Origin of the sequence: Ureibacillus galli (assembly GCF_014836845.1) — a bacterium.
Taxonomy (GTDB): domain Bacteria; phylum Bacillota; class Bacilli; order Bacillales_A; family Planococcaceae; genus Ureibacillus; species Ureibacillus galli.
Window position 1 is genome coordinate 1 of sequence record NZ_JACSQA010000002.1, and the last position, 57,671, is coordinate 57,671.

Here is a 57,671-nt window from a genome sequence, read left to right on the forward strand (position 1 = left end):
GTACGAGGAAAATCGAAGGTAGAAAACGAAATGGGCCTCGCGTTAATGGCCGTGAATTTAAGAAAATTCACGGCCATCAACTAAAGAAAAAGAAGAATTTACGCACAAAAAAAGAAAAAGGTGAATTTGAGTTTCCTCAAATTCACCTTTCTCACTATTTGAAGCTAGTTATGTCCCAGCCTCTTTTCTTCATTGTTATGCTAAGAAATTTTCACCCATTGGTAATTTGAAGCCCATAAATAATACTGCAAATAAGAAAATAGCGAATAAAACCCAAAATACAGTAGTTGGTTTATTTTTAGCTTGACGGACTAATACCATTTCCATCATCCCAATTACTAAAATACCTAAAAGGAACTTAATGCCATATTGCATCCCCATATGATAATCCATTCCTTCGATAAAGAGAGCTCCACCGGTAATAATGATTAAAATATAGAATAGACGTAATGCCATGTGAATTCCTTTAGACTTAGATGCTAAAGCCGCCACAAAAAATAGTACTAGTGCTATTACCCAAGTTGCAATGTGTAAATGTGTTGAGCTTGTTAAAAAGTCCATTTTATTCCCACCTTAATTTTCATTGTCAGCATTATCCTACCATAGTTAAGTTTGGAGATTCAAATATAATAGTTCTGTAGTGCATTACAATACAAAAATAGTATAGGTTTCATAGAGAGTGCTTTTCAAACAAGTCATTATTTACATTCCAATTATTAAGCGAAACGGTTGGATAGTGTACCTATTCCTTCAATCGAAATTTTCACTTCATCTCCTGCTTTTAAAAATGTTGGTGGGGTCATTCCCTTGCCTACACCTGCAGGAGTACCTGTTAAAATAATATCTCCAGGCTCTAAAGTAACATATTGAGATAAAGTAGATACTAGCTCTTCTACGGTAAACATCATATCTTTTGTTGATCCATTTTGACGTACTTCACCATTTACCTTTGTAACAATCGTCAACTTTTGAGGATCTACAATTTCATCCTTTGATACAATATATGGTCCTAAAGGACAAGTGGCTTCCAAGCTTTTACCTAAGAAATATTGTTTATGTTTATCTTGTAAATCACGGGCTGTTATATCATTTGCAATCGTATAGCCAAAAATATAATCAAAGGCAAGATTTTTCGGAATATCGTTTCCTTTTTTGCCAATTACGACCGCTAACTCACCTTCATAATCTAAAGCATTTGTTTTTCCTTCATGAATCGGTAATAATTGTTCATCTGCTGCAATCGAAGTTGGCGATTTTGTAAATACGACTAAATCCTTCGGTGCTTCTTGTAATCCCATTTCTTTTGCATGCTCATTATAGTTCTTACCAATACAAATAATATTTTTTGGCGTTCTAGGAATTGGAGATAACCATTCTATTTCAGTAAATGGACGTTTAAATTGTTCCACATGTTCTGACTGACTTGCTGCTTCGACTAATTTACGAATTTGTTCAACAAAGTCAAAACCTAATGCAATCCCATCAATTATTTCTGTTGGAAAAGAAGGCAGAATATTCAGCTCTTCATGAATGGCTATGACATCCCATACCGCTTCCTCTTTTTTTACTTTTGGACCGAATTTTACTTCTCCATTTAATTTAAACGATAAAATCTTCATAAATAAAAGCGCTCCTTCTTTTATCCTTTGTTGGTATACATTCAAGTTTACTATTTCTCAAAATCTATTGAATGTATATTTTATTCCATCATACATCAAATTTTTCGAAATTGCTCATTTTTCCGACAGCGTTGTTTTATATATTATTTTCTTCACGAGCCATTCTAAAGGCCCTTGTTTAAACTTAATCAACCAAAGCTCAGCAAAAATAACTTGAACAATAAAAATACCAATGGCAATAAAAGTACCCATTTGAACATCAATTTCACCATACAAACTAAAACCAAAATGATAGAACAATAATGTACAAATAATCGATTGCATTAAATAAAGAGTAAGAGACATTCTTCCTGCCCTCGCCAATGGTGAGAGTATTTTAACAACAAATGGTATCATACATAAACAAATTATCACCCCGATGTATCCAATGGCAAGAATAGGTCCACCTACGTACACTTTTAAATAATCAAGTAGATAGGTACGAGTAAACGTATATGGAGCACTTTTTATTAATATACCAAGTGCGAGAAATACAATCGCGAAAGTAATCCAAAGACCTTTTAATTCTTTTGCCCTTTCAATTAAACGCCATTTTGCTGCTGCAGCTCCTATAAGCATATAAGGTAAGATCGTTGTTAAAGCGGAAATCCACATACTAACGCCCATTTGAAGGGATAAGTCTTTTAAACGTTGGAGAAAGGCATCTGTCCAATTTCCAACACCATAAGCGGTAATGGCATCGTTAATCATTACAATATCGACTGCCGGCGCTTCTACTTCCATATTGCTCATACCTGTAAGAGCAAAAATGGCAATGAAAAATAAATGCATTATACCATTAATAATTAATCCAAACGTTAATATCCAGCCGCTGCTAAAACGTAAAAATAACAATAGGAAAAATCCACAAAAGGCGTACATCGTTAAGATGTCGCCCCACCAAATGAGAAAGGCATGCAGCAATCCAATAATTAGCAATATAATGAGTCTTTTAGGTCCAAATTTATAAAAGTTACTCCCCATACTTTCCGCTTTCATATATTGCATCGCTATTCCATATCCAAACAGCATAGAAAAAAGGGGATAAAAACTACTTTGCACATAAATATCCAAAGTTTGATGCCAAATGATATCGGGCGCTTCAGTAAACCAACTGGCTAAATCTATATGGGGCATAGGTAAATAAAATGCGAACATGTTCACCAGTAAAATGCCGAGTAAACTAAATCCGCGTAAAATATCAATCGAATGAACTCTCTCATTTAAAGTAGTTGGTTGAAAATTCACAATCGGTTCTCCTTTTCTTGTAACGTCTAAATATAAAGTTTAACTAATATTTTACGATATTTAAAAATCTCCTTGGAAAAAACAGCCTACTAATTTGAACCCAAATTAATAGGCTGTTGTTCATCCAAGACTAATTTAAATTAATTTCCTTTTGAGCATTATATAAATATAAAACTTTCTCATCTACTGTTACTTGTAAAATAGATTCAATCGCTTCACTATAAATTCGAAGCTGAACACCATAACGTTTATTCATTTCATTTGTTAAAAATGGTTCATCTTTGAAAGACGGCAAGATTTTATCCGTTTTATAATCCAGTAACACCCAATGACCTTGTTCATCTTGAAATAGACAATCTAATATCCCTTGTACAATTTGCGAATCTCCCTCTTCATCTTCAATGCTTAATGTAAATGGAATTTCTCTATGCAATTGAGCAGCTCGACTAAATCGTTGCCCGATATTGGAATTGAAAAATTGAAGAACTTTTTCATGTTCAACTACTTGCAGTTCTTCCGAAGTTAAGAGTTTTCTATTTACTAATGATTGTAAATAAGCTTGTACTTCATCCACATCGTTAAATCCTTGCTGGGGTATATGCTGCATGACGGTATGAATAACAGTCCCAATCTCAGTAGCAGATAATCCTTTTTCTTGTAAAAACATCGGCCTTTTCATAGCAGAAAAGGCTTTCGATTGGATAGTGTATGTTTCCTCTTCTTCTTCCCTTTGTAAACTTTCAATCCGTTTAATCTCTGAAACACTCGTTTTTGACTTTTTCATAATCGAATTTTTATACGGGTAACTTGTCGTAAATCGTTTCTTTAATTCGTTATATACTTTCCCATCTACTTTTTCTTCTACCTTGTCAATTTCACCCTTTTGCTGTTCAGAAGTGATCGCATTCATGAAAAAAGTGTTGGAGATTGGCGTAATTCTCCATTTTGATGGATGCTCAATTGGACGATAGTCTTCGTCGCTAAAAGGCACAAAGCAAGCATGTCTTGCAACGACTGGTCCAATCCAATCTAAATAATTTTTAGCTCTAGCGCGTAAATATTCAGGCAACATGACATCCGTAGGAAGTTGTTGTACTTCACACCACTTCGAACGAACTTTTTCCCAATCCTTTACAGAACCTACTAAAATTAATCTTTCTTTTGCACGGGTCATGGCTACATATAATATTCGCATTTCTTCCGCTTTCATTTCGAGAATTTTCTTCTCTTTCATTGCTAGAAACGGCAGAGAGGTATACATGATACGATCATCTGGATCAATAGCTTTTACTGCTAATCCAAACTGTTGGTCAAACAAATAAGAATTACTAAAGTCCATTTGGTTAAAACTACGACCTAATCCAGCAACAAATACAACAGGATACTCTAGTCCTTTTGAAGAGTGAATCGTTACCAGTCTCACAACATCGTCCTTTTCCCCAATCGATTTGGCTACTCCTAAATCATCGCCCCTTGAACGCATACGATCAATAAATCGTAAAAAACGGAACAGACCTCTAAAGGATGTCTTTTCATACATTAATGCCCGATCATAGAGGGTTCTTAAATTCGCTTGTCGTTGTTTGCCATTGGCCATTGCACCGACCATTTCGTAATAATTTGTATCTAAATAAATGCGCCAAATTAAATTGGATAAGGAACCACGGCGGGCTAAATTTCTCCATGTGTTAAGTTGCTGTAAAAACCTTTGGAGCTTTTCACTCGTTTCAGATTGTATACCTATTTGTTCTTCTTCTACAAACTGTTTTACCGCGTCATAAAAAGGTACTTTTCGATTAACGAGACGAATTTTCGCTAATTCATTTTCTGTACAACCGATAAAAGGAGCCCTCAGTACGGAAGCTAATGGGATATCTTGGTATGGATTATCAACCACTTTCAATACGTTTAACATCACCATCACTTCCAACGCTTCAAAGTACCCTTTTGAAGATTCAGCAAATAATGGGATACCGGCTGCCTTAAATTCTTCGACTAAATCGTTCGACCAAGTCATCGAACGCATTAAAATCACGATATCGCTATATTGCATTGGCCGAATCCGTTTTGCGGGATCTTTCTGCTTCGTATCATAAACCGTTGCCCCACTGTCCATTAATTCACGAATTCGTTTAATTATAAAACGGGCCTCTTGTTGAGATTTTTTTATCTCTTCTTCGATGATGAAATCCATTTCTGCTTCTTCGTCTATCTCATCTACATCCTCGTCCTGTTCCTCATATATAATAGCTAGTTCAATAGGCATTTCAACAGAATCATAAGGGGCTCCTGGCTTAAGACCAGCTTTTTCATCATATACAATTTCTCCGACTGTCTCCCCCATAATTTGTTCAAAGATGAAATTTGTTCCATGTAATACTTCTTGCCGGCTTCGGAAGTTCGCATTTAAGTCGATTTTTAGACCATTGGAAACGGGATCTTCCTCAAAGTGTAAATACTTGTTTAAAAAGAGCATTGGCTCTGCTAAACGGAAACGATAAATAGATTGTTTAACATCTCCTACCATAAATAAATTCCCGTCCATTTCACTACCACTTTTAACGAGTTGTAATATCGTTTCCTGTAACATATTTGTATCTTGATATTCATCGACTAATACTTCTTTAAATTTTTGTTTAAAATCTAGTGCAACAGGCGATGGGTGTAGTTTACCATCCTCTTTTACCGTCAAAATATCCAACGCGTAATGCTCTAAATCTGAAAAATCGACCAATCCACGTTGCAGTTTAGCTTCTTTGAACTTTTTACTGTAGGCTTCAGTTAATTCCACCAATGTTTCAATAATCGGCGCCATCAATCGGATTTCTTGTAAAAGACGCTCCGGCTTGCGTAGGAAAAAGGAATCTTTCATTTGGGAAACGATTTTTTTTGCTTGGTCCCGCTTTTTCTTTGCTCTTTCCTGAAGGACTGGATCACAGCTATCCTTTTTCATCCTTGCTAATGTCGACCATTTCAAACTATTGAAAAATTGATAGGCTTCTTGCCAAGTACTATGTTCCATAATACGGATAGCTTCATCTATTAAAGCGAAGTCTAGTTCAGCTGTTTCTCCGTAGGCATAAGGACCATCTGGTTTTAAAGCAAGTTGACGAACTTCTTCAATATGTTCCCACGCTTCTTCTAAACTAAATTTAATTGAATTTTTAAGTGGCTCTATAAAATCAAGATCATCGATTGTTACATGCTCAGGTAAATCATATTGCTTTGGCAAAGACCGTAACCACTTTGTCGGTTCTGGATGTACCCGGGATGTTTCATATAATTTATCGATTAATGTCTCAATTGCTTGATCATCACGATCCGATGTAAAACTATCAACTAATCGATAGACTGCATTAACTTTTTCTTCATCTTCACTATCGTAAGCCTCTTCTAATACTTCAGCTAAAACATCATCACGAAGTAAAGCCGACTCCCCTTCATTTGCTATACGAAAACCTGGATCGATTTCAATTAAGTACGCATATTGGCGCACAATGGCTAGACAAAAGGAGTGAAGAGTAGAAATTTGCGCTTTATTTATTAAGCTTAATTGACGTCGTAAATGCTGATTACGAGAATCTTTCGCAATTTCCTTTTCAAGGGCTTCGGCCATTCGATGACGCATTTCTGCAGCGGAGGCATTTGTAAAAGTAACTACTAGTAGCTCATCCACATCAATTGGATTTTCTTTCGAAATTACTTTTTCAATCATCCGATTGATTAAGACTGCCGTTTTCCCTGAACCAGCAGCAGCTGAAACTAATGTATCTTGACCTGTAGCCCAAATGGCTTTCCATTGTTCATCTGTCCAAGTTACATCTGGTGATTTTTTAGGAATCGATAGTCCCATTATTGTTCAACTCCTCCCGTATCTTATTGACAACATTGTTCGGTTTATCTGCATGAAGGGAATGGTACAATTGCTCATGATCAGTTGGATCAAACTGGCAAACGGATTTAAAACTACAGAAATCACAGGCTGTTTTCCCCTTTAATCGGTATGGATGAATACCAGTTTCTCCACTCAATATCCCATCTCCAGCGGCTTTATGTTTCTTTCTGACATATTGTTTAATTTGAGTCATATCAGCAGGATTCACAACCCTTGATAACGAAGGCGACGCCGTTCCATCTTTCTTTAAATAAACCGGAACAATTTTCGAACTGCCACCAAGCTCTAAATCCTCATCCATGGCAACTAATGACTCCGCATTTTCCGTAAGAAGACCCTTCATTTTATATTTCTTCATTCTTTCCACTTCTAATGTAACGTCATCCAGTTCTTCTTCTACTTTTAAAATTGGATTATGAACGTGAACATATAACACGCCTGCTGCTTCTACATCATCATCTAACCAGACATTTGCATTTTCAACTGCAACGTCTAAATACGTTAACAACTGTAAAGAAATCCCATGATACACTTCATTCAAATCTAGGTCCCGACTAGAAGATTTATAGTCGATCACTCGTAAATAGGATTTACCTCCAACTTTAGCGCTGTCAATGCGATCGATTCGACCCCGAATATGCATTTTACGTCCGCCCTTCAACTCAATTTCTAAAGGAGGAAGCTGTTCATTTGGTCCAAAGGCTGCTTCAATTGCAACTGGTTTAAAGAAAGATACCTTTGCATGTTGGGAAAGGGCCATCATTGTTCTTTCAACAATTCGAATTAATTTCCGTTGTATATATCGATATCGTGCACTGCTCATTAATATTTGATGAGAAAAAACAGGAACGATTTGCTCTACCGCTTGGCGAGCTAATTGGCTACATTGAGCTCGGGTTAACCGATTCCACTGTAGATTTTGGCGATCGGTTTCTAATGTTATCCATTTTAATGCTTCGTGGAATAGGTCACCCATCGCGAAATTTTCTAATCGATAAACAGCCCGTTCTTCTAAACGTAATCCGTAAGTTGTGAAGTGGGAAAATGGACAACGGTAGTATTTTTCTATACGAGAAACACTTGATGTTAATTCCGTACCATACAATGCTTCAGTAATTTCAGGCGTTAATCTTTCCGCTACATTTTTCTTTTCTATAGGACGCATTACCCCATTTAATACATTTCTCCAATAGGGATCTTGCTCATAATAGGTTTTTAATGCATACCATTCGGGAGCAAGTTGCCCACTATGCTCTGCTAAACGCATTTGCATCATTAAAAAGGCTAGAGACGTTCTAGGGTGACGTAAATACTTTAAAACGTTATCCTTTTCTAGCTCTTCAATTGGATCGATATAGACACGATGATGAGGCAATGTCCTTACACCATTTACTTCAAATAATTTATGTAAACGATTCACATAGAGGGATGGAAGTAATGCTTTACTTTCTTCATCGCTACTTGAAAATGTTACATAAAGCCGATCTGTAGGAGAAGAAAAGGCACGGTAAATTAAAAATGCTTCTTGTAGTAATCTGTGTTTTGATGTAGGAGATAATTCGGTATCAATTTCAGCAAACCAACCCCGCTCCACATCCGTTATTAATCCTTCGTAATCCATCCGCATTGGATATACTCCATCATTTACACCAATAACGAATACAACTTTCTTATTGTCAAAACGGGAAAATTCAACGGTCGCAACCGTTACCTCATCAACAGAAGGAGGAATTTTAGAGAATTGTAGCGTATCGTATCCTTCATCTAAAATTTGTGCTGCCTCTTCAATAGTCAATTGTTGATCGCCAAACATAATGACAAACTGATCTAATACATTAACCCATCTATTCCAAGCTTGGTCATGTTCACTTGCATTATCAAGCTGATGTTCTTCTAATTCAGCATTTTTTAAAGCCTGCAGCTTATCATATATTTGCAGTTCGTCAATACAGTTATATAGGGCCATCGCTATTTCCCGGCCCGTCTTTGCGATTTTTAAGTCGTCTTGTAATTTTTTAAGTGGTGTACGAATAATTTCTTTCATCTCATCAATCAATGCTTGCATTGCCAACTCTTCGTCCGTTTGTCTTTTCGAATAAAACTCTAATCCACGATACTTTTTATAAAACCAACGGGAATCTTCAAACCAACGATGTCCAAATATCCCTTGAGCAATAACAAAGTTTTCAAATAGATCTCCTTTTTCCCGCATCTCTTTTAAATTGCTGTTTAACGGGAAAAATAAATCTGTTTTCACACTTCTAAATATCGGTTCATATTGCCAATTGGATATGATGACTTCAAGAATAGAACGGGAAAATTCAATTAACGGATGGTGTAGCATTGGTTTTTTTTCATTTGTAAAAACAGGAATATCATATTGGGCAAATATTGTTTCAATAAGTGGATCATATATATCTGCTTGTCTATACATAATCCCTATATCTTTGTAACGCATACCTTCTTCTTGGACAATTCGACATATTTCCCGGGCAATTCCATGTACTTCTGCCCGTCGATTTGCCCCTTCTAAAATTTGAACATATCCATCTGATTGGATTGGTTCAACTACAGGTTCATGAAACTGTTCTTCTACATGTTGTAAATCATGATTATGGAAACGATAACATTCATTTAAATGAATACGAGGTTCAACTTCTAATTGAATTTTGTAAGCTTCTTGAAGCAATTTATCATACATCACTGCTGGTCGGTAAAATACGGCTTGATCATCGTATTTATCCTTTTCATCTACGAAAGGTAATACGATTGTGACCCTTTTAGCTAAAGATAACAATTGTTTTACAATTTCAAATTCACGAACAGTGAAGGCGGTAAAACCATCAATATAAATATGAGCATCTTTGATCTTTTCTGAGTTTTGTAATTGTTCTAAGAGAACAGGATAATAACTATCACTGTCTACATAACTATCACCTAGTACTTCTTCTAATTTCGTTAAAATCAAATGTAAATCCTTTGATTTCGCGACTAATGTATTAGGAGCAGCCGATTCTTCTAATTTCTCAATCACATCTTTTAAGGCGACACTGTCGATATTATATTGGCTAAATTCCTTAATTAACATTTCTACTTCTTGAGTAAATCCACGCTTATCTGCAGCTTGGCGGAACAGTGAAAATTGATCTTTATTTTCAGTAAGCAATCGGCGGATTAACATTCGATAACCAATCTTATCGATTTGTTCCTTTGCAATACCACCCGTTTCTTGCAAAATATACCAAGCTAAACGTTTAAACGTCACTACTTGTGCCCGTATAATCCCTTTAATATCATATAAATTTGTCAACATATGCTCAGCTTGATAGGACATTTGGTCTGGTACAATTAAATAGATAGGTGAACCGAGTGGTTTCTCCTTCAATTCCTTTACTATTTCTTCATGTATGAAAGTAGTCTTTCCTGTACCGGCTCGTCCACTTATAACTCTTAACGACATGGCGCTCTCCCTCTTTCTATCGTTATTTTCTATTATAAAAGAATGTACGTTCGTTTTTTTATTTTTTCATATTTTAATACAAATTTCACTACAGAACATCGATTGATATTTCTCTATTATAATATTTTTTTAGCATGATAGAAAAAATATCGAATTAAAAAGAGCAGTTTATAATAACCGCTCTTTTTTTACAGACATTTTCACTTTTTTTTTCTTATCAGATTCTTCATTTAAATCTCGATCGACTTTCTTATTTAAATGTTTTTCAATTGCTTTACCGATAATCCATAGTAAGAAGATTGCTACTCCGGCAATGATTAATTTTATCGGATCTGTTAGCAATGCTTTTAAGTCATAACCAAGAACGCTCATACTAGCTATCATAATAAATTTACCCGCCATCACAACGAATAAATAATATTTTTTCTTCATATTTGATAGTCCGGCCACAATATTAACTAATACGGATGGTGTAAAGGGGAAGCATAATAAAATTAAAAGTGGACTTATCCCTCTCATATCAACCCATCTTATAAGCTTTTGTACTTTTTCTTTTCCTATGAAAACTTGCAATCGAGGATGTTTTCCAAACTTCCGAACAAGTAGAAATACAAAATATGATCCAAGTACAGTTCCAACCCAAGATAATAAGAATCCAATCCATAAACCGTAAGAACTTGCATTCGCCACAACGATTACAACTAATGGGAGGAAAGGTAAAAAAGCTTCAATAAATGGAAGTAATATTCCGATTAGCGGTCCAAGTGTCCGATAATGCCCTGCTAAATTTTCAATATTTTCTACTGTAAACCAATCGTTCACATGTACCCACCCCAATTTAAATCGAATATAAAAAGAGATTATCTCTCATTGTAATAAATCTTTAAGTTCAAATTTTTTCTATCAAGAAACTGTCTATGTAGATGTAATTTTTATTACCCACTTATTGTAATAAATATAGCATTTGCAACATCGACAATATTTAACCACTTATAAAAATATTTTTTATAAGGAATTTTCTAATTTTTTCTTGATATCATTATAGTAGAAATTATCATTTCTTACCCATTATTTGTATGACAAATCTATGAAATACTATTGCAGATTTATTTATCTTTTTTAATGCTTTTTCATTTATTCTTTTATGTAATTAACGAAAAATGAGGTTGTTTTGTTTCATATTATTTTCATCATTGATCATTGCTTTACCGGAATCTATCCATTAAAGTTATATATTACTAGAATTATAGGCAATACAATAAATATTCGTACTATAAAGAAAGGATTGTAAATAGATTGAATACACAAATGAATGTAAATGAAGCACTTCCCCTTGATACATTTTCTCAAGGTGTTAAAGACTGTATACCAACGTTACTTGGTTACATTAGTATTGGTATAGCGTTCGGGGTTATTGCCATTACATCTAATTTATCAATACTAGAAATCTTTCTATTATCTGTACTCGTGTACGCAGGGTCTGCCCAGTTTATTTTCTGTGGATTATATTTAGCTGGAGCTCCCTTCTCTGTTATTATCATTACTACTTTTATTGTAAACCTCCGACATTTTTTAATGGCGTTAACGGTAGCACCCTATCTTACCCATTATTCTGCATTACGAAATATAGGTTTCGGGACATTGTTAACAGATGAAACCTTTGGAGTAGCGGTTACAAAATTAGCGAAGGAAAAAAACCTTGGTGGCAATTGGATGGATGGGTTAAATTTAACCGCTTATTTCACGTGGGTAGCTTCCTGTACCCTTGGTGGAATAGTAGGAAAATGGCTTCCTAACGCTGAGAGCTGGGGATTAGATTTTGCCTTAGTCGCGATGTTTGCCGCTTTGCTAATTTTAAATTTAGTTGATGTGGGTAAAACGAAGTTAATACACTACTTAAAATTAATTGCCGTGATGGCTCTTATTATGTACGGTCTTTTATATTTTCTACCTGGACATTTAGCAGTACTTATATCAACCGTTATCGTTGCTACAATTGGGGTGGTGACGGAGAAATGACAACGTCCTTATCCATGTTATTATTAATGATTGGGTGTGCCATTGTCACTTGGCTCCCTAGGGTAATCCCCTTTATGTTAGTGCGCAATGTAAAGCTTCCTGATGTAATTTTAAAATGGTTATCCTATATCCCTATATGCATATTAAGTGCCCTTGTGTTGGAGTCTTTATTCCACTCAGAAGACAATATGGTCACTTTAGACTGGTTAAATGTTCTTGCATTCATACCTACACTCATTGTCGCTATTTATACAAAAAGCTTATTTAAAACAGTAATTGTAGGAGTTTTAACGATGGCATTAATTAGGTTTTTCATTTAAATTTAAAAAGTAAGCTAGCCATTATTTGGCTAGCTTACTTTTTGACCAACTGTTCCTCAACCTTTCAGTTTTATATTGATTTTATTTATAGAATCAATTTGAAATATCCCTTAGATTAGATATATGACTACCTTTAGGTTATTTCTTTGTTAAAATAAAACTTAAAATAACCTATAAATGATAGAATTAAACCGATTATTAAATACAGTTTTAAACCTGTACTATATGAAACTCCAGGGTTAAAAGTAAGTGTAGCTATTTCTCTAGTAATTATTTTATGAATATCTGTATATATAAAAGGATTAAATTCTGAAGACGAAATATTTAGCCCAATAAAAGTAATAGCACCTAATAAAATTAACGTTATATTTGGGTTTTTAATAAAAAGAGATAACAAGAAATAGATAGAATACATAAAGAAAGAGAATAGAAATACAAATAATAAAATCTTCCAAAAATATTCTTGGTAATCTATAAAATGGAATTGATCATCTATTGGATTCAAGGTATTTCCAAATATATTTGGCTTCGACCCTTCATATACGAGAATCGGATTTTTCAAACTACCTAATCCATTCGTAAAAAGGCTACACACTAATGGGATAGCTAACATTAATAGAGAGAATAATAATAAAAAAACGTAACCGCTAAGATATTTTGCAACAAATATCTTTAAATTTGAATAAGGCAATACTTTATAAAAATTTATTCCCCTTCTTTTTTTAGTTGATTCTGACGAAATCGTATTTCCAAAAATAAAACAACCAATTAAAACAACAGCAGGAATATAGAGCATCTGAATAAGTTGAACTAAGAAGGAAAAACCTTCTCGACCATATCGCTTCGTAATTAATTCCCATTGCTCTAAAGAGCTTCCAGTAAAATTATCATAAATAGTTGGTAGAAAGTTATCGTGTATTGTATTTTGAATAAAAGGTTTACTATTATTCTCTTTTAATATTTTTATTTCCTCATAAGTAGCTCTTATTGTAAAATTTGAGATTAGTTGTTCTTCAATCCCTATCGATGAACCATTCGGGTCATTGATGAAGATCTGTAAATTTTTCATATCCTCTTCATATAATGTTTTCCAACTTTCTTTCTCATAAGATTTTTTCAAATTTTCATAGTTAGTACTCGACTCTTGATACCGTTTAATCATCAAATCCATTTCCTCAGCTTTAGCAGTATTACCTGCTTCAATTGCATTTTCTTTCTCTTCCTTAGAATCGTTCACGAAATTGTTAAACCTTTCCAAATTTATTTCATAAAATGCGATATTGCCTTTATTAATCTTTTCAACTACTGAATAGTTAAAAAGATACAATCCAATTACAGAGAGTATAGAGAGGGAAATGGAGACGAATGTCGTTTTCTTTTTAAGTAATTTTTTACATTCAAATAAAAATGCTCTCATCGTATCCCCCTCCTTTTATTCATATATATAGACATAATCATTAAAACGATGGATGCTCCAAACAATAAACTTGTACCAAAAAATGATTGAGTATCATCATTAATAACGCCTAAATCGACCATTCCATAAGTAAACGGGTTTACTTGATACATAAAACCATTCGTTAATATAATAAAGTTTCCTATGTGTAAAAAGATAATCAACAAATAAGTTACGATTGTATTTCGAATTAAAAAACCGAAGAAAATGAGTATCGATATTGAAAATATCATGTAGAATAAGCTGTAAATCATCGCTTCTTTGAGGTAATGACTAGATGTTATAAAATTTCCTTCCATAGACATAAGGGGGTAAGAAAAGCTATTTTCTGTTGTTTCAGTAAACAGATAAGGGAGTAAATAGGAAATGAAAAATACAATAAACAGCCAGAATATGCCTATTACAACGAGGCTAATAAATTTATTCATTATGTAATAAGGCCTTGATACCGGCAAAACATAAACCATTTGAATATTTTTTTCCTCAAACTCCCTCGTAATAGAGGTACCTAAAATTAGCAAAAGAATAAGGAATCCAAAAGGATTTAATAAAAGTGAGACAATTTTTTTCATAAAGATAGGTGGCTGAATTGACAGATCCATATCTTCCTTAGGAAGTCCCTTCTTTAACAGCTCCTCGTTAAGTGATATCGTATCCAACATGTCTTTTTTACTTTTTTCAAAAGTACCTTTCATTTCTTGATAGACAATAGCAGATTGATATACTTTAATTTCTGTTAGTAGTTCGGTCTCCCATTTTTTATCTTGTATCGCTTGAATTAGCTCATTAATTTCTCCATGTAATTTTGATGCAACGGCTAATTTTTTCTCAGTTTCAGATTCAAGCAATCCCTCTTCCTTTTGTTTTCTGTATAGTTGGATATCTCCGAAAACATCACTTCTATGTTCAGAAAATTGTTGCACCTTGTTTGCTATAATGATATCTTGTTGAATATAATTTTTAATATAGAGTCCGCTAATAAATAGCACCGTTAAGAAAATGAATATAGTAAATGCCCTTGTATGGTGTATCTTTTTCATTTCAAATAAGAATAGTTTCATATAAATTCCTCATAGTTCAAATAATTCTTCATATAATTTTTCAGAACCTGTGATTTCTTTTTCAATATCATAAATGTTTATTTGGTGATTCTGTAGAATACTTATTACATTCGATAAAGAACGATCCTTCAGTTGAATTTTAAGCTTTCCACTCTCTTCATTAACTAAAAATCCATTTTCACTTAAAATCAATTTCCCTTTTTCAGAGTGTGATAAGGCTAAATAGTAATAAACCGTTTCATAATTTGCCGTATTAATTTGAATTATTTTTTTATCTTTTAAAAATAAGATTTGTTTAGTAACACGATCGATTTCGCTAAGATTATGTGAAGACAAAATAATAGTTGTACCATTCTCAGCTAACTCTATCAAAATTTTCCGCATTAAAATTGCACTTGACGGATCTAAACCATTCAATGGTTCATCAAGAAACAGTAGTTTGGGTTTGTTGATAATAGCCATCGCTAACAATAAATGCTGTTTCATCCCCAATGAGTAATTCCCTACTACCTTTTTTAAATAATTCGTCATCCCTACATAATCTGCTACTTCTTTTATACGAGCTTTATTTATTTTGTTAACATCACATACATATTTTAAATGATCATAGCCCGTCAAATATTCAAAAAGTACTGTATTATCTTGCAAGTACGACACTTCCCTGAATATTCTGAAATCTCTATTTGGTTTGCCCACCAATTCTACGCTTCCGGAATCAGCTGGAAGTATATTTGTAAGTACATTTAAAAAAGTAGTTTTCCCGACCCCATTCGGTCCAACTAAAGCCCAGATACCTGGGGAATCAATAGTTAAGCTAATATCATCAAGTATTTTTTGTTTCTTATAACTTTTTGAAAGATTTTTTATCGTTAGTATAGACATACTTTCACCATCTTTCCAATAGATAATCGCTAGTATACATACAATTTAGTTAAAATTGATTATACTTTAGATTAACATAAATTAGCAAAAAATGATAAATTAGCATTATATTTATTACACTAAATACCAATATAGTAATAAAAATATATAAACGCTACTCAAATTTCATAATGTCCCCTAGGTAATAGTAATAATCTTCTTAGCTACGGCTTTATTTACTGTATAGGATTCAAGCGTATTGAATTTCTGAACTCATCCGTCCCGCTTTAGCCTTCTTATATCGTTTTATTTGTTTAGTTCCTGAACCTACGTCTTGCTTTCTTCGTATACACCCACATCGGTTCACATAAAAAAAGTGCAAACGTCTTTTCTAGAGACGTTTACACTTTTTTATTTTTCCTAATCACTGAATACAAATTAATCGATTACAATGTTATTCGGCAATTAAAAGTCCAATGCGGTGATGATCATCACTATAGACGACGTGTTGCGTTAAACGCACTTCATTTTGATGATTTAACACTTCTAATCGGCAATGGGCAGCATTAATCTGCAATGCTTCATACAATTGACGCTCTGTATGAACTTCAACGCCATTTACCTTTCGAATCACTTCCCCTACATCTAAACCCATTTTTTCTGCCGGTGAATTTGGCAAGACCCCAGCTATCATTACACCTGTTGATTGTGGAGATACCGCGTAAATATCCCTTTTTTCGCTGATTGTGTGAATAATTGAAAGGATGATTCGAGCGATTGTACCTGCTATTAAACAAATGATTCCAACAATTGGCTCAAAATAAGCTACAAGCCCTCCTAACAATAATAGCATCCCAAGTATACTAATTTCCCGTCCCATTTTAGGATATAATTGTACCGGTAAAGAACGACGGGCCATTTGCTGGAAACCTAAAACAATCGGAAATAGTACGAATGAAAATTGGGTTGCACCTAATGAAAATTGCGGCCACCAAGGAATATACGTTTCAATTGCATCACCGGGAATGACGAAAAATATTGGCAATATCCAAATCTTTTTACTTAAAAAAGCTACTGATTTCAATCCACGTTTAGTATTTTCAACAATCGGGGATGCATAGTTTGCGCCATTTTTTCGTACTAAAAGCCCTTCAGCAACGAGTAACAATCCAACAAGTAGCGTTGTTGTTACGACAGTATCTTCAGCTACGTTCATGCCATTAAACGTACGTCCTAATAATGTGAAAGTCCAATCGAAATAATCCATGATCATTAAAGCTACTAAACTTACAGTAAAGATTAAGATAGGAGAAAGGAAATGGAAAACATAAAGGATAAGTGCTATCATACTAACGATTGATACAAAGTATAAAAGCTCCGTTGATACAGTCAATCCGAAAGCGATTGAGAGTATAGAAATACATAAAGAAACTAGTAGACCTTCACTAAATAAACCCTTTGTTTCAGACCATCCCCACAAAATACGGGTATGGAAAAACTTCCTTTCTCTTTTTACACGACGATAGCCTAAATAAACTGCCATTAAAATTGCTAAATAGAATAGTGGATTGATAAACATTCGGCCTATTGCTATCGCAAGTTCTAAAAATATTTCTGTAACCATTTTTCCACCGCCTAATTACTTCTAACTATTGTCATTGTATCAAACGAATTACCAATTGCGTAGATAAAAACTAACTATTTCGCGGTGAAATATGATTTTGGCAGTTTAATGATAAATCAATTCCCTTACTATAATTAACTAAATATCACCTTTTAATCGATTTAACATGACACTAATTCCCATATTTAACTGTACATCATTTTCCATATTTTGCTTATAAGATGTTACTTGCTCTCTAATACTAGCAAAAAATTCATCATCCATGTGACGGCCATTCTTTAATTTATTTTTCTTTCGATATTGTACGACTGACTCTGCCGTATCCTTATCAAAGAATCCATCGGTTCTCGTTATGCTGTAGCCAAGACCACTTAATACCTTTTGAGTATAGGCAACTTCTTCACTAAAGTCGCCTTCACCAAATTCCCCACTTAATGGAATAAGTTCTAATAAAAATAGAGGATGTTGTTCTACCTCCACATCAGCCTGAATGCCCTTTCCGTGAATCCATTCTCTCTCTGGTGTCAGCCATTTATTCGTAGAAAGTTTCAATTCTCCACCATTTTCTAGTCCCCAAGTTTCTTGTACTGTTCCTTTTCCGAAACTTTTCGATCCTACAATGATTGCTCGTTCCCAACTTTGAACAGCTCCTGCCATTACTTCGCTTGCTGAAGCACTTCCTTCATTTTGCAGGACGATAATAGGTAGTTTTTTCATTGTGTTTAAATAGACTTCCTCTGCCTCAATGTTCGACGTTTTTAACGCTTCCATCTCTCCAGCGCCATTTTGCATATAGGCAAATGTAGTACCTGACTTTCCAATACTACTTACGACAGCAGCTACGCTATGTAAATATCCTCCAGGATTATCACGTAAATCAACTATAAATCCTTCCACATCTTCACTAATTAGTTTTTGAGTCGCCTTAACCCATTCTTCTGCTGTTTTTTCACCAAACATTGAAATGGAGATGTATCCTATATTCGCTTCATCTAATTCTAGTACTTTTGAAGTAACGGTTTCATTATTCATCTCTGCTCGTTCCACAGTAACTTTAATATGACGCTCTGTGCTTGGACGGTATAACACGAGAGTAACTTTTTCACCAGCTTTTCCTTGGATCATTTGCATTAATTCGCCCATTGTTTTTCCTTCCAAACGTTGATCATCGACTTGTACAATTTCATCGAACGGTCGGATACCGGCTTTTTCTGCAGGAGAAGATTTCACGGGTGCTACGACGATAAACTTCCCATTTTTTTCTGTAATCTCTATTCCAATTCCAACCCTTTGCCCTGCCAACGATTGCTTGTGTATAGCCGCCTCCTTTTCTGTATAGTACGTACTATATGGGTCTTGAATAGCATTCGCCATCCCCCTTATCGCTCCCTCAATCAACTCTTCTTCCTCTGTACCATATACTGATTTTTGAGTAATCAGGGAGTAGGCTTGGTCAATAACAGATACGTTGCTGACCTTTGATTCAGTATTATCACCATCTAAATTAAACCAAGTGAAACCACCAGCGGTAGCGACACAAAGTAAAGTTAGTGATAAAAAAATTCGACTTTTTCGCATGAATAACCTCCTCTCGTTCAATCTATGAAAAAACAAAAGGAGATAACACATCGGAAAAGCCGAATTTTATATTTTATCTTTGTTTAAACTTCACTTTACTTTAAGTTTGATACGTATTCCTCTAATTTATTTTGATCGAGGGGGCCAACAATATGATTTTGAATACGCCCTTCTGAATCAATCATAAAAGTGGATGGAATGGTTAATATTTGATAAAGGTCATCCACTCCCTTTTCTTCCATTAAAAGAATTGGAAAAGTTAGTTCATAGCTATCTACAAATTGATTTACCTTTTCTTTGGAAACCTCCGTATGAGTTAAATTCACTCCAACAATGACAAAGTCCTCTTCCTTTGCATATTGTTCGTAATATTCTTGTAAATGAGGCATCTCAATTTTACAAGGTGGACACCATGTTGCCCAGAAATTTAAAACAACCTTTTTTCCCTTTAAATCAGATAAATGAAAGGTTTCACCAGATAAAGTTTTTAATGTGAAATCAGGTGCTAATTGTCCCTTTTCTAATCCTTCTTTTTCTAAGTCTATTTCATAACCAATGGCATTCTCATCAATTTCTTTACTTTTATCAACTTGTTTTTTTATATAAGTTGTAAGCATGATGACGACAAGTACCATAATGATGATTAGGCCAATCATTTTCTTCATATTCTACTCTCCAAAAAAATTATTAACGATATGTTTTAAAACGATGAGTTATGTCGTAATACTCTATCAATTTTCATTTACCTTCCATTAGAATAACACAGATTTGAGTCTGACCATACGATTGAAGTATTGAACAAAAAGAAAGCAGACTAGTTGTGAACACACAACTAGTCTGCAAAATATTTATAAAGAGATATAATTTAATGGGTTAACGCTACCAACACTTTGTCTTACCCACGTACCGATATGAATTTCAAAGTGTAAGTGTGTTCCCGTTGATCCACCAGTATTCCCCATACCAGCAATATGTTGACCTTTAGATACTTGAGTACCTACACTTACATTAATTGAATTTAAATGTGCATAAACAGAAGTGTAAATTTGACCATCAATGGAATGAGTAATCATAACAACATTACCGAAAGTGGATAAAGGTGCTGCATAACTTACAACGCCATCTGCTGCTGCAACTACTGGAGTGCCTGTACTATTTGCTAAATCGATTCCGTAGTGCATTTTACGCTCCCCTGTAATTGGGTGAATACGTACTCCATAGGGACTAGTGTATCGACCATTAGCAGGTTTTGTCCAATTTCCTGAAGAAACAGCTGGTGTTGAGCCACTATTACTGCTTCCACTATTATTACTTCCACTATTACTGCTTCCACTATTACTATTATTATTCTTTTTAGCATTTTCAGCTGCTTTTTTCTTTTGTAACTCTTGCTGGCGAGCAATTTCTAATAATCTTTTTTGCTCAGCTGCAATTTGAGCATTAAGCTCATCGCTAATTTCTACCGCTTCTTCATAATGCTCTTCTAACACTTTTTTCTCATTAGCAATTTGACTTTGTTCTTTTTCAAGTTCTTTTACTAATCTATCTTTCTCTGCTTTTTGAGAATCAAGGGAAGCTTTTAAACTTTGTAATTTTGATTTATTTGTTTCTAATTCATCTTTTGTTTTTTCAACTGTTACTTTTTGTTGGTCTAATTTTTCTTGATCCTCTTTTTGCTCTTTAATAATTTGACGGTCCGCATCCATTAAAGTATTAACGGCAGAAAAACGGTCAATGAAATCTACGAAACTATTTGCACCTAGTAAAACATCGATATAGCTAACAGATCCATTTGCTTGAAGTGCGCGTGCACGTTCTTCAAGTAATTTATCCCGTTGTTCGATTTTTTCTTCAAGTGCTTTGATTTCCTTTTTTAACGTTTCGATTTTTTCTTCTGCTTCAGTAATTTCAGATTCTACAGCAATAATTTCATTATCTGTCTTTGAAATTTCGCTGTTTAAATTGGAAATTTGAGCAATCAATTGATTTTGCTTGTCCTCTAAAACATTAATCTCAGAAGATTTTTCATTAATTTGGCTTTTTAACTCACTTTTTTGATTTTCAATTTCTGATTTTTCATTTTTTAATTCAGTTAAACTTTCAGCATATGTAGCTGGCATTTGGATAGCAAATACTAATGCTACGGCTGAAGCAAAAATTGGAAACGTTTTTTTTCTTATTTTCACAAAAGATGACTCCTTTCAACTTAAATGCACATTATTCAACTTTTTTCGCATATGTAAGACCGTTAGATCTTAGATCTTTAAGAACTTTCTAACGGACATGAAACTTCCCCAAACCCCTATGAAAATACCAAGTACTATAATTAATGCATTTACTTGATATAGTAACGGCGATAAATCTAAAAGTTGTACTAACTCACCGTGCAATCTAGGTTGTAAAACGTTGTAAACGTTGTAATAAACAATCGATACAACAGCAATCGGAATGATGGAACCTAATACTCCTAGCCACATTCCTTCTAAAACAAACGGAATTCTTACAAACGCATTTGTAGCACCTACTAGTTTCATAATTTCGATTTCGTCTCTGCGGGCAATAATGGTAATACGGATCGTATTAGAAATTAAGAAAATAGCAGTAAATAGCAAGCCTACAATTAAAATTAGACCGACATTTCTACTTGTGTTTAAGAAGCTAAATAGTTTCTCTACTTTCCCCTCACCATACACAACTTCATATGTATTGTCTAAAGCATCAATTTTCTTAGCTACTTTTGCTGTTTGCTGTGGATCCGAAGCTTTTACATAAAGAACATTTCGTAATGGATTACTTTGTTCGAATAAGCTTAAATCATCACCGAAATCCTCAATTAATAAATTCAATTCATTTTCTTTTGAGGAATACTTCACTTCTTTAACTTCTGGTAATTTTTCTATGTCACTAATTAATTTATCTTCTGCTTCTTTTGCTTGATTCGGATCTTCAATTATGTCAATTAATACTTTTATTTCCACATCATTTTCAATATCATCTGCCACTTTATTCAAGTTCATCATGATGATTGCAAATACACCAACTAATAGTAATGTTACGGTTACAGCACTTATGGAAGCAAATGTCATCCAACCATTACGACTAAGTGTTTTAAAACTTTCTCGGAAGTGCCGTTTAATCGTTCTACCCTTCATAACCGTAATCACCTCCGTCTACGTCACGGACGATTAAGCCGCCTTCAATTGCAATTACTCGTTTACGAATTGCATTTACAATTTCTCTGTTGTGTGTCGCCATCACGACTGTCGTTCCACGAGCGTTAATTTCTTCGAAAATATTCATAATTTCCCATGAAGTTTCAGGGTCTAAGTTTCCTGTAGGCTCGTCCGCAATGACAACTTTCGGCATATTTACTATCGATCTCGCTATTGAGACACGTTGTTGCTCACCGCCGGAAAGTTCATTTGGGAACATACGAACTTTATGTTTTAGACCTACTAAATCTAATACATCCATTACTTGCTTACGAATTGTCTTTGGATGCTCTTCAATTACTTCAAGGGCAAAGGCCACATTCTCATAAACATTTAATCTTGGTAACAATTTAAAGTCTTGGAATACAACACCAAGTTGTCTTCTTAAATATGGTACTTGTCGATTCTTTAAAGTTGATAGATTTGTTCCAGCGATAATTACTTCACCGGATGTTGGTTTTTCTTCACGATACATTAATTTAATGAAAGTAGATTTTCCCGCACCGCTTGGTCCAACCACATAGACAAATTCACCTTGTTTTATATCAACAGAAATTCCGTTAGCTGCAACAACACCATTCGGATATTTCTTCACGACGTTATTCATCTGTATCATTAATTAAACCACCTATATTCATATTAAATTCATTATCTATTCATTCACACATTATCTATTATAACATTCCTTTTCTTTATTTTTATTACATTTTCGTTTCATATTTAGAGTCCATCTACCTATTTTAGTCAATATATTACATTTTTCTAGTGATATCGTATTACAATTTTCTATCTTTTACAATTTCTTCATATTATTTTCTAACCTATCTTTATATAAATTGACAAAATTTTTATAGTTCTTTAGTAGAGGATAAAATGTTTATATCTTCAAATATGTTAAAAAATGGATAGTTAAAAACGGAACATTTATTTAGTTATTTTAATATTTTGTATACTGTAAGAATCACCTCGTCATAGAAAATAAAAAAACCAAAAATGTTAAACATAAATCTAACATTTTTGGTTTTTTAAATTTTGATTTATTTAAACTGTGCTACTTATTCTGCAATATATCTTACAATAATACTTCCAGTACGAGATTCACCCGATAATTTTAAAATATTTGCATTATCGATTAATTTCTCAAAAAACAATGTTTTCAATAAAAATTGATCTTCTTCGGATCTAATCACAACATCTGAAAGGCCAACATCTGCTTTTCCAAAATTTGTTGTTACTTGACCATCAAGGGATATGGATTTGGGAACATATAACTCAACAGAACCAGCCACGGTTTGGGCTTTTACTTTCCGTGCATCTTTCGCATTCGTCGTAATTACTAGTGTACCGTTAACCGACTCCGCTTCAACTTCTTGTAGTTCTCCATCGATATAAATACGTCCGTTTACTGATTCCGTTTCTAAATCATCCCCGATGACATCACGAAGTTCAATAGACCCATTTCCCGTCTCAATCGTCGCATGTTCAAAGGAAGACTGATTCACTTTAATTGCCCCATTATACGTTTTTAATTTAATTAATTTCGCATCAACACTTTGAACTGTAACAGCCCCGTTTAACAAACGTACTAAAACGACATCATATAACTTCTCTGGTACAACTAAGCGTAATGAAACTTGAGACAATTTTGTCGAAACAGAAATTGTTAATTTACCATCCACTAATTGAACAAGTCGTTCTTCGAATTGTTCTTTCGTTTTTTCTTCATCATGATCATTCAAAGGAGTTTTTACTTGGGCTTCTACTAAAAATTGATTCTCTTCTGATTTGACGATATCTACTTTCCCATTCGGTATTTCAATTTCAACGCCTTTTATTTCATCTGATTCATAGGCGTAAGTTTTGGTGAATTGTACTTTTTCTCCAAAAGGAAATTCGAAGTCAAAGTCTTTAATTTTAGAAAACGTAGAATTCATCAGCCCTGCTACCCGATTGCTAAATTGAGATAAATCTTGTTTCAGATCGTTCATGAATTCATCCATTTTTTTGTTAGCTTCTTTATTTTGAAACGCTTTGCCAAATATATCTTCAAAACCAGTTTTTTTCGATTCTTCTTCTGTTTGTTGAGATGCTTCAGTTTGCTCTGAATCATTTGTTTTTTCAGAATTTGTTGTTAGAGGAACATTCGTTAATTGTGTGGAATCCTTTTCTTTTGTTAACGCCTCTAGTAAAACAATCGCTTCTTCAGCTGAGATTGTTCCATTTTCAACTAATTTTAATATGCGTTTACGTTCATTTTCCATAAAAAAAAGCCTCCCTCTAATTTGTATACTTAATATACGAAGAGGGTGGCTAAAAAGTTTCATTTCTCTTTTCCTATAGACAGTTGTTCCATCTATTTATTAGAAGCCTCAGCTAAAAGTGATTCCATACGTTTTCGATCTCGTTCTAAAATTGGTTTTAAATATTGTCCAGTATAAGATTTTTCATGGGCGGCTATTTCTTCAGGAGTTCCCGTAGCAATAATCGTTCCACCATTTTCTCCGCCTTCTGGTCCAAGGTCGATAATATAATCTGCTGTTTTAATAACATCTAAATTATGTTCAATGACAAGAACGGTGTCACCATTTTCTACTAGTCTTTGTAACACTTTTAAAAGACGGGCGATATCATGGGCATGTAAACCAGTTGTTGGTTCATCTAAAATATAAAACGATTTCCCAGTGGAGCGTCGATGTAATTCAGATGCCAGTTTAACTCGTTGTGCTTCTCCGCCTGATAATGTAGTAGCAGGTTGTCCAAGTTTCATATATCCAAGACCTACATCCACAATCGTTTGTAGTTTTCTTTGAATTTTAGGGACATTTTCGAAAAATACTACCGCATCTTCAATCGTCATATCCAATAATTCTGCGATATTTTTTTCCTTATAGCGAACTTCTAAAGTCTCACGATTGTAACGTTTTCCATGACAAACTTCACAAGGAACATAGACATCAGGTAAAAAGTGCATTTCAATTTTTATAATACCATCACCACGACACGCTTCGCAGCGTCCACCTTTTACATTAAAACTAAAACGGCCCTTTTTATAACCACGAACTTTCGCTTCATTCGTTGAAGCAAATAAATCACGAATATCATCAAAAACGCCTGTATAGGTTGCAGGATTTGAACGCGGTGTACGACCAATTGGTGATTGGTCAATATCGATTACTTTATCTAATTGTTCGATTCCTGTTATGTCTTTATGGGCACCTGGTTTTGAGCGGGCACGATTTAATTTTTGTGCAAGGGCTTTATATAAAATCTCATTAATTAATGTAGATTTCCCAGAACCTGATACACCTGTTACGGCAATGAATTGTCCTAGAGGAATATCGACATTTACATTTTTTAAATTATTTTCAGTTGCCCCTTTGATTGATAGTTTACGTCCATCTAATTTTCTGCGTTCTATCGGAAGGGGAATGAATTTGTTTCCACTTAAATATTGTCCTGTAATAGACGAAGAGTTTTCCATCACTTCACTAGGTGTACCAGAGGCTACAATTTCTCCACCATGAACACCTGCTCCAGGACCAACATCGATTAAGTAATCCGCCGCCAACATCGTATCTTCATCATGTTCAACGACAATTAGTGTATTACCTAAATCCCGCATTTCTTTCATTGTTGCGATAAGACGATCATTATCTCGTTGATGGAGTCCGATGGAAGGCTCGTCCAAAATGTATAATACCCCTGTTAAACGGGAACCGATTTGCGTTGCCAATCGAATTCGTTGTGCCTCTCCACCGGATAATGTACCTGCTGCTCTTGATAATGTTAAATAATCTAAGCCAACATTTATAAGGAAACTTAACCGTTCAGTAATTTCACGAATGATTAATCGAGCGATTTGCATTTCCTTTTCTGATAGGGTTAATGTAGAGAAAAATTCAAACATATCGCCAATCGAATGTTCTGTTGCTTCAGCAATGTGTAATCCTTCTACTTTTACCGCCAATGTTTCAGGCTTTAATCGATACCCTTTACACGTTGGACAAGGTTGTTGGGTCATATATTTTTCCATTTGTTCTTTTACGTAATCGGAAGTAGAATCACGGTATCGTCGTTCAATATTACGAATGACTCCTTCAAATTCAATTTCCTTATCATGGACACTGCCGTATTCACTTTCATAATGGAAATGAATTTTTTCCTTTCCGGAACCATATAAAATTTTATCCATTTGACCTTTTGGTATTTGTGATACTGGAACATCCATCGGTATTCCGTAGTGCTCACAAACCGCTTTTAAAAGCTGAGGATAATACTGAGAACTTGTTGGCTCCCATGCTGCAATCGCATGTTCTTCTAACGTTTTCTCCCAATCAGGAATTAATAAATCAAGATCCACTTCTTGTTTAGTTCCTAAACCGTCACAGGATGGACAAGCACCAAATGGGCTGTTAAATGAAAACATACGAGGTTCTAATTCACCAATGGAAAAACCACATAGTGGACAAGCGTGGTGTTCACTAAACAGTAACTCTTCATGTTCCATCACATCCACAATCACTTTTCCATCAGCTAGTTTACATGCCGTTTCTAAAGAATCACTTAGACGGGAAGAAATCCCTTCTTTAATCACAATTCGATCGACTACTACTTCAATGTTATGTTTTTTATTTTTATCAAGTTCAATGGAATCATCTAAATCCCGCATTTCTCCATCTATTCGAACACGAACAAATCCTTGTTTTTTCAAATCTTCAATTAGTTTAACATGGGTTCCCTTTCGACCCGATACGATTGGTGCGAATAGCTGCATTTTCGTACGCTCAGGGTATTCTAATAATCGATCTACCATTTGCTCAATTGTTTGTGAGGCAATTTCAGTTCCGTGGTTTGGACAAATTGGTTTTCCAATTCGAGCAAAAAGCAATCGTAAATAATCATAAATTTCCGTTACTGTTCCAACTGTTGAACGTGGGTTTCGACTAGTTGTCTTTTGGTCAATAGAAATAGCTGGTGATAGGCCTTCTATTAGGTCAACGTCTGGCTTATCCATTTGACCTAAAAATTGACGAGCATAGGCAGAAAGGGATTCGACATAACGCCGCTGTCCTTCAGCATAAATCGTATCAAAAGCAAGGGACGACTTCCCTGAACCTGATAAGCCAGTTATAACTACTAGCTTATCTCGGGGTATCGTTACATTAACATTTTTCAAATTATTTGAACGTGCACCTTGCACAACAATTTCAGTATTTTTCACTATTGATCACCCTTCCACCTTCAACTCAAATATCGTATCTCTCAATTCTGCTGCACGTTCAAAATCAAGGGCTTTAGCAGCTTCCTTCATTTCTAATTCTAAAGATGCAATCAGTTTTTCAATTTCAGATTTCGTCATTTTCTTACCTTTCGTTACTTTAGTAACGTAAGTTTCTTCCTCTTCTGCTGCTTGTGTAGCGCGAATTAATTCTGGAATTTTCTTCTGGATTGTTTTTGGCGTTATACCATGCTCTTTGTTATATGCTTCTTGGATAGTTCGACGACGTTTTGTTTCATCAATCGCTTTTTTCATCGAATCAGTTATATGATCTGCATACATGATGACATGACCATTTGCATTTCGAGCTGCGCGGCCAATTGTTTGAATTAAAGAACGTTCAGACCGTAAAAATCCTTCCTTATCCGCATCTAAAATTGCTACAAGCGATACTTCTGGAATATCTAAACCTTCCCGTAATAAGTTAATTCCAACTAATACGTCATATGTGCCTCTTCGAAGCTCTCTTATAATTTCAATTCGGTCTAGCGTTTTTACTTCTGAATGAAGATATTCTACTTTAATTCCCATTTCTTTAAAGTAATCCGTCAAATCTTCCGCCATTTTCTTTGTTAATGTCGTAACGAGCACTCGTTCTTGTTTTCTTGTTCGTTCATTTATCTCATCGATTAAGTCATCGATTTGTCCTTCAATTGGACGGACATCGATTGTTGGATCTAATAATCCAGTTGGTCGGATAATTTGTTCTACCATTTCTGGTGTATGCTCTATCTCATATGGACCAGGTGTGGCAGAAACATAAATAGCTTGATGAACATGTTGTTCAAATTCTTCAAATTTTAACGGTCTATTATCCAAAGCGGAAGGTAAACGGAATCCGTGCTCAACTAATACATTTTTTCGAGCCTGGTCTCCATTATACATTCCCCGTATTTGCGGCAATGTAACATGACTCTCATCCACTACTAATAGGAAATCTTTTGGGAAGTAATCAAGCAACGTATATGGTGTTGCTCCTGCTTCTCTCAACGTTAAGTGACGGGAGTAATTTTCAACTCCCGAACAAAAACCCATTTCCCGCATCATTTCTAAATCGTAATTTGTTCGTTGTTCAAGACGTTGCGCTTCAAGCAATTTATCTTCTGCTCGGAATTTGGCTAACTGTTGTTCAAGTTCCTTTTCAATATTTTCAATCGCCTTCCGCATCTTTTCTTCCCGGGTAACGAAGTGGGAAGCTGGGAAAATCGCTACATGCTCCCGATCACCTATAATTTCTCCTGTTAAAGCATCCACTTCTCGGATTCGCTCAATTTCATCACCAAATAATTCGACTCGAATACATTTTTCATCCCGTGATGCTGGGAATATTTCGACCACGTCTCCACGAACACGGAACGTCCCACGAGTAAAGTTCACATCGTTTCTTTCATATTGAATATCTACTAATTTTCGTAGTAATTGATTACGTTCTATTTCCATTCCAGTTCGCAGTGAAACAACCATTTCACGATATTCCTCTGGATTCCCTAAACCGTATATACAAGAAACGGAAGCGATAATGATAACATCATCCCGCTCAAATAATGAAGATGTTGCCGAATGTCTTAATTTATCTATTTCATCATTAATACTTGAGTCTTTTTCGATGTATGTATCGGTTTGTGGTACATACGCTTCTGGTTGATAGTAATCGTAATAACTTACAAAATATTCCACCGCATTATTTGGAAAAAACTGTTTAAACTCACTATAAAGTTGGCCCGCCAAAGTTTTATTATGTGCGATAACGAGCGTCGGCTTCTTTACCTCTTTTATAACATTTGAAATCGTAAATGTTTTCCCCGTACCAGTGGCCCCGAGCAATGTTTGATGTTTTTTGCCCTCTTTTATGCCATTCACAAGTTCTACAATAGCATTAGGCTGATCTCCGCTCGGTTTATAGGCAGAATGCAATTCAAAAATTTCGGTCATTTATCGTTCGTCCTTTCCACCCAAATGTTCTATGAATAAATTTTAGCATATCCTATCGAAAAATACGATTAATAAGCGAACGTATATTCTTAAAAATATTGTTTTCCTTATGATTTAATACTAATTTTTACCATAAACGACTATTATTAAAACTTACAAACGAAAAACGACCATCAATGCAAACAATATTGCATTGATAGTCGTTTTAACATATTTTAGAAAAATCTAATCTCATCATTCCCCGTCTAAGGCTACTTTAGTTTGTAAATATTAATAATAGTGGCATTAGGCAGAGAATCTATAAGGGAGTATTCAATAAATCATTCTTTTTCTCCGCTTTCGTGGAGTTCTAGAAACAACTAAGCCGCCTTTAAGTAAAATATCTACCCAATTGTTACATTCGGACATAGATAGCTACCTCTAGGCGGCTTATGAAATTTGTTATTATGTTACATTAATGTCTCTTGCGATTCGTCCAACTCTTGAGATTCTTGTAACTCATTCAGTTCTTTTGTATAACTATAAAACGCTTCTTCATTTCTTTCATCTAATGCACTATCGATGAGATCTTTCAACTGCTCAATTCTTTGCAATCTTTGCATGCGGTTTAAAAACAAGTCTAAATAAATGTCATTCAATAATTTTTCAGATTCGTTTGCATGTTGATAGTGTCCAACTGCCTTAAGAAAATCTGTGTATGAATAATATTTATCCATCGATAATCACCCCGATTCCCTTTTTTCTATTATAAAAAATCGGTTATCAATTTGCAATATATTCTGAAAAATATGTGATTTTTTCTTATAATGGGGAATGGTAACTATTAATTTAATTTCATTGCATATTTTCCAACAGAGTTAATAGATTGAGGACCTTTTTAGTAAATTTTTTATCAAAACTTTCTAATTTAAAATTTATTTTTTATTAATTTTAAAACGGAAAAAATTTAAATTTAAGAATTTTTCAAAATTTCCCATTGAAATAGTTCTAATATCATATTATGATTTTCTTGAATCGGTTATATAGCATTAATTAGATATTGAAAAGGAGGAAATGTTTATGTTGGAAGATGTAAATGTTGTTAATTCTTATCATATCTCTTTTAATACTTATTTAATCGAACCTATGAACCATGGAGAAAAACTATACTCTCGCGTTTACGACAAAAACGGAGAGATTATTGTCGAAAGAAAACCTCTTTCCATAGTACGTAAATCCTGTTACGCAATGGGCAGTAATTATAATGCAGCACGTATGATTGCTAAACGCTTCTTTGGAAAAGAGAAACATAAATTACCTATTATTATTTCTCATGATTATGGGATACCTTGTGTCTTCTTCCCACTTTTATCTCCTGCGTCACCTAGTAATGTTTGGATTGGACTTCATGCGATTATTAATATTCGCCGTTTAAAAGACTTTACCGAAATTACTTTAAAAAATGGAAAAGAACTTGTTCTACAAATTAATTACTCATCCTTCTGCTCCCAATACGTATGTGCAACATTGTTGCAAAAATATGCTGCTAATCAGCGATTAATTATTCAAAATGAATTGCCTTTCTGATCAATTGTTGAAGCTTTATTTAAATAATACTTAAGCAAATCTTCAACTTGATTTCGAAGTCGTATATTTGAATATCTTCTTACTTCCATTATCTTACTGTAATGGAATTGGTACTCAGTAAACAATTCATCTCGATTACCTTGAACAACCCGAAGTTGATGATTTTTCAAATAGTCCTTAGTTTTTTTTAGATCATCTTCTGCGTATCTTCTCGCTTCGTCAATTAAATAAATATAGGGACGCTTTAATTTAAACTGCCCATTTTCTATTTGTGCATGGTCTTTTTCTAAAACGATTAATAGCATCGGTAAATAGATGGCCGCTTCCAGATATGGGACAGTTTCAATGGGAATATGTGCCATTAAAAACCCCTCCTAAATGATAGAACACTTGTTCTTATAAATTATATTACAACAAATTTTAAAAAATGCAATTGCAGAATACAGGAAAATAATAGTATGTCTAAAAGAGGGTACTCTTTCGAAAAGAAAGCTATACTACAGGAAAAGTTATGAACGATACTAAAACTTTCTCTATGTAAAGCTTGTTGCTAATAACCGATGAAATTACAATACAGCTAAGATTCATTCACAATCACTTAAACAAAAAAATATCCGTCTCTTATTATTAGCCAATTAAATAGAAAAATAATAAAAACCTTTTCGGTAAAGGATTTCCCCCTTACCGAAAAGGTTTGTTTTTTTAGTTTAATTACTGTCCTATACGCGAACGTAAATAGGCATTAATGAATTCATCTAAATCCCCATCCATTACCCCTTGAACATTACCTGTTTCAAAATTTGTACGGTGGTCTTTTACCATTGAATAAGGATGGAATACATAAGAACGAATTTGAGAACCCCAACCAATTTCCTTCTGTTCTCCACGAATAGCAGCCAATTCAGCTTGTTGTTTCTCAATTTCTAATTGGTATAACTTTGCTTTTAACATGCTCATCGCTTTTTCGCGGTTTTTAATTTGGGAGCGCTCCGCTTGACAAGAAACAACTACACCTGTTGGAATATGCGTTATACGAACAGCAGAGTCGGTCGTATTGATGTGCTGACCACCTGCGCCAGTTGCACGATACGTATCAATTTTCAAATCTTCTGTTCGAACTTCAATTTCAATTTCGTTATTAAACTCTGGCATAACATCGCAGGAAACAAAGGAAGTGTGACGACGTCCAGCTGAGTCAAAGGGTGAAATACGTACTAAACGATGTACGCCCTTTTCTGCCTTTAAATAGCCGTATGCATTATGTCCTTGTATTAATAAAGTAACAGATTTAATGCCTGCCTCATCACCAGGTAAGTAATCCATTGTTTCAACTTTAAAGCCGCGTTTTTCAGCCCAACGAGTATACATACGTAATAGCATCGAACCCCAGTCTTGTGATTCTGTTCCACCTGCGCCTGGATGAAGTTCTAAAATTGCATTATTTTTATCGTATGGTTCACTTAAGAGCATTTGAAGCTCAAAATTATCCATTTTTCGTTGGAACTCTTCTAATTCATTCCCCAATTCGGATTGTAAATCGTCATCTGGTTCTTCTTTTAAAAGTTCTAACGTCATTTCTAAGTTTTCATGGGTCATAATTAAATCATTAAATTCATTTACGATAGCTTTTAAACTATTTGCTTCATTAATGACTGTTTGCGCCGCATTTTGGTCATTCCAAAAATCCGGCATAAGCATCATTTCATCTAACTCTTGTATACGTGCCTCTTTGTTTTCTAAGTCAAAGAGACCCCCTGAAGTCCGCCAATTTTGAGGCTGTAGTTTCCAACGTATTTCTTACATCTGATAATTCAATCATTAATAATCCTCCGTACTTTTTATTAAATTGAGAGAACCGTAACATCAAAAGATGACTACGGTTCAAGTTCTTAAAAAAGTGTCATTCGATTACTCTACACCATGGCAGTTTTTGTATTTTTTGCCGCTACCGCATGGGCATGGATCGTTACGGCCAATCGTATCTGATTTACGAATCGGTTGTTTTTTCTTCGGTGCTGCCTCTTCTTTTGGATTAACCGCCTGTCCTTTTGCAACCTCTTCCCGTTCTAAATTGTTGCGAATTTGGGCTTTCAGTGCATATTTCGTTACATCTTCACGAATAGAAGCAATCATATCTTCAAACATTGCAAATCCTTCTTGTTCATATTCACGTAACGGGTCATTTTGACCATAGGCACGTAAATGGATACCTTGACGTAATTGATCCATTGCATCAATATGATCAATCCATTTCGTATCAATTGAGCGAAGTAAAATAACCTTTTCAAATTCACGCATCCGTTCAGGGGTTAACTGTTGTTCTTTTTCATCATAACGTTTTTGAACTTCTGCATAAATATATTGAATGATTTCCTCAGGTGATTTCCCTTCAAGATCACTCGCTTTAATAGCACCCTCTTCTAATAAATTCGCCTGAATGTAATCTTCTAGTGCTTTTAAGTTCCAATCTTTTTGTTCGCCTTGTGTATGAACAGCGACAATATTTTCAATAGACTCTTGAATCATCGCTTCAACTAAAGAACGCATATTTTCAGTTTCAAGAACATCACGGCGCTCTTTATAAATTACTTCCCTTTGTTGACGAAGTACATCATCATATTGTAACAAACGTTTACGAGCATCGAAGTTGTTACCTTCAACTCGTTTTTGTGCAGATTCCACCGCTTTCGATACCATTCCTGATTGGATAGGTTGAGTATCATCCATACCAAGTCTCGTCATCATCGCTTTCATTTTATCCGAACCGAAACGACGCATTAAATCGTCTTCTAACGATAAATAGAATTGGGTAATACCAGGATCCCCTTGACGGCCAGAACGACCGCGCAGCTGATTATCGATACGGCGAGATTCATGACGTTCTGTACCAATAACCGCCAAGCCACCAAGCTCTAAAACACCTTCTCCTAGTTTAATGTCAGTACCACGACCAGCCATGTTCGTTGCAATCGTTACAGCGCCTTTGTTCCCTGCATTAGCAATGATTTCAGCTTCTCGCTCATGATTTTTCGCATTCAATACATTGTGTGGAATTTTATGTTTATCTAGTAATTTCGAAATAATTTCAGACGTTTCAATTGCAACTGTTCCAACTAAAACTGGTTGTCCTTTTTTATGACGCTCAGCAATTTCGGCAGCTACCGCATTAAATTTCCCATTCATTGTGGCAAAAATTAAATCTGGTCTATCATCACGGGCAATCGGTCTGTTTGTAGGAATAACTACTACTTGCATATTATAAATGTTACGGAATTCTTCTTCTTCTGTTTTTGCTGTACCGGTCATACCAGCTAATTTCTCATACATACGGAAGTAGTTTTGGAACGTAATCGTTGCCATCGTCATTGATTCATTTTGAATATCTACACCTTCTTTTGCTTCAATCGCTTGGTGTAAACCATCAGAATAGCGACGTCCTTTCATTAAACGCCCTGTAAATCCATCTACAATAACAATTTCTCCATCTTGAACAACGTAATCAACATCCCGATGCATAGATACATGGGCTTTCAATGATTGGTTGATGGCATGAAGTAATCTTACATGGGATAAATCAAATAGGTTATCGATATTAAAAGCTTTCTCTGCTTTAGCAATACCTGTCTCCGTTAATGTAACCCCTTTTGTCGTTTCGTCGTAAGTATAATCTTCTTCTGCTTTTAACAAACGAACAAACATATTCGATTGAACATAAAGTTGAGCCGTTTTTCCTGCTTGACCTGAAATAATCAAAGGAGTACGTGCTTCATCAATTAAAATAGAGTCGACCTCGTCAATGACAGCATAATAAAGTGGACGTTGTACTCGCTCTTCTTTATAAAGCACCATGTTATCACGTAAATAGTCAAAACCAAGTTCATTGTTCGTACTATATGTAATATCAGCAGCATATGCTTCCCGTTTTTCTTCTTTCGACAAGCTATTTAAATTTAAGCCTACCGTTAAACCTAGGAAATTATATAATTGACCCATTTCAGTAGCGTCACGACTAGCAAGATATTCGTTGACTGTCACAACATGTACACCTTTACCAGTTATAGCGTTTAAGTAGACCGCCATCGTGGAAGTTAATGTTTTCCCTTCCCCCGTTTTCATTTCAGCAATATTACCTTCATTTAAAGTAGCTGCCCCCATAATTTGAACGCGGAATGGATACATTCCTAGTACACGGCGAGATGCTTCACGACAAACGGCGAATGCTTCTGGAAGTAATTTTTCCAATGTCTCTCCGTTTTGATAGCGCTCTTTAAATTCAGTCGTTTTCTCTTTTAAGTCTTCATCACTTAACTGTTCCATTTGAGAAGCTAGAGCTTCGACTTGATCAGCAATTTTATTTAATTTTTTTATTTCTTTTTTGTTTAGATCAAATATTTTATTTAAAATGTTAGCCATGAAATTTTTCACTTCCCATATAGTCTTACTACACATTTTATCACTACCTATATAGTAGGTGCAAATACCCTCCCTATTTTCAACAAAAGTAACGATTTTAAAAAGATTTCTTTAACAAAGTATAAAAATGAAATTTTTCGTTAAGAAGGAGATAAGTTGCATTTTATCGAAATAAAAATAGAAGAAAAATTAAATTATCAGGAGTGATGAGTATGGCCATTCAACTATATTTCGTTTTTAATGGAAATTGTCGAGAAGCAGTAGAATATTATGCAAAAGTTTTTAAAACAGAAGAACCAAACATTATGTCATTTGGTGATGCTCCACCGAATCCCAATCATCCAATTCCAGAGGAAGCAAAACATTTAGTCATGCATGCAAACTTAGAGATTGCTGGCAGTAAAGTGATGTTTTCAGATACATGGCCAGGCACTCCTTTTACTGTAGGAAACAATATTACAGTAGCGGTTGTAACTAAAGATGAAACGTTAATTCGTTCATCCTTTGAAGGATTAAAAGAAGGTGGAAAAGTGAACATGGAACTACAGGAAACTTTCTGGAGTAAATGTTATGGACAAGTAGTGGACAAATTTGGTATCGAATGGCAACTTAGTCTAGAGAGTGAAGAACAATAAATTATCAATTGAAGTAAAAATGACCTTTATTCCAGCGTGCTGTTGGATTAAAGGTTTTTTTAGTTCCAACAAACTTGAATGGTTTTCATAGTGTTGAAAACAACTAATTACCACTCTACCCAATTAAAATTTCTAACATATATTAGGGAGAAAGATCATTACCGTTTGAACAAACGATGAACAAACTTGAAAGAGGGTTTAAAGGTGGGGAAGGAGAGTTCCAAACTTACTTCGTATGTCTTGTTAACTTTATTAATCGTCATTTGGGGTGTTAGTTGGCCTATTTATAAAAATGGGGTAAGTTTCATGCCGCCACTTCTTTTTGCCGGAGTGCGTGCTTTTATCAGTGGTATTATTTTATTTTTCATCGCATGGCAAAATCGTCGTTTCCTTCAATTCCGAAAGAACTGGCAATATTATGTCATTTCTGCCACTTTAAACATTGTCCTTTATTTAGGAATCCAAACCGTTGGACTTATTTATTTGCCAGGAGGACTATTCTCTGTTCTTGTTTATTTTCAACCTGTACTGTTAGGAATTCTCGCATGGTTGTTTTTAGGAGAGGGAATGACGATTACAAAAATAATTGGTTTAATCCTTGGGTTTGTTGGGATATTACTCGTGAGCATTGATGGCCTAACGATTCACCTTTCAATCATAGGGGTAACCCTCGCCCTTGCAACAGCTTTCGTATGGGCAAGTGGAGTTGTATATGTTAAGAAAAATAAAGAACGGGTAGATCCTTACTGGATGGTTGTTATGCAACTTATTATCGGTGGATCAGTTTTATTATTAGCAGGATTTATAATAGAGGATGTGCAACTAATTAGTTGGAACGGAGAGCTTATTTCAAGTATCATTTGGGGATCAACAGCTGGAATGGCCATTGCCCAATTTCTTTATTACAAGTTGATTAATGAAGGAGAAGCTAGCAAAGTAGGGGCTTTTACCTTCATTGTCCCAATTATATCGGTTATCATTAGCTCAATTTTTTTAGACGAAAATATTACCGTCAATTTGTTTTTCGGCATGCTCCTCGTAGGAACAAGTATTTATTTAGTCAATTATCAACGAAAACGAATCACCACTTAAAACATCAAAGTTCGTTAAATATAAAACAAAAAGAACCCTTTTAACAAAGGGTTCTAAGTCTAGACAATAAACTCTTGTCCTTTTATATTTATTTAATTTGTTTCGATTAATCCATACTTTCCATCACGGCGTTTATAAACAATGTTCGTATTGTTTGTCTCTGCGTCTGTATAAACGAAGAAGTCGTGACCAAGTAAATTCATTTGAAGAATGGCTTCTTCCTGATCCATTGGTTTTAAGTCAAATTGCTTCGTACGAACAACTGTAAATTCTTCATCATCTGTCGCTGTTGCAGCGATGCCGTTTCCTATTTCATTGGCAAAGTAAACACCTGCACCTTCCCGTTCACGGAATTTACGGTTTACCTTTGTTTTATGTTTACGAATTTGGCGCTCAAGTTTGTCAACAATTAAATCGATAGCTGCATACATATCATCATGACGTTCTTCTGCTCGAAGTGTGACATTTTTCATAGGAATTGTTACTTCGACCTTTGTTTGCTTGTCATTGTACACTTTTAAATTGACATTAGCGTTTGCATCAACACCTTCGCTGAAATAACGTTCGATTTTCTCGATCTTATTTTCAACGTAGTCGCGAATCGCTGGAGTTACCTCAATGTTTTCACCACGAATGTTAAAGTTAATCATGTAAACTCCTCCTTTGTTACACCTATGTAAATATATATTCGCCATCGGTTCAAAAAATCCTACCAGTTTTAAAGAATATTTTTCATCTTTCGACATTTCATTCACAATTTTTTTTACATATCATTAAAAAACTAGAGGCATGTGATAGTTAATATTGAAGGTAAGAATCAAAAAACGGAAGCAAAAGAAAAAGCCTTACAGAACGTAAGGCTCTTATACTTTCAAAAACGATTAAACTTGTTGTGTATTGCTATATTGTTGTTGACGAGTAATTTGGATTACTTGTTTCCATGTATCACGGAATTCCGTTGTTAAACCAATGACTTCATCGATAATCACCGTATCATTTTTAACATTTGCTTCCATCAGTCGACGGTTCATATATTCGTATAGTGGAAGCATTTGTTTCGAAATGTCATAGTCCATATTTAAAGTGGACATTAACTCTTGAATAATTGCTTGTGCCTTTTGAAGATTTGTATTTTTTTCTTGGATGTGTTGCTCGTCTATTGCTTTTTTTGCCTTTGTTAAAAACTTTAAACAGCCATTATAAAGCATTAACGTCAGTTCTCCAGGCGAAGCGGTTGTCACACTATTTTGTTTGTAAGCATTAAGTGCAGAATTTTGTACTGCCAATATGGGACACTCCTTTAAAGAGATACATTATAGTTTTTATTGTAAAGCATTGTCCCCTGTTCATTTTATAATCGGGGTATCAAATCTTTACTTTTTCTTATCGTAATACATCCCGTCCATTACTTGAACGGAAGCATATGGATTGATATATTGTTTTTCATGTTTTTTTGATTGTTGTAAATCCTTCATATCTTGTTTCACGAGTTTCATCATTTCATCTAAACGTGTTCGAATCCCATTATCCAACTCTGCTAAAGTGGTATGAAGTTTATTTGTTGGGTCCATTTGAAAGCCTTCTTGTCGAAGCCTCTCAATTATTACACCGCGCTCATCCAACAGTGTATTAATTTCATCAATAAATTTGGAACGCTCTTCCCCTTTAGGGAGTTTCGTTAAATGTTTCAATAGTTTTGCGGATATTTGTAGAAGTTGCTGTATCGTATCCATCGGTCTACTCCAATCAAGAAAGATTAATTTATACTGTTTGGAAAAGACTTGCTTGGCTATTGGCTTTGTTAATGGCCGACTCCATTGCCGTGAACTGTCTCCAGTAACGCTCTTCAATGTTTTCTAACTTATCTAACCATCTCTTGATACTGCTATCTACTTCATTCAAACGTTTTCCTAAAGTAAAAGTATCATTTGTTGAAGTTGACTTCCCTGCTTTTTTCTCAATATCTGTTGTAAACTCTTTTAATTCGTCACGCAATCGTTGGGCTATTCCACGCGAATCAACCGTTTTTCCATTTCCATCTTTTGTAACAGAACCAGTTTGTGTAAACATTGATGCCACTTGATCAGGATTTTTTTCGATCGCACTACGCAATTTATCTTCATCAATAACTAGTTTACCACCATCTGAATAGGTTGAAGATGTAGTAATACCTAATTCTGCTAAAGAGTCCATTGTGGCATCACCTAAACCTGCGACAGAATTCATAAATGAATTACGCATACCATACAAACCGTTCGATAAAATGGAATCATTTTTTAGCAATCCACTTTTAGCTTTCTCTTCCCATTTCTTAATTTCATCTTCTGACATCTCTTTTTTCTGTTCGTCAGTTAATGGTTGATAATTTCGATCATAGCTTTCCTTTAATTTGCTATTAATTGTCGTTACAAGTCCGTTATACGTTTCAACAAACTTTTTGATTTTGTCTACCATATTATCAACGTCTGTTGAGGAAGTAAGTGTAACAGGATTAATAGTTGTTGCATTACTTATTTCATTATTTAAGAATGCATTCAAATCAACTTCATTATTAGAAGAATCATAAGCTTTATTCGTATTAAAATCGTAAGTCATGCCATAGTTTTTCGATAAAGCATCGCTTAAAGTCGACTTTGCTGAATTTAAATTGTTCGTAGCTGTTTCAGCATTGACAACACTAGTTTCTAAATGTTTATTCGCATCAAAATAAGCTTTAACATCTGTAAAAGTTTGATCTGTTTCACCATTTAAATTATCTGCCAAACCTTTGAAAATAGAAGCCGAGGATGTTAATGAGATTGATGCTTCTGTATTTTCAGTTGCTTCGGTTTCAGAAAGGAACATTGTTTTTAACTGCTTCACTTCAGATTCAGTAAATAAGTTTGTTTCACTATCTGCAGAATATAAACCTTCTAATTCTGTTTTTAATACCGATGGATCATCAAAATTCAAAGAAGAAAGTTTCTTTAATTTTTCTGCTCCGTTATCCCCTAAATTCATTAAATAAGCATTTAATGTATCGTCTGTTTCAACTGAGTCAATGGCTGAACTAATGTTTGAACTTAAAGCTGATTTTTTCGCACTTACGTCATTTTGTGCAGCATCTAATTCATTCATTGCATCATTGTACTCAGAAGAAGCAATTATGTAATTATTGTACATATTTTTCGTATATTGTGCTGTTGTGGATTGATTATTAAAAGTCGAACTAAGCGTTACTGTATAACCATTAATCGTAAATGTATTAGAACTTCTTTCTGTGGCGATACCATTTATAGAAAAAATCGCATTTTGACCACCAGATGCTAAATCAAGGGAAGAGCTGCTATCAAAGCTGCCTGTCTGATCACCAAATCCGAGCTTATTGAATAAGGTAGCACCAGCTCCAGCTGATACACTTACTTCAGCCCCATTTTCGATATCCCCCATATTTTTTGCAGTAATGGAAAGTTTACCGTTCTCGAAAAGAGCAGTCACACCAACATCGCTACTATTAATTTTTTTCACTAAAGAATCAATTGTTTCATTTTCTTCAATTGTAAATTCTTTTGAACTTAATTTCCCACTACTATTAATAGCGTTTAAAGTGAATTTGGAACCAGTTGGTAAACCTGTTAAATCAGTAACTTTACTTTTGCCTGTCGCTACAATAGTAGAGCCTACGCCTTGTGCTGATTTGGCTAATTGACTTACTCCATCAATGGAAATTGTACCTGAAGCAGAAGAAGTAGCAGTTGCAGTTACATAGGATGAATTTGAAGATGTTACGGTCTTTTTGTAAAAATTACTTGATAAACGATAGTTATCGAATAAGAAATCATCAAAAGCACTTAAAGCTGTATTGATTTCCCGATAGGCATCTCGTTGCCATTCGTATTTTTGCTGTTGTTGATAAAGTTTGTTTAAGGGAGCTTTTTCTGCTGACATCAATTTTTCAACAAGAGCATCAATGTCCATACCAGAAGCTAATCCACCTACACGTGTTACCATTTTTATGACCTCCAATTAATTATATTTTTTCGTCTACAATCATTCCGACTAACTTTTGCATTTCATAAAATGCATCAAGCAGTTTTTTCGGAGGAATTTCTTTTACTACTTCTTCTGTATCTGTATTTACCACTTGAACGAAATAACGTTCTAACCCTTCATGGTAAACAAACTTTGCCGAGTTATGATTAATTTCCAAAAACTCATTTAATGAATCGACTGCTTGTTTTATTTTCCCTTCTGTTACTTCACTATTTTCGAAAGTTGCACTTTGTTGGTCTATCATAGCTGTCGTATCTAAGCTTCCTTGCTTCTCTACTTGTTCTACCGGTGCACTTTGAATCGCCTTCATTGCTGTTGTACTTTCTACAGCCTGTTGTGACGAAATACGCATGTTCTTATCCTCCTTGATTTTGTCCGAGCGTATAATGGTTTAGTTAGACAATATTTGTATGTATTTTATATCGGCAATCAAAAATGATATTTCATATAAAAATAGAAAATCTAGTTAAATAAAAAACTAAGCACTTAAAGATGCTTAGTTTTTTACCCATATTTATAATAAATCACTAAAAGTTAAAGGAGTACCTGCCTTTATTTTCTTTTTAGAGATTTTGCCAATTATACTATCCCAATATTTAGGTTCTAATCCATAACCCGGTCTAACAACTTTAATATTTTCTTTTGAGAAACTCTCACCTTGTTCAATATCTTTACATACATAAATAGAACGTCTAAATTTTAAAGATGCTTTTTCTTTTTCAGTTGGTCCATAAGTGACTTTTCCTAATGCCTGCCACGCTCTTTCTGTTTCTTCAACTAGTGCTTTCATTTCTGAAGGTTCCATCGAAAATGCAGAGTCAACTCCACCATCAGCACGTGATAAAGTAAAGTGTTTTTCTATTACTGTAGCACCCAATGCAACACTGGCAACTGCCACTCCGATGCCCATTGTATGATCCGATAAACCTATTTGGACATCTTCAAATAATTGCTGCATATGGGGAATAGTTAAAATATTTGTATTCTCTGGTGTTGCCGGATATGTACTTGTACATTTTAATAATACTAAATCTTTACAACCTGCCCCTATTGCTATTTTCACTAGCTCATCTAATTCAGCTAATGTTGCCATTCCTGTGGAGATAATCATTGGCTTTCCAGTTGATGCAACTTTTTTTATTAAAGGTAAATCCGTATTTTCAAAAGAAGCAATTTTATATAATGGAACATCTAGTTCTTCTAAAAAATCAACAGCAGTTTCATCAAACGGAGTGCTAAAAGCAATCATACCTAATTCTTTAGCTCGGTCAAATATCGGCTTATGCCATTCCCATGGTGTATATGCTTGTTGATATAGTTGGTATAAATTTTGACCATCCCATAAACTGTCGTTATCATCAATTTTAAAATCGGGATTTTCTATATTCAACGTCATCGTATCAGCGGTATACGTTTGAATTTTAAGAGCATGAGCACCTGCTTCAGCAGCAGCTTCTACAATCTCTAACGCTCTTTTAAGAGATTGATTATGATTCCCTGACATTTCAGCTATAATAAAGGGTTTAGATAGAGGACCAATCTCGTGTTGCTTTAATTTTATTTGTGCCATTTTAATAAATCTCCTCCAGTTCGTTTTTAATTTTTTCTTTATTCAGTAGCCATTCACTATAGAAAATACTATATAGATAGACATCTTCATACTGATCGCTTTTTAAAAGGTGTTTTCTCAATACACCGTCTAATTGAAAGCCTAATTTTTCATGGAAATTTCTACTGATAATATTAGATTCTAAAACTTCCGCCCATACCTTTCTAATTTTTAAAGTAGAAAAAATATAATTTAACGATGTGTAACCAAGCAAAAGTCCAGTACCCTTGTTAGAGTTTTTTTCTCCAATGTAAAAACCCCACTCACAAGTATTTGATTCAACATCCATATTCGTAATATTTAATACTCCATAATCTCTATTGTCCACACTAAAAATTTTACAAATTTTATTGGGATTCTTTTGAAGTTGATTGTACCAAGTAATGTGTTGTTCATAACTTATTAAAGTGTCATTAAACATAACATTTCGAATAAAGTCTTGGTTGCGCCAAAATAGGACTTTTTCTAAATCTTCCCACTGGATGTCTCTTAAATTACCTTTTTTCATGAAGGTCCCACCCCTAATTAAACAATTGAGTACAATTAGATTTTATTTTATTTAAAAAAGATCCATCCATTATTACCTTTTGGAAGGCTTTGGTAATAACCGATTCATCTACTTCCTTAGATAAACCTAAATAATATATAATCCCCTTTTCTTTTAATGCATTTGCTACTTCTACTTGGTTTTCCGCAACAGATATAACGATTGAAGGTAAATTTAAATAAGCTCTCTCCCATGTCGTTACACCTCCAGCACCGAAGGCTAAATCAGCTTTTGCCATTAATTCAGCAACATTATTAATTTGGTAATGATATGTAAAATTCTCATACTCGTCACATAATCGCTTTATAGTCTCTTTATTTGGGTTAGAAGTCCCTACAATGACATCTGCCTTTATTTCGTATTTATTTATTAAGGGAGCAATTGCTCGAACGACTTTTTCTGTTTCATTTGTTGGATCACTACCTCCAAAAAATATAAAAAGACGTTCAATTCTCCCGTTAAATGTTTTCAATTGTTTACGTGCGATTAGGAATTCGTCCCTTAGTAGTGCATATTTGGGACCGAGAAGAAGTTTTGTTCCTTCAGAAACTAATCCGTTATAACGGGTTGACATATTCAAATAAAAATTTTGATCTAATAATATATCACAGTTATGTGGTCGATTGGCTAAGTCGTCGATCACGAAAATTTCCTTAGTAAAATTTCTCATTTTACTTTCCCATTTTTCATCTATAGAATAATGATCGACAATCAATTTATCTACTTTAAATGGTTTAATAATTTCAATTGTCTGTTCTGCATCAATCTCCCAATTCACTTCCGTATAGCTCCATAAAGATTCTTCAATGAATGGTAATTCAAAAACACGGAATCCATTTTCCCTAATAAAATTGATGGAATCGCCTTCTGCTTTCCGACTTATAAATGACACTTGATTACCAGAACATCTTTCTTTATTAGCAAGAGTTAAACATCTCATGACATGTCCAGTACCTATTTCAAATGAAGAGTCTGTCCTTATGAATATTTCCATGATATCACCTATATTTTTTTTTGCTCAATATGCTCATTAATTTTATACCAATTTGGATTTTGCTCCATTAAGCTAATCGCTTCATTCATAGTAAAATGAGGATTTTCCTTATAAAGTTTTTCAATAATTAACTTTATTAACTCAAAATCTTCTACTGTATCAACTGTCCAACGATACTTACAAAAATTCAATTCATTTTTAACCGAGCCAATTTTAAACTTTTGTGGATTGGAATAAAAATAAGCTGTTACATGTTCACGATCCCGATTTAAAAAAGATTCAAGGTGAGCTTTTTCCAGTGCTTTAAACGAAAATACCTCTGTATCCATGCCTCTCGGATAAGTTCGATCTATTGTATTTGACACATAATCATATTCATGCTCGACGAAATACTTAATTGTACGATCAACAACTTTAGGGTCAATAATTGGACAATCAGATGTAATACGTACAATAATATCAGCCTTAAATTCAAGAGCAGCTTCATAGTATCGCGCTAGTACATCCGATTCAGAACCTCTATAAACCGGAATTTTTTTATCGTTGCAAAATTTTTCAATGATATAATCTTGTTTTTTAATAGTAGTTGCAATGACTATTTGGTTAATATATTCGGATGTGTTTAGCCGTTCTAACTGATAAGATAATAATGGTCGGTTATTAACCTCTTTTAAAATTTTTCCAGGTAATCTTGTAGAACCCATTCGAGCTTGAATTATAGCAACAATTTTCATTTTTTCACCTGCGTAATAACTGTTTTAACTGCCTCAATAACATCGAATATATCCTCATTTGTCATCTTAGGAAATAATGGTAAAGTAATAATTTCCTCGTATAAAGCCTCCGCTTTTGGTAAACTTCCCTTTTTATACCCTAACTGTTGATAGTACATAAGAGTATGAACAGGAATATAATGAACATTTACACCAATATTAAGGTCAATTAATTTTTCAAAAATTTCTTTTCTATTATTAGTAAGGTTATTTAAATTCAATTTGAGTATATATAAGTGCCAACTTGAATCACTATCCGGACTTTGATAGGGCATAACAATTTCCGGTATTTCTGCAAAAGCTTCGTTATATTTCTTCACTATTTCTTTTCTTCGTTCAATAAATTTATCTAGCTTTTTCATTTGACTCACACCAAGAGCTGCTTGGATATCCGTCATACGATAGTTGAAGCCTAAAAATTGCATATCATAATACCAAGGACCATGATTCTCTTCTAATAACTCTTTATCCCGTGTAATTCCATGGGACCTAAACTGGACTAGTTTTTGATAATAATTTTCATTGTTTGTTGTAATAATTCCACCTTCTCCAGTGGTAACATGTTTTACTGGGTGAAAGCTAAACATTGTCATATCAGAAAGCGCCCCTACTTTTTTTCCTTTATAAGAAGCTCCTAGCGCATGTGCTGCATCTTCAATAACAATTAAATCATGTTTTTCAGCGATGGAATGTATCGCATCTAAATTTACCGGCTGACCAGTAAAGTGAACTGGAATAATTGCCTTCGTTTTATCAGTTATCTTTTTTTCAATTTCTTTATGGTCAATATTATAAGTTTCCTCATCTATATCAGCGAATACAACTGTACCTCCTACATATCTAATACAATTTGCACTGGCAGCAAATGTAATCGGTGTAGTTATTACTTCATCTCCTACAGTAATGCCCGCTGCAAAACAGGCTCCGTGTAAAGCAGCTGTACCATTACTAAAGGCTACAGCGTATTTTGAACCAACATAGTTAGCAACTGTTTTTTCAAATTCTTTTATGGACGGACCAGTTGTTAAATAATCCCCTTTTAGTACTTTTATTACTGTTTCAATATCTTCTTCATCTAAATACTGCTTTCCATATGGTAAATATGTATCCCTCATATCTATTGCTCCTTAAAGAAAAAATGCAGTCATTGACTACATTTCTTCTACTAGTTCTTTTAATTGTTCAATCGTTAACCATTCCGTATTAGAATCACTAGTATAAGCAAATCCGTCTGCTAACGTTTTACCTTCAAGATGTTTCTCTTTCTTCCACCAAGTAAACTCTGGCTGTATTACATAATAATCATCAAATTCAACCGTATGGCGTGCATCGTCTTCCATTATCATTGCTTCATGTAATTTTTCTCCAGGACGGATACCAACAATTTCAATTTCACATTCTGGGGCGATTGCTTTTGCAAGATCCGTAACCTTCATACTAGGAATTTTAGGAATAAAGATTTCTCCACCTTGCATACGTTCCAAATTATCTAACACAAATTGGACGCCTTGATCGAGTGTTATCCAAAAACGAGTCATCCGTTCATCTGTAATTGGTATTACGCCTGTATGTTTTATATTTTTAAAGAATGGAACCACACTACCACGACTTCCAACAACATTCCCATATCGTACTACAGCAAATCTTGTTTTTTTATCACCTACATAGGAATTTGCCGCTACAAACAATTTATCCGATGCCAATTTCGTAGCACCATATAAATTGACTGGACTACAAGCTTTATCAGTAGAAAGGGCAATTACTTTTTCTACTCCTCGATCTATAGCAGCTTCAATTATATTTTGTGCACCATGAATATTTGTTTTTATCGCTTCGAACGGATTATATTCACATGCATCCACATGTTTCATTGCAGCCGCATGAATGACAATATCAACCCCGTCAAATGCTCGATTTAAACGTTCTTTATCCCGTACATCTCCTATGAAAAAGCGAATTCTCTCATCCTTAAACTCTTGTTTCATTTCATATTGTTTTAATTCATCTCGGCTAAAAACAATAACCTTTTTCACATTTTCTTCTAATGCTTTTTTGATAAATTTTTTCCCAAAAGACCCTGTACCACCTGTAACTAAAACTGTTTTATTTTCTAACATACTCATCTCTAAATTACTCCAATCAATTACCTGTCATTTTTTATCGAAATATATATTATTATTATCGGTAAATACAATAAAAAATAAAGAAAAACCTATGATGACATAGGTTTGAAATATTTTCCTTTTATCATTTTTACTTTGTTTTTTATGAATGAACAATTTTATAAAACTTGTCTTGATCAATGTACTCTACGTTATGAATTTTAGCCCCATTCAATGCAGTATTAAAAACCTTTAAATTATTCGAATCCTTCATTTTCGAATTAAACCACATGAGATATGAATGTAAATTCGGTGTTGTATATATTTCTTCCCCATTATTTGAAATTACTTTTAATAATTTCTCATTTTCATATACAATTCTACCAGATGTTGAAAACTTGGCATGGGTTTGGTTCTCTTTAAATCCTAAATCTTGGCCAAAGAGAATAATTGTATTAAATCCTAATATTTTTAATGTACTGAATCCCGTCGTTGCCACAGACCCCCCTGTATCAACTAATGGAATATTATATTGCTGTGCAATGTTTTCTGCCTTTTTATAACCAGATTGAAATAAAATATATTTCTTATGTAGATAGTTTGAAGTTGCTACATAATTTGCTGTGCTTAAGTAAAATAATGGGCCATCAAAGTTAGTTCCTTCTAATTGTTGAATAATATTTACTTTTGGATCAGATATAATCACAGCATCCGGTATTATATTTTCCTTCAACAAAACCTTTAAAGCTGATCCTACACAAAGAATGAAAAGTTGTTTTCGAACATCTTTTAACCAACCTTTTGTTTCATTTAGTGAAGGCCCACTAGAAACTAAACAAGCTATTTTATTCACTTGCTTCGTTTCAGAAATATAATGATTTAAATTTTTATCATTTAATAATAAATTGTTTGAAAAATTATTTTCCAATAATTCCTTTTGACTATTGTAACTTTCTTGTTTAATTTTAATATCCGCTAAAAAATAGTATAGAGGGTTATTTTTATCTAAAACTTGTAACCATGCATTAGGAATAATAATTTGATAGTTTTTATTAATTTCTATATATTTTGGATCATAAACAATATCAACATTCGAAAGATTTAATAGATCATTGGAAATAGTAGAATGCATAAAAATCTCTTGTTCTCGTTTATCAACACATAGTACATAGATTTTTTTCTTTCCTACTTTCTTTACAATCGAGTTTAAATGGTATCCTAAACCTAAACCTAATAATAAATAACCTTCCGCCTCAATATCTAGTTCTTTGTCGATAAAGGAATTAACGTGATCAATCGGTTTATACTTACTATAAATATGAATTCCATTAATCGAAAGGGTTTGATGACCATCTCTAGCTATACTTACTTCAAACTTCATTGTTCAATCACAATTCTATTACATTGTTCAAAAAATTCAGCAATCTCATATTCAAATAAATCAGCAACTAAGTGAAAATCTTGAATTTCTAATGCATTGTTTATTTCAGTTAAAAATTCATGGATTTTATCTATATTCGATGTAACATTTACTTCATTTTTCTTTAATAACTCCGCCGCTTCAGTTAACCATATGACACCTTCTGAGAAATCTTTTACATTTAATAATGCAGCTTGTATTTGATCATCTCGGAATTTATTTGCAATGGCTATACAACCGCTTGGTAATTTGTTCAAATAACCATTATAACTTTCAATCACTTCTAGTACTACGTTTTGCAACTTCCCCACTCCTAGTCTTCAATTTCAGTAATGACATCCCTTAAATTGATTTTTACCTTTTTAAAAGCTTCTAATAACCGCTTATATAGTGTATAAGTTTGATTCCATACTCGTTCAAAAGCTTCTTTCTGAGTTTCATTCGGTTTTTCCAAATAACAATTCGAAACTTCGAGTGTAATTGGACCAATTAGAAAATGAATTTGTATTTTTTTCGATTTTTGATTGATTTCTTTTTCAATTTTATCGAACAAATTTAGTGTATGTTGATCAAAGAATGTGTTGTTTTTTACTTTATGTAAAACATTCATTCCTTTTATTAATAGGTTTTCTAAATCTCCTATTAACTTCAATTCCTTTTTATAAATGTCTACAATTTCTTTGTCCGTTTTATAATTTACATCATGGTTATCTATATAATCTAAATTTTTCACTTTAGTAGTTTCAACATACGTATCAACAAAATCTTTGAACGACATTTGTTCGTATCCTTTGAGTTTTACTCCACCTTCCGTACAGTTATAAATAGGTACGAGCGGTTTATAGAAACGAATAATCTCTTCGAATACCATTTTCATCGATAAAAAATCACGCGATGTATAAACGGTTTCACCATCATAACCTTCAACAGGTATTAATTCTACATTTAACTCAGATAACTCTTCGACTTCTTTTGCAAATTTATTCCCTTTGGCATGGGTTTGATTATTTGTATAGGCTAAATCTTGCCCGATCATTGCAATTGGACCGGAGTTAAATAACCCAGCAACCGTAACACCATAATGGGCAACAGTTCCCCCACCGGCTAAAACAGGTAAATTAATTCCAATATTGTCTAACAAGTATTTACCGACTTCCTCTTGACTGACTTGCGTAAATACATATCCTCTTTTTCGAAATGATTTTCGTACACCATAATGATTATAAGGTGAATATATTAATCTCGCTTTATCAAATTGGAGATCTTTGAAATGTTTATAATTTGGCTCTCCTCCATCAATTGAGATGACAAAGTCTGGCTCCAAGTCTGCAGCTAACAGGGAATTTACAGTAGAACCGGAAGCAATGATGATTACATGTTCTTGAATTTTTTTGAGCAAAGGGAGTTGTTTCGTTAAGGACGGTCCGCCCGCTGCCAACACTATCGGTAAATCAAATTGGTTATGTAAAACCGATAAAGATTCATCTTTAGCAATCATCGGGACATTAATGGAAAAGTTCCGTTGCCATTGATTAGCAAAAAATACTTCCGTATTATAGTTTATTTGTGTTTTATTTTGAAAATCCCGCAAGTAAATTAACAGATCCCGATAATTTTTTACAAATAACTTATCATAATTAGGGGTTACAATGACCTTTATCTTTAATGCTTTCCCCTCTGAAATAGTTGAAATCAAATATCCTAAAGTATTTATGGATTTCTCTTCCCAATAGTAAATTTTTTCACAATTCTTATGTCTTTCTTCTATTTGAATTTTGCCCATTGCAATTAATGGGTCCACAATAATGATTGACTCATTTTTCATTTTTCTTAGTAAACTATCAACGACATACCCTTTCCCATATCCAAAAACAATATGGGTACAGTTCATACTATATTCTTTTTCCGCTATTCGCTCGGATTCAATGATCGGATTATATTTACTATGTACATGATATTCATTTATTTTTAACGTTTCATTGCCTGATTTGGCAACTTCTATGTTTAAAATGTATTCAGTCAAAATCTCCACCTCATATTCATTATCGTCCATTTCATATAGAAATGAAGATAAAAAAACAGAAGAGGAAATCCTCTTCTGTTTCTTACGGTTAAAATTAACCTAATAATTGAAGTACACCTTGTGGTTGTTGGTTAGCTTGAGCTAACATAGATTGAGCTGCTTGCATTAAAATGTTGTTCTTAGTGAAGCTCATCATTTCAGCAGCCATGTCAGTATCACGGATACGTGATTCAGCAGCTGTTAAGTTTTCAGAAGTTGTACCTAAGTTGTTGATTGTGTGCTCTAAACGGTTTTGAACCGCACCTAAAGATGCACGAGTTTTAGATACTGTGTTAATAGCGTTGTCAACGATTGAAATTGAATCGTCAGCAGCAGTTTGAGTTGTGATGTTAATACCTGTAGTATAGTCACCTGAAACCACTCCACCTGCAGAAACAACGTTTACACCTAATGCGCTTGCAGTCATTGTTCCGATAGATAAGTTAATGCTTTGACCAGAGTTAGCACCGATATGGAATTGTTTACCACCAGCATCAGTAGCATTTCCTCCAGTAACTACATCAGTACGAGAACCTTTGAAAGTACCGTCTAATAGTTTTTGTGTATTGAACTCAGTGTTTTCAGCAATACGAGAAATTTCATCTGATAAAGATTGGATTTCTAATTGTAATGCTTCACGGTCAGCTGTAACGTTTGTGTCGTTAGCAGATTGTACTGCTAATTCACGCATACGTTGTAGAATAGAGTGAGTTTCGTTAAGAGCACCCTCAGCAGTTTGGATTAAAGAGATTGAGTCTTGAGCGTTTTTAGACGCCATGTCAAGACCACGGATTTGTCCGCGCATTTTTTCAGAAATTGCAAGACCAGCAGCGTCGTCGCCAGCACGGTTAATTTTGTAACCTGAAGATAATTTCTCAAGGTTTTTAGAAGCTTGAGTGTTGTTGAAAGCTAGGTTACGGTGAGTGTTTAAAGCAGAAATGTTGTGTTGAATTCTCATTTAGAATTCCTCCTTGAATTTTGATTAAATAATCCACATCCGTGTGGAATTGCTTGGCTTTGGAATAGTACCATCGCCTTACATTACTAATATCGTCCTATTTAAAATTAGTTTAATAGATTTTGAAAAAAATTTTTTCATTTTTTTTGAGTTATAAAAAAACCCACCCAGCATGACCGAGTGGAGGTAAGTTATTTTTTTTTCAATTGTTCAAGTAAATTTACATTTGTATTTAATGCTTCTTTATTTTGATCTTGAATCGCTTGAAATACTTCAGAACGATGGACTTTTACATTTCTTGGTGCAACGATACCTAGTTTAACTTGATCACCATCAACCGATAAAATCTTCACTTCGATATGATCACCAATCATGATTGATTCGTTTTTTTTACGGGATAGGACAAGCATTATTTTGCACTTCCTTCCAATGTACTAATTGGAAATCTTAATGGGTACGCTGCACTATCTTGTAACACAATTTGTTTTCCAAGCTTTTTATTCACGTTAAAGACAATCGGTGCTAATAGATTTAATGTGGATTCTAGGAAAGTTTCTTTTAGAGTTACAATGGAATAAACAATTACATCTTCCTCTTTTTCAATTTTCAAATCTTCCTTATCTTCATCACTAATATCAAATTCATAATCCTTTTTAAAGGCAAATGGATAAGCAACAACAAAACCAATCTCGGCTTTTTCGGTTGACTGTAGCACTGCTAATGGTAGGTCCCCATCTATAGGAAGAAGGACGAATTTTTGTAGATCCGGAAAGCCAGGAAGACCATATTCGAATGTAAAAATGTCCTTATCATTTATTTCTACTTCTCCTAAAAATTTTGTTTCAATTTTCATATTAATTACTCCTTTTACCCAATGAAATCAATTTCAATTGAGGGACGTTGTACTACTTCATGGGTTACTTTTCCTTGTTTATAATCATATATTGGTCGATTTATTTGTACGTCTATTTCAGGTTTCTGTGGTGTGTAATTCGTTTCTACCTTACCTGGATTATAATCAATTTTAACAGAACCAACAGATGGAATAAATTTAATATTCATTGGTACTCGGTGGGGCCCATGATTTTGTTTTGCAATGTTAGCAATTATTGATCTCCCTTGTCCTTTTCCGCTATTTTCCAAAAATTGTCGACCTTCTTGTACAACCTTTGCTATTCCTTTTAAAACAGCTTGTCTGCCATCTGCTACATATTTTTGGACAGATTCTTTTGGTGTTAACAACCCTAAGTCTTGCCATGCTCGCGACTGATCAATGTGAAGTGTTCCTTTAGTTGTTTCTATATCTAATTTTCCATTTGGCTGTTTTATCGTTTGTTTCGCCTTTGGTTGCCGAATCGTTTGTATCGGCTCTTGAATATGCATATTCAGCTCTATATCTGTTTTCGTTATATGAAGCTTTGGAAAATTCACTTTGCTCACCTACTTTTAATAAAAGCGTTTGAACAAGTATGTCCAAACGCCATGTGAAAATTATAAAAAATTGACTAAAGTTTGTTGAATGATTTTCGCTCCGACGGATAGGGAAGCTTGATGAATCGATTCATGCGTAATCATTTGTGTAATTGCTTCAGCATAATCAACATCTTCGTTTTGTGACATTTGTTTTGTCACATTAATTTCTTGAGAAGATAGACGGTTCGACATCATTTCTACACGATTTTGACGAGCCCCTACATCTGCGCGAGCCTCTAACACTTTATTTTGCAGTTCAGATAAAGTATCATCAGTACCATCTGCTAGACCACCTAATAGATTTCCAATTTGTTCACTGTCAGATGCATCCAATGCTGAGGAAATATTTGCCATTAAATCATCCACATTTTTATATAATTCTGCAGCATTCGATGTATTTACTTGCAGTTGGATACCATCAAATACTTCCATATTTACTTCCCCTGATGTAGCAGAAATAAATTCCCCTGTTGAGCTGTCATAGATTTCTGGATTTAGTTGTCCATTCACGAACAACGGAGATTGTGTTTTCGTTCCATTAAAAATATATTTATCAGCAATTTTCGTATTCGCTACATCTTGAATTTGACTTCGAATTTGATCAATTTCAAGTTTAATTTTTTTCCGTTCATCTGCTGTATTTGTATCATTCGCAGCTTGGACAACTAATTCCTTTACTCGGTTTAAAGCATCACCAACTTGTCCTAAAGCATCGTCGGATGAATCTAACCAGGAATTGACTTCGTTCATGTTTCGTTCAAATTGACTCACTTTATTTAAATCTTTTCGATAACTCATTCCTTTAATCGCAATGACAGGGTCATCTGAAGGACGAGTGATTTTAGAACCGGTGTTAATTTGATTTTGTAACTCAGACATTTTGGAATAGCTTGTACTTAAATTTCTTAACATGTTGTTGGATAACATGGATTGGGTTACGCGCATAATAGTCTCCTTTCTTTACATCTATAATTGTAATTCAATTTATAAACCAGCCCGGCCCATGCCGTTAATAATTTTATCTAATGTTTCATCGATGACTGTAATCATTCGTGCGTTTGCATTATACGCTTGTTGGAATGTAATCATATTGGTCATTTCTTCATCTAATGAGACAGAACTCATAGAAGCACGGTTATTTGCTACTGTTAATCGAATCGTTTCTGAATTATATTGTAAACGAGCAGCCTCTTGTCCATCGACTCCTAGTTGTCCGATTAAACTTTCATAAAATGATTGGAAAGTAGCACCTTCCAAATCTATTGTCGGCGTGTAAGTAACATTCGCATCATTCGGGTTTGTATTATCTAAATCAATTGTAAATCCATTTGCTCCAACTGCTTTACTTTGTAGATTTGCTAATTCAGTTGCCCATTTCCCATTTCCTTCTTCACCTGGTGCGGAAGATGCAGCAATTTTTTTAGGATCCTTTTTAATTTCATCACTCACTTTGATTGTCCCTGCCGTTACAGTTCCGGCTGAAGTCGCTGTTGCACCTTCCCCTACGAAGAATAGCCCTCCGTCTGGAGTTGTCGAATCAGAAGTAGAATTTAACGTATAACCTGCTTGATGTACTGTGTTAAAAGCTTCTACAAATACTTGAGCTAATTTATCTAAATTCGCTAACATATCCGGATAGTATCCCTCTGTAGTAGGACTATCAGTATTTTTGAAACCATAAGAATTAATTAAAGCTAACAGTTTACCTTTGGAATTTTCAAAATCCGCTTCTTCAAAACTCCCTTGGGTTGTTGTACGATCAGGTGGATTACCAATGTTTGATACAACCATTTTAGCAAATGGATTAAAGCCATTTGTTGCTGCATCATCCACATTTCCATCTACTTTATTCCCCGCAGTATCGATTGCCTTCAGTTCTGCATAGTCTTTTCCATCAACTAAAGTCATCGTTGTACCATCAGCAGTCTTATAAGTAATTTTATAACTACCTTCTGCAATTTCTAATGCGTTTCCTCCTGATTTTACGCGTTCAACTGAAACTGGCATGTATTCATTTAACTCATCAAGCAATGTATCACGAGCATCGTATAAATCATTCGGCATATAACCATTTGGTTCTACCGCTTGGATCTGTTTATTAATTTCAGCAATTTGTTTCAAAATTGAATTGATTTGAGTTGTGGATACATCAATTTCATTTCCGATGTTTCCTTGAATTTGTTTTAGTTGTGTATCAAGGTAGTTAAACGTATCAGCCAAATGCTCTGCCCGTTGAATGGCAACTTTCCGTGCAGCAGAATCTTCCGGGTTTGTACTAACATCTTGCAAGGAACTCCAGAATAAATTGAAGGCTTCGTTTAAACCATATTCCGACGGTTCAGACATTACATCTTCCATTTGTGAAATAGCATTTGCTTTCGATTCCCAATAGCCCAATTTATTTGTTTCTTGACGATATTGACGGTCGATAAATTCATCTCGAATACGTTGAACAGACGTTGCTTCCACGCCTGTTCCAATATGTCCTGCTGTCATTGGAGAGTTTAAACCTGCGCCTGGATAACCTAAAGTGGAAGCCATATTCACCCTTTGACGTGTGTAACCGATTGTATTGGCATTGGAAATATTATGACCAGTCGTATAGAGTGCACTTTGTTGTGTAAAAAGTCCTCTCTTACTTGCTTCTAATCCCATAAATGTGGAGCGCATACGAACTCCTCCTTTAAAATGATAAGTTGTTTTATGTAAGATTTAGAGCACGGCAATAAAAAACCGTGCATGTCCATTGAAATTATGCTTGCGAATCAAATAATGATTTTTTTGACATTGCGTTATTCGTGTTCGCTACCTTTCCCGAGTAGTTCATTTGTTCTTGGTTTGGGCGCATCATATCTAAAGTCATATGGACGAATTGTAAAGATTGGAATACGAGTTTTTGATTTAAGTCATTTTGCTTTCGTAAATCATCGATAACGGACATTAGTCGTTCCCGTACCGATGTTAATTGTTCACGCTCGTGTTCTAAATCAGCAGCTTCGATCACATCAAGAACAGTTGGAGTGTCAGCAAATACAATTCCTTTTGCGTCCAAGTAATCCATTACAAGTTGCTGACGCTGTTGCTCGAGCTGTTCAATCGCCGCTATATGAGATTGCTCGTTTTTTAACATCGTATCTAGTTCGTCCATATCGCCTTTTTTCACAATTTCTGTCTTTTGGATTGCTAGCTCAAACAAACTTTTATGCATTTTTTCAAGTTTTTCTAAAACGGATATGATTGGTTGAACCGACATGGTGGAAGAACTCCTTTTCGACTATTTACGATAATAATTCAATAAATCTTCGGCTACTTTATGGGCATCAACTTTATATTCACCCGATTGAATTTCTTCTTTTAGCTTTTGAACTTTTTGAGCACGGTCTGTACTGTAGTTTAAAGAAGTTGACAATTCTTTTGCGGTAGTTGAAATTTCAATTTTATCAGCAACGTTCGTTTTCGTTTCTTTTGGTTTTATATTTACTGGTTGTTTGTTATAAGGATTGACTCCATTTACACCAATCGATGTAATTTTCACAACTACCCCTCCTCTCATCATTCTTGTATATTATATATTTCGGCAAATTTATCGAAATGTTAACGTTTCTCATAGAAAAAGCGATTACTTTAAAGCAATTAAACCCTTTTACGAATAATTCTGTAATAGGGAATTATTTATTTTTATTTACGAAGTACGTTCCCTTTTCATTATTCTCTACATTTTCTCTAAATTCCTTAGCTGCTTCAAATGTACGCAAATCGGATTTTAGTTCACTTTGACACGGCTCACATAACTTCCCTTTCGTCGTAAGGCGACCACAATTATCACAAGGATAACCTAAGTTAGGGAACAGAGCTGGATGTAAACGATTTTTTCGAACCCATTTATATAATAACTCTTGTTCAACACCTGTTGCTTCCACAATTCGCTCTACTGTAGCCGCACGGTTTTCTCGTTTACGTAAAAATCGGTAAACGACTTCATACATCTCCTCTTCCTTTTGGGCACATTTATGACAAACATCTCGAATACCAGTATAGTTGAAAAATTCACCACAATTAGGGCAATTTTTAATTTCAGCCATCTTCGTTTCCTCCGTAACTATTGATTTATATATCATTCCATATAAATCATCGTCTTTATTTTACTTTTATTAAACTCTATTCGTATTTTTTTAAATTTCATCCTCTTATTAATGTAAAAGCGGTTACTGATTTTGCCCCTTCATCTAATAAAACTTTTTTCCCATGTTTGATCGTAGTACCTGTTGTATAAATATCATCAACTAAAATAAAATCTTTACCTACAACATCCATTCCGTTTTTTAATCGGAAAATTTGGGGTGCATTTAATCTTTGTTGGCGAGATTTACCCCCTTGGGTTTCTGTCGTAATT

At 34.3% G+C, this 57,671-nt stretch carries 51 protein-coding genes (1 of these 51 running past the window's edge); 5 read left to right on the forward strand and 46 right to left on the reverse strand.

Translation table 11 applies throughout. The features are described 5' to 3' along the window. Positions 1 to 195: 195 nt before the first annotated feature. From H9636_RS01740 to H9636_RS01765, 6 genes are all read right to left on the reverse strand, one after another. Positions 196 to 561 (reverse strand): YisL family protein, encoded by a 366-nt coding sequence (locus tag H9636_RS01740; RefSeq protein WP_191705937.1) that lies wholly within the window; start codon positions 559 to 561, stop codon positions 196 to 198. 155 nt (positions 562 to 716) lie between these two features. Continuing rightward, positions 717 to 1,619, reverse strand: a complete 903-nt coding sequence (locus H9636_RS01745) for a fumarylacetoacetate hydrolase family protein (RefSeq protein WP_191705938.1) — start codon at positions 1,617 to 1,619, stop codon at positions 717 to 719. A 114-nt stretch (positions 1,620 to 1,733) separates the two neighbouring features. Continuing rightward, positions 1,734 to 2,906: a DUF418 domain-containing protein gene (locus H9636_RS01750; RefSeq protein WP_191705939.1), complete on the reverse strand. Its 1,173-nt coding sequence runs from the start codon at positions 2,904 to 2,906 to the stop codon at positions 1,734 to 1,736. Positions 2,907 to 3,036: 130 nt separating this feature from the next. Beyond that, complete coding sequence (addA, locus tag H9636_RS01755; protein ID WP_191705940.1) at positions 3,037 to 6,759, reverse strand: helicase-exonuclease AddAB subunit AddA; 3,723 nt, start codon at positions 6,757 to 6,759, stop codon at positions 3,037 to 3,039. After that, positions 6,740 to 10,261: a helicase-exonuclease AddAB subunit AddB gene (addB, locus tag H9636_RS01760; protein WP_191705941.1), complete on the reverse strand. Its 3,522-nt coding sequence runs from the start codon at positions 10,259 to 10,261 to the stop codon at positions 6,740 to 6,742. The genes addA and addB overlap by 20 nt, the downstream gene beginning before the upstream one ends. Before the next feature lie 168 nt (positions 10,262 to 10,429). Beyond that, the gene (locus tag H9636_RS01765; protein WP_191705942.1) at positions 10,430 to 11,083 is read right to left on the reverse strand and encodes a TVP38/TMEM64 family protein; all 654 of its coding nucleotides are present in this window, start codon (positions 11,081 to 11,083) and stop codon (positions 10,430 to 10,432) included. A gap of 486 nt (positions 11,084 to 11,569) precedes the next feature. Here H9636_RS01765 and H9636_RS01770 point away from each other — a divergent pair, with 486 nt between their 5' ends. Next, positions 11,570 to 12,280: an AzlC family ABC transporter permease gene (locus H9636_RS01770; protein ID WP_191706183.1), complete on the forward strand. Its 711-nt coding sequence runs from the start codon at positions 11,570 to 11,572 to the stop codon at positions 12,278 to 12,280. Continuing rightward, entirely contained in the window at positions 12,277 to 12,600 is a 324-nt protein-coding gene (locus H9636_RS01775; protein ID WP_191705943.1) for an AzlD domain-containing protein, read from the forward strand. Before H9636_RS01770 ends, H9636_RS01775 begins: the two co-directional genes overlap by 4 nt. A 133-nt stretch (positions 12,601 to 12,733) precedes the next feature. Here H9636_RS01775 and H9636_RS01780 read toward each other — a convergent pair whose 3' ends face one another. From H9636_RS01780 to H9636_RS01840, 13 genes are all read right to left on the reverse strand, one after another. Next, positions 12,734 to 14,017, reverse strand: coding sequence for an ABC transporter permease (locus tag H9636_RS01780; protein ID WP_191705944.1), 1,284 nt, complete (start codon positions 14,015 to 14,017; stop codon positions 12,734 to 12,736). Then, a complete protein-coding gene (locus tag H9636_RS01785; protein WP_191705945.1) occupies positions 14,014 to 15,117 on the reverse strand; it encodes an ABC transporter permease in 1,104 nt (367 codons plus the stop codon). Before H9636_RS01785 ends, H9636_RS01780 begins: the two co-directional genes overlap by 4 nt. A 9-nt stretch (positions 15,118 to 15,126) precedes the next feature. Beyond that, positions 15,127 to 15,999, reverse strand: a complete 873-nt coding sequence (locus H9636_RS01790; RefSeq protein ID WP_191705946.1) for an ABC transporter ATP-binding protein — start codon at positions 15,997 to 15,999, stop codon at positions 15,127 to 15,129. A 433-nt stretch (positions 16,000 to 16,432) separates the two neighbouring features. Then, positions 16,433 to 17,602, reverse strand: coding sequence for a PDZ domain-containing protein (locus H9636_RS01795; protein WP_191705947.1), 1,170 nt, complete (start codon positions 17,600 to 17,602; stop codon positions 16,433 to 16,435). 138 nt (positions 17,603 to 17,740) lie between these two features. Next, entirely contained in the window at positions 17,741 to 19,180 is a 1,440-nt protein-coding gene (locus H9636_RS01800) for a S41 family peptidase (protein WP_191705948.1), read from the reverse strand. A 95-nt stretch (positions 19,181 to 19,275) separates the two neighbouring features. Beyond that, positions 19,276 to 19,845, reverse strand: coding sequence for a peroxiredoxin family protein (locus tag H9636_RS01805; protein WP_191705949.1), 570 nt, complete (start codon positions 19,843 to 19,845; stop codon positions 19,276 to 19,278). 183 nt (positions 19,846 to 20,028) lie between these two features. Then, the gene (locus tag H9636_RS01810; protein WP_318240981.1) at positions 20,029 to 21,366 is read right to left on the reverse strand and encodes a murein hydrolase activator EnvC family protein; all 1,338 of its coding nucleotides are present in this window, start codon (positions 21,364 to 21,366) and stop codon (positions 20,029 to 20,031) included. A 69-nt stretch (positions 21,367 to 21,435) separates the two neighbouring features. Beyond that, complete coding sequence (gene ftsX / locus H9636_RS01815) at positions 21,436 to 22,332, reverse strand: permease-like cell division protein FtsX (protein WP_191705950.1); 897 nt, start codon at positions 22,330 to 22,332, stop codon at positions 21,436 to 21,438. Next, positions 22,322 to 23,008, reverse strand: a complete 687-nt coding sequence (gene ftsE, locus H9636_RS01820) for a cell division ATP-binding protein FtsE (RefSeq protein ID WP_191705951.1) — start codon at positions 23,006 to 23,008, stop codon at positions 22,322 to 22,324. Before ftsE ends, ftsX begins: the two co-directional genes overlap by 11 nt. 439 nt (positions 23,009 to 23,447) lie before the next feature. Further along, entirely contained in the window at positions 23,448 to 24,653 is a 1,206-nt protein-coding gene (locus H9636_RS01825) for an SHOCT-like domain-containing protein (RefSeq protein WP_191705952.1), read from the reverse strand. A 92-nt stretch (positions 24,654 to 24,745) separates the two neighbouring features. Continuing rightward, positions 24,746 to 27,613, reverse strand: coding sequence for an excinuclease ABC subunit UvrA (gene uvrA / locus H9636_RS01830; RefSeq protein WP_191705953.1), 2,868 nt, complete (start codon positions 27,611 to 27,613; stop codon positions 24,746 to 24,748). A gap of 6 nt (positions 27,614 to 27,619) precedes the next feature. After that, entirely contained in the window at positions 27,620 to 29,602 is a 1,983-nt protein-coding gene (gene uvrB, locus H9636_RS01835; RefSeq protein ID WP_191705954.1) for an excinuclease ABC subunit UvrB, read from the reverse strand. Positions 29,603 to 30,051: 449 nt separating this feature from the next. Next, positions 30,052 to 30,318: an IDEAL domain-containing protein gene (locus tag H9636_RS01840; protein ID WP_191705955.1), complete on the reverse strand. Its 267-nt coding sequence runs from the start codon at positions 30,316 to 30,318 to the stop codon at positions 30,052 to 30,054. A gap of 343 nt (positions 30,319 to 30,661) precedes the next feature. Here H9636_RS01840 and H9636_RS01845 point away from each other — a divergent pair, with 343 nt between their 5' ends. Then, positions 30,662 to 31,168 carry a competence protein ComK gene (locus tag H9636_RS01845; protein ID WP_191705956.1) on the forward strand — a complete coding sequence of 169 codons (507 nt, stop codon included), beginning with the start codon at positions 30,662 to 30,664 and terminating at the stop codon, positions 31,166 to 31,168. Here H9636_RS01845 and H9636_RS01850 read toward each other — a convergent pair. From H9636_RS01850 to secA, 3 genes are all read right to left on the reverse strand, one after another. After that, positions 31,147 to 31,530 (reverse strand): hypothetical protein, encoded by a 384-nt coding sequence (locus H9636_RS01850; protein ID WP_191705957.1) that lies wholly within the window; start codon positions 31,528 to 31,530, stop codon positions 31,147 to 31,149. The genes H9636_RS01845 and H9636_RS01850 overlap by 22 nt on opposite strands. 349 nt (positions 31,531 to 31,879) lie before the next feature. After that, a protein-coding gene (gene prfB / locus H9636_RS01855; protein WP_191706185.1) for a peptide chain release factor 2 occupies positions 31,880 to 32,984 on the reverse strand; the annotation gives its coding sequence in 2 pieces (ribosomal slippage) (positions 31,880 to 32,911 and positions 32,913 to 32,984; 1,104 coding nt in all). A gap of 92 nt (positions 32,985 to 33,076) precedes the next feature. Continuing rightward, on the reverse strand, positions 33,077 to 35,581 hold the full coding sequence (gene secA, locus H9636_RS01860) for a preprotein translocase subunit SecA (RefSeq protein ID WP_191705958.1): 2,505 nt from the start codon (positions 35,579 to 35,581) through the stop codon (positions 33,077 to 33,079). A 212-nt stretch (positions 35,582 to 35,793) separates the two neighbouring features. Between secA and H9636_RS01865 the strand changes: the two genes are divergently transcribed. Continuing rightward, entirely contained in the window at positions 35,794 to 36,216 is a 423-nt protein-coding gene (locus H9636_RS01865) for a VOC family protein (RefSeq protein ID WP_191705959.1), read from the forward strand. A 204-nt stretch (positions 36,217 to 36,420) separates the two neighbouring features. Further along, a complete protein-coding gene (locus tag H9636_RS01870; RefSeq protein ID WP_191705960.1) occupies positions 36,421 to 37,308 on the forward strand; it encodes a DMT family transporter in 888 nt (295 codons plus the stop codon). A 92-nt stretch (positions 37,309 to 37,400) separates the two neighbouring features. On the opposite strand, the gene hpf is transcribed toward H9636_RS01870, so the two are convergent. The 24 genes from hpf to H9636_RS01990 all read right to left on the reverse strand — a co-directional run. After that, entirely contained in the window at positions 37,401 to 37,958 is a 558-nt protein-coding gene (hpf, locus tag H9636_RS01875; RefSeq protein ID WP_225230021.1) for a ribosome hibernation-promoting factor, HPF/YfiA family, read from the reverse strand. A 231-nt stretch (positions 37,959 to 38,189) separates the two neighbouring features. Continuing rightward, positions 38,190 to 38,594 carry a flagellar export chaperone FliS gene (gene fliS / locus H9636_RS01880; RefSeq protein ID WP_191705961.1) on the reverse strand — a complete coding sequence of 135 codons (405 nt, stop codon included), beginning with the start codon at positions 38,592 to 38,594 and terminating at the stop codon, positions 38,190 to 38,192. Between the two features lie 87 nt (positions 38,595 to 38,681). Then, entirely contained in the window at positions 38,682 to 39,041 is a 360-nt protein-coding gene (locus tag H9636_RS01885) for a flagellar protein FliT (protein ID WP_191705962.1), read from the reverse strand. A gap of 28 nt (positions 39,042 to 39,069) precedes the next feature. After that, positions 39,070 to 41,298, reverse strand: a complete 2,229-nt coding sequence (fliD, locus tag H9636_RS01890; protein ID WP_191705963.1) for a flagellar filament capping protein FliD — start codon at positions 41,296 to 41,298, stop codon at positions 39,070 to 39,072. 19 nt (positions 41,299 to 41,317) lie between these two features. Continuing rightward, positions 41,318 to 41,692, reverse strand: a complete 375-nt coding sequence (locus tag H9636_RS01895) for a flagellar protein FlaG (protein ID WP_191705964.1) — start codon at positions 41,690 to 41,692, stop codon at positions 41,318 to 41,320. Between the two features lie 162 nt (positions 41,693 to 41,854). Continuing rightward, a complete protein-coding gene (gene pseI, locus H9636_RS01900) occupies positions 41,855 to 42,910 on the reverse strand; it encodes a pseudaminic acid synthase (protein ID WP_191705965.1) in 1,056 nt (351 codons plus the stop codon). Position 42,911: 1 nt separating this feature from the next. Beyond that, complete coding sequence (pseH, locus tag H9636_RS01905) at positions 42,912 to 43,457, reverse strand: UDP-4-amino-4,6-dideoxy-N-acetyl-beta-L-altrosamine N-acetyltransferase (protein ID WP_191705966.1); 546 nt, start codon at positions 43,455 to 43,457, stop codon at positions 42,912 to 42,914. Positions 43,458 to 43,470: 13 nt separating this feature from the next. Then, positions 43,471 to 44,490: a UDP-2,4-diacetamido-2,4,6-trideoxy-beta-L-altropyranose hydrolase gene (pseG, locus tag H9636_RS01910; RefSeq protein WP_191705967.1), complete on the reverse strand. Its 1,020-nt coding sequence runs from the start codon at positions 44,488 to 44,490 to the stop codon at positions 43,471 to 43,473. Between the two features lie 8 nt (positions 44,491 to 44,498). Next, complete coding sequence (locus H9636_RS01915) at positions 44,499 to 45,224, reverse strand: cytidylyltransferase domain-containing protein (protein WP_191705968.1); 726 nt, start codon at positions 45,222 to 45,224, stop codon at positions 44,499 to 44,501. Then, on the reverse strand, positions 45,221 to 46,378 hold the full coding sequence (gene pseC, locus H9636_RS01920; RefSeq protein ID WP_191705969.1) for a UDP-4-amino-4,6-dideoxy-N-acetyl-beta-L-altrosamine transaminase: 1,158 nt from the start codon (positions 46,376 to 46,378) through the stop codon (positions 45,221 to 45,223). Before pseC ends, H9636_RS01915 begins: the two co-directional genes overlap by 4 nt. A 36-nt stretch (positions 46,379 to 46,414) precedes the next feature. Continuing rightward, entirely contained in the window at positions 46,415 to 47,380 is a 966-nt protein-coding gene (gene pseB / locus H9636_RS01925; RefSeq protein WP_191706187.1) for a UDP-N-acetylglucosamine 4,6-dehydratase (inverting), read from the reverse strand. Positions 47,381 to 47,528: 148 nt separating this feature from the next. Further along, entirely contained in the window at positions 47,529 to 48,746 is a 1,218-nt protein-coding gene (locus tag H9636_RS01930; RefSeq protein ID WP_191705970.1) for a motility associated factor glycosyltransferase family protein, read from the reverse strand. Next, on the reverse strand, positions 48,743 to 49,087 hold the full coding sequence (locus H9636_RS01935; protein ID WP_191705971.1) for a hypothetical protein: 345 nt from the start codon (positions 49,085 to 49,087) through the stop codon (positions 48,743 to 48,745). Before H9636_RS01935 ends, H9636_RS01930 begins: the two co-directional genes overlap by 4 nt. 11 nt (positions 49,088 to 49,098) lie before the next feature. Next, positions 49,099 to 50,808, reverse strand: a complete 1,710-nt coding sequence (locus H9636_RS01940; protein ID WP_191705972.1) for a motility associated factor glycosyltransferase family protein — start codon at positions 50,806 to 50,808, stop codon at positions 49,099 to 49,101. A gap of 94 nt (positions 50,809 to 50,902) precedes the next feature. Then, positions 50,903 to 51,805: a flagellin Hag gene (gene hag, locus H9636_RS01945; protein ID WP_191705973.1), complete on the reverse strand. Its 903-nt coding sequence runs from the start codon at positions 51,803 to 51,805 to the stop codon at positions 50,903 to 50,905. A 191-nt stretch (positions 51,806 to 51,996) separates the two neighbouring features. Continuing rightward, complete coding sequence (gene csrA / locus H9636_RS01950; RefSeq protein WP_191705974.1) at positions 51,997 to 52,215, reverse strand: carbon storage regulator CsrA; 219 nt, start codon at positions 52,213 to 52,215, stop codon at positions 51,997 to 51,999. After that, the gene (gene fliW, locus H9636_RS01955; protein ID WP_191705975.1) at positions 52,215 to 52,658 is read right to left on the reverse strand and encodes a flagellar assembly protein FliW; all 444 of its coding nucleotides are present in this window, start codon (positions 52,656 to 52,658) and stop codon (positions 52,215 to 52,217) included. Before fliW ends, csrA begins: the two co-directional genes overlap by 1 nt. 14 nt (positions 52,659 to 52,672) lie before the next feature. Further along, complete coding sequence (locus tag H9636_RS01960; RefSeq protein ID WP_191705976.1) at positions 52,673 to 53,236, reverse strand: DUF6470 family protein; 564 nt, start codon at positions 53,234 to 53,236, stop codon at positions 52,673 to 52,675. Between the two features lie 60 nt (positions 53,237 to 53,296). Continuing rightward, the gene (gene flgL, locus H9636_RS01965) at positions 53,297 to 54,223 is read right to left on the reverse strand and encodes a flagellar hook-associated protein FlgL (RefSeq protein ID WP_191705977.1); all 927 of its coding nucleotides are present in this window, start codon (positions 54,221 to 54,223) and stop codon (positions 53,297 to 53,299) included. 39 nt (positions 54,224 to 54,262) lie between these two features. Continuing rightward, on the reverse strand, positions 54,263 to 55,948 hold the full coding sequence (gene flgK, locus H9636_RS01970; protein WP_191705978.1) for a flagellar hook-associated protein FlgK: 1,686 nt from the start codon (positions 55,946 to 55,948) through the stop codon (positions 54,263 to 54,265). Positions 55,949 to 56,030: 82 nt separating this feature from the next. Further along, positions 56,031 to 56,531 (reverse strand): flagellar protein FlgN, encoded by a 501-nt coding sequence (locus H9636_RS01975; RefSeq protein ID WP_191705979.1) that lies wholly within the window; start codon positions 56,529 to 56,531, stop codon positions 56,031 to 56,033. 21 nt (positions 56,532 to 56,552) lie between these two features. Beyond that, complete coding sequence (gene flgM, locus H9636_RS01980) at positions 56,553 to 56,813, reverse strand: flagellar biosynthesis anti-sigma factor FlgM (protein ID WP_191705980.1); 261 nt, start codon at positions 56,811 to 56,813, stop codon at positions 56,553 to 56,555. Positions 56,814 to 56,946: 133 nt separating this feature from the next. After that, positions 56,947 to 57,360, reverse strand: a complete 414-nt coding sequence (locus H9636_RS01985) for a TIGR03826 family flagellar region protein (RefSeq protein ID WP_191705981.1) — start codon at positions 57,358 to 57,360, stop codon at positions 56,947 to 56,949. A gap of 97 nt (positions 57,361 to 57,457) precedes the next feature. Further along, a protein-coding gene (locus H9636_RS01990) for a ComF family protein (protein WP_191705982.1) crosses the window boundary here: on the reverse strand, positions 57,458 to 57,671 show its end. The gene runs 392 nt beyond the window's last position; the window shows 214 of its 606 coding nt (coding positions 393-606); its start codon lies off the right edge, out of view; its stop codon occupies positions 57,458 to 57,460.

What these genes read in the sequence shown, in the direction of transcription:
- H9636_RS01740 (WP_191705937.1), bottom strand. Translation starts at nt 561, where the DNA reads ATGGACTTTTTAACAAGCTCAACACATTTACACATTGCAACTTGGGTA.
- H9636_RS01745 (WP_191705938.1), bottom strand. Translation starts at nt 1,619, where the DNA reads ATGAAGATTTTATCGTTTAAATTAAATGGAGAAGTAAAATTCGGTCCA.
- addA (WP_191705940.1), bottom strand. Translation starts at nt 6,759, where the DNA reads ATGGGACTATCGATTCCTAAAAAATCACCAGATGTAACTTGGACAGAT.
- addB (WP_191705941.1), bottom strand. Translation starts at nt 10,261, where the DNA reads ATGTCGTTAAGAGTTATAAGTGGACGAGCCGGTACAGGAAAGACTACT.
- H9636_RS01770 (WP_191706183.1), top strand. Translation starts at nt 11,570, where the DNA reads ATGAATGTAAATGAAGCACTTCCCCTTGATACATTTTCTCAAGGTGTT.
- H9636_RS01775 (WP_191705943.1), top strand. Translation starts at nt 12,277, where the DNA reads ATGACAACGTCCTTATCCATGTTATTATTAATGATTGGGTGTGCCATT.
- H9636_RS01780 (WP_191705944.1), bottom strand. Translation starts at nt 14,017, where the DNA reads ATGAGAGCATTTTTATTTGAATGTAAAAAATTACTTAAAAAGAAAACG.
- H9636_RS01785 (WP_191705945.1), bottom strand. Translation starts at nt 15,117, where the DNA reads ATGAAACTATTCTTATTTGAAATGAAAAAGATACACCATACAAGGGCA.
- H9636_RS01790 (WP_191705946.1), bottom strand. Translation starts at nt 15,999, where the DNA reads ATGTCTATACTAACGATAAAAAATCTTTCAAAAAGTTATAAGAAACAA.
- H9636_RS01795 (WP_191705947.1), bottom strand. Translation starts at nt 17,602, where the DNA reads ATGGTTACAGAAATATTTTTAGAACTTGCGATAGCAATAGGCCGAATG.
- H9636_RS01800 (WP_191705948.1), bottom strand. Translation starts at nt 19,180, where the DNA reads ATGCGAAAAAGTCGAATTTTTTTATCACTAACTTTACTTTGTGTCGCT.
- H9636_RS01805 (WP_191705949.1), bottom strand. Translation starts at nt 19,845, where the DNA reads ATGAAGAAAATGATTGGCCTAATCATCATTATGGTACTTGTCGTCATC.
- ftsX (WP_191705950.1), bottom strand. Translation starts at nt 22,332, where the DNA reads ATGAAGGGTAGAACGATTAAACGGCACTTCCGAGAAAGTTTTAAAACA.
- ftsE (WP_191705951.1), bottom strand. Translation starts at nt 23,008, where the DNA reads ATGATACAGATGAATAACGTCGTGAAGAAATATCCGAATGGTGTTGTT.
- H9636_RS01825 (WP_191705952.1), bottom strand. Translation starts at nt 24,653, where the DNA reads ATGGAAAATGAACGTAAACGCATATTAAAATTAGTTGAAAATGGAACA.
- uvrB (WP_191705954.1), bottom strand. Translation starts at nt 29,602, where the DNA reads ATGACCGAAATTTTTGAATTGCATTCTGCCTATAAACCGAGCGGAGAT.
- H9636_RS01840 (WP_191705955.1), bottom strand. Translation starts at nt 30,318, where the DNA reads ATGGATAAATATTATTCATACACAGATTTTCTTAAGGCAGTTGGACAC.
- H9636_RS01845 (WP_191705956.1), top strand. Translation starts at nt 30,662, where the DNA reads ATGTTGGAAGATGTAAATGTTGTTAATTCTTATCATATCTCTTTTAAT.
- H9636_RS01850 (WP_191705957.1), bottom strand. Translation starts at nt 31,530, where the DNA reads ATGGCACATATTCCCATTGAAACTGTCCCATATCTGGAAGCGGCCATC.
- secA (WP_191705958.1), bottom strand. Translation starts at nt 35,581, where the DNA reads ATGGCTAACATTTTAAATAAAATATTTGATCTAAACAAAAAAGAAATA.
- H9636_RS01865 (WP_191705959.1), top strand. Translation starts at nt 35,794, where the DNA reads ATGGCCATTCAACTATATTTCGTTTTTAATGGAAATTGTCGAGAAGCA.
- hpf (WP_225230021.1), bottom strand. Translation starts at nt 37,958, where the DNA reads ATGATTAACTTTAACATTCGTGGTGAAAACATTGAGGTAACTCCAGCG.
- H9636_RS01885 (WP_191705962.1), bottom strand. Translation starts at nt 39,041, where the DNA reads ATGGATACGATACAGCAACTTCTACAAATATCCGCAAAACTATTGAAA.
- fliD (WP_191705963.1), bottom strand. Translation starts at nt 41,298, where the DNA reads ATGGTAACACGTGTAGGTGGATTAGCTTCTGGTATGGACATTGATGCT.
- H9636_RS01895 (WP_191705964.1), bottom strand. Translation starts at nt 41,692, where the DNA reads ATGCGTATTTCGTCACAACAGGCTGTAGAAAGTACAACAGCAATGAAG.
- pseI (WP_191705965.1), bottom strand. Translation starts at nt 42,910, where the DNA reads ATGGCACAAATAAAATTAAAGCAACACGAGATTGGTCCTCTATCTAAA.
- pseH (WP_191705966.1), bottom strand. Translation starts at nt 43,457, where the DNA reads ATGAAAAAAGGTAATTTAAGAGACATCCAGTGGGAAGATTTAGAAAAA.
- pseG (WP_191705967.1), bottom strand. Translation starts at nt 44,490, where the DNA reads ATGGAAATATTCATAAGGACAGACTCTTCATTTGAAATAGGTACTGGA.
- H9636_RS01915 (WP_191705968.1), bottom strand. Translation starts at nt 45,224, where the DNA reads ATGAAAATTGTTGCTATAATTCAAGCTCGAATGGGTTCTACAAGATTA.
- pseC (WP_191705969.1), bottom strand. Translation starts at nt 46,378, where the DNA reads ATGAGGGATACATATTTACCATATGGAAAGCAGTATTTAGATGAAGAA.
- pseB (WP_191706187.1), bottom strand. Translation starts at nt 47,380, where the DNA reads ATGTTAGAAAATAAAACAGTTTTAGTTACAGGTGGTACAGGGTCTTTT.
- H9636_RS01930 (WP_191705970.1), bottom strand. Translation starts at nt 48,746, where the DNA reads ATGAAGTTTGAAGTAAGTATAGCTAGAGATGGTCATCAAACCCTTTCG.
- hag (WP_191705973.1), bottom strand. Translation starts at nt 51,805, where the DNA reads ATGAGAATTCAACACAACATTTCTGCTTTAAACACTCACCGTAACCTA.
- csrA (WP_191705974.1), bottom strand. Translation starts at nt 52,215, where the DNA reads ATGCTTGTCCTATCCCGTAAAAAAAACGAATCAATCATGATTGGTGAT.
- fliW (WP_191705975.1), bottom strand. Translation starts at nt 52,658, where the DNA reads ATGAAAATTGAAACAAAATTTTTAGGAGAAGTAGAAATAAATGATAAG.
- flgL (WP_191705977.1), bottom strand. Translation starts at nt 54,223, where the DNA reads ATGCGCGTAACCCAATCCATGTTATCCAACAACATGTTAAGAAATTTA.
- flgK (WP_191705978.1), bottom strand. Translation starts at nt 55,948, where the DNA reads ATGCGCTCCACATTTATGGGATTAGAAGCAAGTAAGAGAGGACTTTTT.
- H9636_RS01975 (WP_191705979.1), bottom strand. Translation starts at nt 56,531, where the DNA reads ATGTCGGTTCAACCAATCATATCCGTTTTAGAAAAACTTGAAAAAATG.
- H9636_RS01985 (WP_191705981.1), bottom strand. Translation starts at nt 57,360, where the DNA reads ATGGCTGAAATTAAAAATTGCCCTAATTGTGGTGAATTTTTCAACTAT.